Origin of the sequence: Paenibacillus sp. NPDC056579 (assembly GCF_042793215.1) — a bacterium.
Classification (GTDB): Bacteria; Bacillota; Bacilli; order Paenibacillales; family NBRC-103111; genus Paenibacillus_S.
The window spans coordinates 288358-334451 of sequence record NZ_JBHTVD010000008.1 but is presented as its reverse complement, the minus strand read 5'-3'; the positions used below and the strand labels follow the sequence as shown (position 1 = coordinate 334451).

Below are 46094 nucleotides of genomic sequence, written 5' to 3'. Positions count from 1 at the left end.
AAACTCTCCATTAAAGTGTCGCCGAAGCGACCGTATAACAGAGCTTGTCTTAAGCTCAAAATTCAATGCTAGCGAGAATTTGCATTCTCTATTTATCACTCACTCGTTGTTCAGTTTTCAAAGGACAATCATTTCCGTTTATCACCTTCGCACCCTATTTCTCAGTGCTTTTAGCGGCGACTTTTTTAATATACCACATATCAGCCCACTATTGCAAGTTTTTTTTGAAATAATCTTTGGATTGCTGTGGCATACATCAAATCACCCACAATTTCAGGGCGATAAGCATTAGCAAACCGGGCACGCCCAGGACACTTACCGTACCGACCGTAGCTGCATTCAGCGGCACTTCCAGACGAGTATATGGCCCGAACAGATTTAAAATATATAACAAAAACGCTGCAAAAGCAACCTGCAAGCAAAAATACCCTATCCACTGGAAGGCGCTTTTTTGACGGAACAGAGTAAATAAGAGAAGAACACCGGATCCAATCAATATGCCCCATAATATGTATTGTTTAATCATCAGCCTCCCATTGCCCTCCCCCGGTACACGTCTATGGCAGACAGATTCATTGTTTTCGCTTGCTTGATCAGCATTTCGAACCGCTTCTCCGCCGCTTCCATCGCATACACCGCGTAGTCGATTTGCTCCTTCTCTATTACATAGTCCAGCCGCTGCTGTGCATTGACCCACTCGCTGTGGGCCTTTTCGATTTCCATCAACAGCTGCAGCCCCTCATTCTTCAATAACTCCTGCTGCTTCCGATGCGCTCCCGTCAACCTGTGCCATAACTTCATTCAAGTCCCCTCCTGAAGTTTGTCCTATACGCTATATATATCTTCCATTTCGCTTTAATAGAACTCTCGCCAGGGGCTGAAGCGCAAAAAAAAGAATCGTGCAGGAAACAACGAATGTTTCACGCACGACTCTTGTTAGAACCATTACTATAATTCCCTTCTGCCCTCCAGAGCTTTGGTCAGCGTTACCTCATCTGCATACTCTAGATCTCCGCCAACCGGAAGCCCGTGGGCAATACGGGTCACTTTCAATCCAAACGGCCTCACGAGCCGGGACAAGTACATAGCTGTAGCTTCCCCTTCAATGTTCGGATTCGTAGCTAGAATAAGCTCCTGTACCCGCTCGTCGGACAGCCGTTTGAGCAAATCGGCAATACGTATTTCATCAGGCCCAATGCCCTCCATTGGCGAGATAGCGCCGTGAAGCACATGATAGTAGCCATTAAATTCTTTGGTTCTCTCCATAGCCACAAGATCCTTCGGTTCCTGTACGACGCAAATCACGGAATGATCCCGGCTCTTGTCCTGGCATATTCGGCATGGATCCGTATCGGTAATGTTGCAGCATACGGAACAGTAGTGCAAGTTCCGTTTTACATTGACCAACGCTTTGGCAAAATCGATACAATCGTCTTCCTTCATTCGCAGCACATGAAAAGCAAGCCGCGCCGCCGTCTTAGGCCCGATACCGGGAAGGCGGGAGAAGGCATCGATCAGTTTCGCTAACGGTTCGGGATAAAACAAGGAAGTAGCTCCTTACACTTTGAATTTCAACCAGACTTTCGCGTTTCTATTAGAACAGTCCAGGAATGTTCATGCCGCCGGTCAAGCGGGACATTTCTTTATTAGCCATCTCTTCAGCCTTATTCATTGCATCGTTGATAGCAGTCAGAACAAGATCCTGCAGCATTTCTACATCATCCGGATCAACCGCTTCAGGCTTGATGACGATACCGGTTACTTTCTTTTGACCGTTAACGGTAACGGTAACTACGCCGCCGCCGGCTGTACCTTCGATCGTTTTTTGCGCAAGCTCCTCTTGCGTCTTCAGCATTTGCTCCTGCATTTTCTTCACTTGCTTCATCATTTGGTTCATGTTGTTCATTTGTAAACACTCCTCGTAATCAATCTTCTTTTATTTTCACCAAATCTTCGCCAAACATTTGGATAGCCTCGTGAATCCATTCTTCCTTCGCAGCAGCCGGCTCATCCTCGGGAACGAGCTTGAGCTCTTCCTTCTTGCTCTCGACAGATACGGATTGATCTGCCGCCGCCTTCCAATCTCTCATCATGATCGTGATCAATCGAAGCGGCTTGCCCAGCACCTCGTTCATAACCTGCTCGATAAGCTGCTTGTTCGCCGGCTTCTCGGTGGTTTCCCGGTGCATGGAGCTTTTGAAGGCAACAAGCAGCGCACCGTCGTACACGGATACCGGCTCGCCGTCCACAAGCCAGGCATGGATCGTAATCTTCTGCTCCTTGACCCGGCCCAGCACTTGACTCCAGCGCTGCATGGCAGCCCTCGTCTCGTCGCTATCCTTCACGGACAAATAGCCTTCCAGCTTCTCGATCTTCTTGATCGCAACGGGAACCGCCGGCGCTCTGGAGCTTCCTCCGTGACCTGTACTCGAAGCAGCCGGAGCCACTCCCTGCTTGAGAAGCTGGGCTATCTGCTCCTCCAGCCGCTGAATACGCCCGGTCAGCTGGGATACAAGTCCGTCCGGCGCTGCATCCGCGGCCCTTGTACTCACGGCAGCCGCCCGTTCCCCTTCAGGGGAGCTGCACAGCTTCATCATGGCAACCTCAAGCAGCGTTTGAGGCTGCACGGAATATTTCATTTCCGTCTGATAATAGTTCAACGTATCCATCATCGAGATCAGCTCTTGCACGGTGAACGATTCGGCCACCTCGGCAAACGGCCGGATATCGATAATCCGATCCGTTACGGCCTGGGAGCCCGGAACCATTTTGACCATGAGCAAGTCGCGGAAATAGTACAACAAGCTCTCCATGCACTTGTCAGCGCTCTTGCCTTCCTGCATGAAGTCATCGATCAGCTTCAATACGGTGCCGACATCTCTGCGTTTAATCGCATGTACAAGCTTCTCGAACTGTTCCCCTGCCATCCCGCCGGTAATGGACACAACGTCCTCGTAAGTGATTCTTTTGTCGGAGAAAGCCCGAATCTGATCCAGCAAGCTAAGCGCATCGCGCATGCCTCCGTCAGACAATCTCGCTATGAGCCGTACCGCGTCGTCCTCGGCCTCGATCTGTTCCTCCCGGCACACTTGCTGCAGGCGCTCAACCTGCTCATCCAGCGATACACGCCGGAAATCAAAGCGCTGACAACGGGAAATGATCGTTGCCGGAATTCGGTGCGGCTCGGTGGTCGCCAATATAAACATGACGTGGGCAGGAGGCTCCTCCAACGTCTTCAGCAAAGCGTTAAACGCCTCGGTCGTCAGCATGTGCACCTCGTCAATGATGTACACCTTGTGCCGAACCTCGGTAGGAGCGTATTTAACCTTGTCGCGAATATCGCGGATCTCTTCAACGCCCCGATTGGAAGCCGCATCGATCTCTACTACATCCATAACGGCGCCTTCCGTGATGCGAATGCAATTGCCGCACTCGTTGCACGGCTCCTCAGACGGACCGTTCAAGCAGTTGACGGCTTTAGCCAATATTTTCGCAGCCGTCGTCTTCCCCGTTCCCCGCGGACCGTTAAACAAATAGGCATGAGTAAAGCGGCCTTCGCGAAGCGAGTTTTGCAAGGTTTGGACGATGTGCTTTTGACCTACGATTTCCCGGAATGCCTGCGGTCTCCACGCTCGGTATAATGCGATATGTGCCATAGCTTCCTCTCCAACCATTGTTTATCCAGTCTATTATACTACAGATGTATGGTTGAAATGAAGTGCCCTCCATCTTCATGGAAACGGAATGCTCAGTGTGAAGGTCGTGCCGAAGCCTTTCGAGGAGACACGGATATGTCCGCCGATATCATGGATAATCCGCTGGCATATCGATAGGCCCAGTCCGGTTCCTTCTTCCTTCGTTGTAAAAAACGGGTCGAATATTTTATCAATGACAAACAGCGGGATACCAGGTCCCGTGTCATGAATTTCGATATTTACTTTTCGCTCCTCAGGGTCCACCCTTTCCGTTATGGTCAACCGGCCTCCGTCGCCCATGGCTTCGATGCCATTTTTGCATATGTTCAAAAATACCTGCTTCAACATCTCCCTATCTGCTATCACCATAGGCAATTGGTCTGAAAGCTCGCATTGTACGATGACCCCATGTAGAATCGCTTCATTATTTATTATAGGCAAAATATCTCTTACCACTTGGGATAAATGGACAGAGGTATACGATACGTTCTTGGGCTTGCTGAGCAGCAAAAACTCATTGACCAGCTCGTTGATCCGGTTCATCTCCGTCAGCATGACGTCCGTATAACCGCATTCCCGCTCCAGTCCTTGCTCCGAAAGCGTTTTACGAAGCACCTGAAGAAACCCCTTGATCGAAGTCAAAGGATTGCGGATTTCATGTGCTGTTCCCGCCGCGATCTGTCCGATCATGGCCAGACGGTCGCTTCTCTGCACCTGCTCCTCCAGAGAACGAAGATTGGTTACATCTTTGAATATGATGTATGCGCCTGCAATTTGATGGTCGTCATCGCGCAGCACGTTCGAATCGAGCAGAAGCTCGTAACGTTCCTCGTTGTTCGTCCACGATAAAGCATGATTACGCACTACCACTCCGTCCAAAATGCTGCGCTGCACCATTTGATGCTCTGCCGGAAGCGTCGCAAAAATGTAGTCCAGCGGCTTCTCAAGTACATCCTTTTTTACCAGACCGAGCACTCGGCACGCCATGTCACTGATATCAATCAATTTAAAATCCGTATCTATGAGAATAACTCCCAGATTGACATCCTTGATAAAAGTTCCGGCGAATTGCTGTAGCAAATTCAACCCCCGCTGCAACGTGCCACCTCCTAAATACCCTGACTTGTCCTAGTTAACTTTAGTATACAATTCTCCTAAATTTTTCATTTTCCTTCTCTAAACGCAAAAAAACACCGTCTTTCGGCCTTCTGCGGCTCGATCGACAGTGTTCGCGCGTCCATTCTCAAGTAAAAAAAATAATACCGTGCACCTACCTTGATATTACGATCCAAGTGGAATTTTTAGTCTCGGCTCAAGTTAGGCCACCCTCCGGCACATGGAAACTCATGCTTATGGCTGCTTCCTTCCGGACCTGACCAGATTCACATGCATCCATTGCGGAGGACCCGACTCTCAACACCGATTCTAAAACCCAAGCCTTACATCGCAATACCGCGAATAGGCGTTCAACCCCGCTATAGCGGATTGCGGGTTACAGGGCACCGCTACCTCCCCGTCTAGCACGGCAAAGATAAGTATAGACGATAACAGGACAAATATCAACCTATAACAATAATTACCGCGATACGGATACTTTAACGGTATAGCGAGGCATTGCATGCGTTAGCTTCTCGGAAGCTTCCTTCTGAACGGCGGCCACCTGTTCGTCCGTCAAATCCGGCCGTACTTTGATGCGAACCGTTGCGATTGGCCCATTCATGTTGATGGTCGAGCCGGTAATGTTCGGTATCGGCTGAAGAGTGTCCTTCATCAGCTGCGTATCGGCCCTGTAATTATGGTACGTCGGACTCATGGGCATATTCGGATTTACGTCGGATAGTCCCAGCAACCCGTCCCGGGAATACGATTTGGCTTTGATTCCATCCTGCTTCTGGCATGCCGTCCCCATGCAAGCCGCAGAAGCAGTAAGCAGAAGCAGCAAAGCAATTTTGGCTTTCATAACAAAAACACCTCCTGCAAGCTATACTAAGAAGCCTGGTTGCTGAGCTTGTACCGGTTAACCGATTCAGGCTGCAACTTTGTTCTTAGGATAGCCACAGGAGGCTTGTTTATGCTGTAAAACGTCTGGAAACCGGCAATCGATTAGATGCCGTATTTCTTTTTAAATTTATCAACGCGACCGCCGGCATCAACGAATTTTTGTTTACCGGTAAAGAACGGGTGGCAAGCGGAACAAATCTCCACGCGCAGGTTTTGCTTGATGGAGCCAGTCTCAAACGTATTGCCGCAAGCGCAAGTAACCGTTGTGTTATGGTACGTAGGATGGATTGCTTCTTTCATTGCTTTCACCTCTTTTGCCCTGAAACACCATGTGAATCAGAGTTATTAAATACACACATGCGAGCATTATAGCATGTTGCCTATAGTCAACGCAAGCTGTTTTTGAGCCTGATCAAATCCTCGGGAGTATGAGTATACGAGCCCAAAACAACGCCGGGAAGCTCCTCGCGGAATATTTCCAGCATTTGCTTCATGCCGAGCAGCTCGCCTTGCGGCTTCGGAATCAGGTTCAAGTAGCTCTCGGGGTCGATGTTCAGATTGCGGAGCTGAATCAGCTTTAAGTCGGTCCGCCGCGCAAACTCGATCATCGCCTCGATCTCTTCCTCCCGGTCCGTTACGCCCGGAAAGATCAAGTAATTAATGGAAGTATATACTCCCTTATCAGCTGCATACCGAAGCGATTTCTCCACGTTCTTCAACGTGTAGCCGCGGGGCTTGTAGTAGGCGTTGTAATGATCGTCCAATGCGCTGATCGTGCTGACACGCATCAGATCCAGTCCGGCGTCCACAATCCCCCGGATATGATCCGACAATCCGGCGTTCGTATTAATGTTGATGAAGCCCATGCTCGTTTGCTGTCTCACTCTGCGCATAGCCTCAATGATGATCGGAGCCTGTGTCGAAGGCTCCCCTTCGCAGCCTTGGCCGAAGCTGATAATGCTGTCCGGCGTCTGCAAATGCTCCAGCATGACCTGAACTACTTCGTCCACGGTCGGTTTGAAATTCATCCGGGTCTGCGGAGCAGGAAACCCGCTGTCGTCCGGCTGTTCGGAAATACAGCCGAAGCAGCCCGCGTTACAGGAGAACGATACGGGAACCGCTCCCTCCCACCGGTTTAAGAACGTGTTCGACGCCGTCAGACATTCGTACCCGAGAGCGCAATTGGACAAATGCTGATACAGCCGATTATCGCTGTATTTGTCCAGCAAGTGCTTGACCTGCACCTCCAGCTCGTCCGGATCGCAGTTGCGCGGATTCCAGCGCTCGGGGTCATCGCTCTGGTGAGCGGCGACGTAAAACCGTCCGTCCTTCCAGACGGCGGCCGTATAGCCGAAGAGCGGAAGCAGCTGCGTTTTGTCGGACTTCACGTACCCCGGGATCAGAAGACGGGTGAAGCCTTGCGGCAGCAGCGCGCCAACCGCGGTGACATCGCCCGGAACCACCTCCATCTCGCCGGTTTCCGAGTTGATTCCGACAGGTCTTGTATAAGGCAGGCTGACGAGCGTCGCCCCTTCCGGCAGCGGAATCAGCTCCTCCTCCATAATGTCCGTTATCATATCTCCATTGCGGCCGAGCGCTGTATAATCGGGATGATCGAACACGTTCCCGTCGCGGTCGGCATATAGCAGATTCATGGTCAAAGCTCCTATCTAGTTGAATTACGACGCGGAGTTTTTCACTCTCTTGGAGGAAGAGGACGAGGAGGATGCAGACGCCGAGGAGCTCTGGCCCCCGCCCGAGTTCCCGCCGCCGTTTTTCTCCAGCATATCCAAAAACTCCTGATTCGTCTTGGAGTCGGCAAGCTTCTTAAGGAAGGCTTCCAAATATTCGTGAGAGTCGTTCATCCCTTTGCGGATCGCCCATACTTTATCCAGCTCTTCTTTGGTCAAGAGCATTTCCTCTCGGCGCGTACCGGAACGGCGAATGTCGATCGCCGGGAAAATCCTGCGTTCCGCCAGCTTGCGGTCCAAATGAAGCTCCAAATTGCCCGTCCCCTTGAACTCCTCGTAAATCACATCATCCATACGAGAACCGGTTTCAATAAGCGCCGTAGCCAAAATCGTTAGGCTGCCGCCTTCCTCAATATTGCGCGCCGCCCCGAAGAAACGCTTCGGACGATGGAACGCTCCCGGATCGATACCCCCGGACAATGTACGTCCTGTCGGCGGCACCACCAGGTTGTATGCGCGCGCCAAACGAGTGATGCTGTCCATCAGAATAACGACATCCTTCTTATGTTCGACAAGACGCTGAGCCCGCTCCAGAACCAGTTCGGCGACCTTGATATGATTTTCCGGAAGCTCGTCAAAGGTCGAAGCTACGACTTCGCCTTTTACCGACCGCTGCATGTCCGTTACTTCCTCCGGTCTCTCGTCGATCAGCAGAACGAACAGCTCAATATCCGGATGATTCGTCGAGATGCTGTTGGCGATTTCCTTGAGCAGCAGCGTTTTACCTGCTTTTGGCGGAGCAACGATCAAGCCGCGTTGTCCTAATCCTACGGGAGCCAATAAATCCATAAGACGTGTGGAATAGTGCGTAGGGGATGTTTCCAATACCAATTTCTTCTGCGGATAAAGAGGAGTCAAAGCCGGGAAGTGCAGCCGTTCCGCAGCCGTTACGGGATCTTCTCCATTCACGGCCTCTACATGAAGCAGTCCGAAATACCGCTCGTTCTCCTTAGGCGGCCGGCATTTCCCCGAAACCAGGTCACCCGAGCGCAAATCGAATTTGCGAATCTGGGATGCCGAAATATAAATGTCCTCGGAGCTCGGCAAGTAGTTAATCGGCCTCAGGAAGCCGAAGCCATCCTGGAGAATTTCCAGGACGCCCTGCATGAACATAAGTCCGCCCTTCTCAGCCTGCGCCCGTAAAATGGCAAAAATAAGCTCTTTCTTTTTCAATTGGCCGTAATAAGGAATTTGATGCTTTTTGGCCAATTGGTACAATTCCGTCAACTTCAGTGCCTCTAGTTGTGCTAGATGCATATCCATAATTTCCAACCACCAAACTATTATATTTTCAAGGCTTTTGAAATATACTCTAGCATTTTTGTATCGAATGAGAGTTTGTTCTATCCGTTATCGTCATAACAACTTCTAGCATTACCCAAAAAGGAACCGCCTATACGGGCCTACTCTTGCTTGCGCCAAACCTCTGCGCCCAATTCTGATAGATTCGCGACCAAGCGGTCATAGCCCCGGTCGATATACTCCACTCCGCTGATTTCGGTGACTCCGTCGACGACCGTCAAGCCCGCGATGACGAGAGCTGCGCCGGCGCGCAAATCCGTCGCCTTTACTTTGGCAGCGCTTAAGATGCTTCCCTCGATGACGGCGGAACGCCCCTCCACCTTAACCCGCGCACCCATTCGCACAAGCTCGGGAATATGCTTGAACCGGTTGCTGTAAACGTAATCGGTCAGGATGCTTACACCTTTGGTTTGCGTTAACAAGCTCGCCATCGGCGACTGCAAATCGGTAGCGAAGCCCGGATACACGAGCGCTTTGACATCTACACTCTCATAAAACGGCTGTCCGACGACACGAATCGATTCGTCCATTTCATAAATATGAACGCCCATTTCCTGCAGCTTGGCTGTCAAAGCCTCCATATGCTTTGGAATGACGTTGTCTACTATTACATCGCCGCGCGTTGCCGCAGCAGCTATCATATAAGTGCCGGCTTGAATCCGGTCCGGAATAATAGAATGGCGGCAGCCATGCAAAGAATCCACGCCTTCGATACGGATCGTTTCCGTACCTGCGCCTTTTATTTTGGCCCCCATGGAGTTCAATAATGTTGCTACATCTATAATTTCAGGCTCTTTGGCCGCATTTTCAATCAAAGTAACACCTTTGGCGCGAGAAGCCGCCAACATAATATTAATAGTTGCTCCTACGCTAACGACATCCAGATAAATCTTAGCACCGCGAAGTTCCTTGGCTTGTATATGTAAGGCTCCGTTCTCCGTGCTTACACGCGCACCCAGCGCTTCAAAACCTTTAATATGCTGATCGATCGGACGCGGTTCAAAATTACAGCCGCCAGGCAATCCGATCGTTGCCTCTCCAAATCTTCCAAGCAGCGCTCCCATCAAATAATAGGAAGCTCTCAACTTCTTGACATTGCCGTTAGGCATCGGCTTCGACCGCAGCGCGCCCGGATCGATGATCATCTGATCCTCTTTCCATTCGACTGTCGCTCCAAGCTCCTCCAACAATTCGGTATAAATGGCTACATCGCTCAATATCGGCAAATTATCCAAGGTTACCGTCGTCTCCGATAATATAGCGGCCGGGATCAAAGCGATCGCGCTGTTTTTGGCGCCGCTTATTTGAACCGTCCCACGCAGTGGACGCCCTCCGGCGACCATCAATTTCTCCATTCGTCCCTCTTCCTCCCACATGACTGCTTTAAAGCGCTAAACAGATGAAATCAACCTAAATTCAGGATGAATCGAAAAAACAATATGAAGGGAAACGCATCTTGCGATGCATTTCCCGAACAACACACTTAAGCTTGGTTGGAGCTTCCGAACAATTGAATTTTGGATTTAACTACTTCAATCATGGCTTTGCGGGCAGGAGTGAGGTATTTACGAGGATCGTACACTTTTGCGTCTTTGTTCAGCACTTCGCGAATAGTTTCGGTACATGCTACTTGGTTTTCCGTATTGACGTTGATTTTGCCAACCCCTGCTGCAATGGACTTTCTGATCATTTCGTCAGGCACGCCGGATCCGCCGTGAAGAACTACAGGTACCGGAATCGCGCTGGATACTTTCTCGATAATATCGAAGCGGATGTTAGGCTCGCCTGCATACATGCCGTGCGCCGTACCAACAGCAATCGCCAGGCAGTCAACGCCGGTTTCCTCGTAGAAACGAATCGCTTCTTCCGGTTTAGCCAAGCTTGCATTCTCTTCGTCAACGCTGATATCGTCTTCCACGCCGCCGATAGTTCCAAGCTCGCCCTCTACGGATACGCCCATTGCGTGTGCCGCTTTAACTACTTCTTTAGTCAAACGGATGTTTTCCTCGAAAGAGTAGTGGGAGCCGTCGAACATAACGGAGCTGAAGCCTGCGCGGATACATTTCATCGCTACTTCAAAGCTGCTTCCATGGTCCAGGTGCAATGCGATAGGCAGGCCGGATTTCTTAGCAGCCGCTTCAGCAATGGCAACCGTAAATTCGATACCCATATACTTTAACGCTCCTTCACTTACGCCGTAAATGAAAGGAGATTTCAATTCCTCCGCCGCTTCGACGATAGCTTGGGCAAATTCAAGGTTGTTCATGTTGAATTGACCCACCGCGTACTTGTTCGCTTTTGCCTTAGGCAAAAATTCGTTCATTGAAACCAATGGCATGTGTCTCTTCCTCCTAGTGTTCTGTATAGTGACCGAGTTAAGTGCGAAGACCGCTCTTGTGTCATACTGGGTTATTATATCATATAAAGCATGAAATGATAACCAAGCCCCCAGCTTTTTTCATTGTACAGAAAATGGTTCCGCTAGAAAAATAGAGTGTTTCTGCCATGAAATCAGAGCAAAAAAAAGAGACCCTGAATATCAGGATCCCACTGCGTATGAACTGTTGCCTGTAAGTCTCAATTGATTGTTGACAGCGTGACGAAGCTCGTCAATATCGAATGGCTTGGTGAAATGCATGATCGCTCCCAGGTCCGTCGCTTCCTTAATCATATCCAACTCGCCGTACGCAGTCATCATGATTACTTTGATGGAAGGGTCAATGCTCTTGATGTGCTTCAGGATGTCGAGACCGTCCATGCCGGGAATTTTCATATCCAGCAGAACAAGATCGGGAGAAGCGGTTCTGACAATTTCCAGAGCCAGCTTTCCGTTCGACGCTTGGTACGTTTCATACCCTTCGCTGCTGAACACTTCCATCAACAAGATTCGAATACCGTTCTGATCATCAACTATGAGCAGCTTCTTCTTCAATACGGTAACCTCCTCGTTCCGCTATCATATGTTTGTCGGATTTCCGTCCTGTCCATACTGTCCTAACAAGATTAATTCGATACGAATAGCGAATATCCTGCTTCGATTTGCGGAAAAGTTGAAAAGTTTACAAAAAAAGGAGTTTGTGAAGAACGAGCGCACATGGTGTTGATTATCAAATATGCTGTCGGATTGTGATCTATGACTAATTTTTCATTTGAAATGCCGCTTGTACGAAATGCTTGAACAACGCTTGCGGACGGTTAGGGCGAGACGTGAATTCCGGATGGAATTGCACCGCCAGGAACCAAGGGTGGTCCGGACACTCGATAATTTCAACCAGACGTCCGTCCGGGGAAGTACCGGTGATTTTCAGCCCGGCCGCTTCCAGCGCGTCGCGGTACTGGTTGTTGAACTCATAACGGTGACGGTGTCTCTCGTATACGAGCTCGTCGTCATAGCAGCGCATAGCAAGCGAGCCTTCCGTCAATTTGCAAGGATACAAGCCGAGACGCATCGTGCCGCCCAGGTCTTCGATATCTTTTTGCTCCGGAAGCAGATCGATAACCGGATACGGCGTCGTCGGATTGATCTCGGAGCTGTTCGCGCCCTCGAGCTTCAGCACGGAACGCGCATACTCGACAACGGCAACCTGCATACCGAGGCAAATGCCGAAGAACGGAACGTTGTTCTCGCGGGCATAACGGATGGCCGCCACTTTTCCTTCGATACCGCGATCGCCGAAGCCGCCAGGAACGAGGACGCCCTGCACTCCCTTCAACAGCTCGGCCACATTGTGGTCGTATACTTCCTCCGCGTTAACCCAGCGGATCTTGATTTCCGTATTGCTGTCGATTCCTGCATGGCCCAACGCTTCGACAATACTCAAGTATGCGTCATGAAGCGCCACGTATTTGCCGACAATAGCGATTTCGGTTGTATGCTTCAACGACTTGACGCGCTGCACGAGGCTTTCCCATTCCGTCATGTTCGGCTCGTTCGTCGTCAGCTTCAAATGGTTCACCACGATGTCGTCGAGGCCTTGCTCGCGAAGCATCATCGGAACCTCATACAAAGTGTCCGCATCCAGACACTCTACAACCGCCTTCTCGTCGATATCGCAGAACAGAGCCAGCTTGCGTTTCATGTCCTCGGATAGCGGGTGCTCCGTGCGGCATACGACAACATGAGGCTGAATGCCGATGCTGCGAAGCTCCTTCACGCTGTGCTGCGTCGGCTTCGTCTTGACTTCGCCGGCCGCTTTCAAATAAGGAATCAGCGTCACGTGAATGTACATTACGTTATCGCGGCCGATGTCGCTCTTGATTTGACGGATCGCCTCGATGAACGGCAAGCTCTCGATATCGCCTACCGTACCGCCGATTTCGGTAATGACTACGTCGGATTGCGCTTCACGTCCGGCACGGAATACACGGTCCTTGATTTCATTCGTAATATGCGGAATAACCTGAACGGTACCGCCCAAATATTCGCCGCGGCGTTCTTTCGTAATGACGGAAGAATAGATTTTGCCTGTCGTTACATTGCTGTTCTTGGACAGGTTAATATCGATAAACCGCTCGTAATGGCCCAAGTCGAGGTCGGTTTCCGCACCGTCGTCGGTAACAAAAACTTCCCCATGCTGATAAGGGCTCATCGTTCCCGGGTCCACGTTAATATAAGGGTCGAATTTTTGAATGGTAACTTTCAAGCCCCGGTTTTTCAGGAGCCTTCCGAGCGATGCTGCCGTAATCCCTTTGCCTAATGAGGAAACGACGCCCCCCGTGACGAAAATATACTTGGTCATGTCTAGTACCCTCCAATAATAAATAGTATTGCGCGAAATCAGTTCCCATAAACGGAAGGTAAGCAACTTCGGCGATAAACACATCACGATCCGCCGGGCTGCATGCCAAAAACTCCCATAAAAAAGAAAAAAGTCCCCCGACTTGCGCGGGGCACTTTATAGTCAAGACATACGTCATGATACGAACGTTTCAAAAGCCCAAAAAATAGTTTACTCTGATCGATGTTCGCTGTCAAGTAAAGTGGACGATCAGATTTACTTATCGTCGTCATCCTCTTCTTCGTCGAAATCTTCTTCCGCCTCTTCATCCAATTCCTCGTCGGATTCTTCGCCAAGCTCGGCATCCTCAAGCTCTTCTTCCGCTTCGTCTTCCTCGAAGAATTCCGTTTCTTCCTCGGCTTCTTCTTCCGCTTCGAAGTCGTCCTCGTCACGCACTTTGTCGAAGGAGTCGTAGTCTTCTTCCTCGGCAAAAGTATCTTCTTCCTCGGCGAACAAATCCTCGTCATCCATATCGTCGTCTTCGTCGTTGATAATGCGAGGACGCTTGCCGCTGCCGACGGCATCTTCGGATTTCTCCACAGGATACCACCGCTTCAAGCCCCACAGATTGGTGCCGACGCAGGCGAACCGGCCGTCGATGTTGATCTCTGTATATAGTTGAGCGATTACGTTCATAACATCGTCTTCAGAAAGGCCTTTAATTTTGGCGATTTCCGCCATCAGATCCCGATAATAAAAAGGCGTATTGGCCGCTTTTAACAATTCAAATGCAAGGTCCACCATCGGCATTTCTTTGGCTTGCTCCGCATTGACCTTGAGAGTGTACTGTGCACTCATCCAAGCACATCCCTTCGAACATTTTACAAGAGTCCTAACTAAGAATATCCATTATACTCATTTAGTAAACCTTATTTTATGTAAAAAAGCAACTAGCTGTCTACCCTTCCGGCCAAAAAAGAAAGAGGCGGGGGAACTATAAGTTCCCCCGCCCTTTGACTGTATCCGTGGGGGACGAAGAACAACACCCCCAACCCTTATGAACACCGAAGAGAATCGCTTCATTCTCTCTATTTATCCTATGTTCAAGTTTCCCGTATGACACGGGTTCCGACCCAATTATTTTTATAAAGGTTATGTGCACATGCCGCAGGAAGTCCCTCTACATACGATAAAGAAACTGTTGACTACAGAGGCCGAAGTATGGGGGGGACGATCAGCCGTGAAACCATCCACATTCGTAAAATGGCTTCATAAAGCGATGAAGGGGTCGGAGAACGCCGACTGCAAGCACATCATCCGATTCACCGATTCAAAACAATATTCGGCATGCATTGAGCAAATCAAGCGCATGATGTCCACATGGACCGTTCTGCAGGATGTACAGCCCTTAGCCATCATCAACGCCATCTCCTGTACACTGCAAACTCCCGGCCTCCTCTCCGATGTTCCTTTTGTCCATTCCATTGAACCGGATACGCGAATGAGCGTTCATGCATCCAAAGCAGTCCAGGTCACCCAGCCGATCGGCGGTAAAGCATCCAGAGAGAAGACGCCGAACATTCCTTGGGGGATCAAACATATCCGTGCGCCGCAAGTATGGAGCAAATCGAAAGGAGACCGCATTCATATCGGCGTTATCGACACCGGAGCGGATTATTCGCATCCCGACTTGCGCCATTGCCTGTCCTACGGCATCAATCTGCTGAACCGGTTTCTGCTCCCGAGCGACGACAACGGTCACGGCACGCATATTGCAGGAACGATAGCCGCATCCAGCCGGCAGCGCGGAATCATCGGAGTAGCCCCGCAAGCGATGATCCACCCGGTCAAAGCGTTCGACCACCAAGGCAGCGCCTTTGTGTCCGATATTATTAGCGGCATTGACTGGTGCGTCAAAAATCAGTTTCATATTATCAACATGAGCTTCGGAATGAAAACATACAGCAAAGCGCTGGAATCGGCCGTCCGTAACGCTTTTGACTCAGGTGTCATCGTCGTGGCTTCGTCAGGTAACGAAGGCAACAAAGCAGGCATCGATTACCCGGCCCGGCTGCCCCAGGTCATAGCCGTGGGAGCGACGACACGCCGCGGATACATTGCTCCCTTCAGTAATACGAGCAGAAAAATCGACATCTACGCTCCCGGCGAAAAAGTGTATTCGACATGGCTGCGCGGCAAATATAACGAGCTGAGCGGCACCTCGATGGCGACATCGCACGTAACCGGCGTCATCGCGCTTATGCTGGCACGGAAGCCGGGGTTAAAGCCGATGCAGGTGAAAGCCATCATCCAAAAAAATGCCCGCCTGATTATGAAAGCAAGCAAATCGGGCATGGGAATCAAAGAAATTCATGCCTTGAGGGCGGTCGGCGCTGTCAAATAACGCCTATCGGCTCTACGGGTGCAAGCCCATACGAAAAACCGCCTGGAACCTTAAGTCCCAGGCGGTTTCTTTTTTGGAATTAGGAGGACGCGGCGGGCAGCTCCGCAATCGTCAACCGAAGGCGGAACTCTCCCGTCTTCTCTCCCGCAACAAGCAGATCGTAGGTCCAGTCTACGATGCCCAACCCGTCTATCAGCTCGGACGTTATCGAGCGGGTCATTGTCTGCAGCTGCAAAACCCCCTGCGGGGTTTCGTATGAGCCGCTGCATTCCCGGCCAGTGGCAAATACAAGCTCAGACCGGACGGTCCCGCTTCGAACGAGCCGGATCCGGTCCTGCTCGAGCTTGATGGTCGTGACGGTGCCCTTCATCTCCGGGTCCGCCTCGTCATACCGCACATAATAATGGTCGCCCTTCCGGTACAAGTCTCCCGCCGCATTCTGGCGGATACGCTGTCCGTCGGCGAAGCTTTCGATACTTACGTGCACCGGTTTCTTCATGCTCCGCACCTCCTGTTACTCGCTACAGTGTACCGAACGGAGCGGGCAATTTCAATCCCCGGGTATGGATAAGCAGATCGGCCGATTATCCTTGGCGCTGCAAAATGACGACACCGTTAGCCGCAAGCTCCAACGAGCCGTTGAAGCTGGAGCCGCTCAGCAGATCGGTGTACGCGCCCTCCGGCAGCGTAAGCTGCGCCGCTGCGGCGTTGTGATTGAGCGCGAATACATAGCGCTCTCCGTCCGCCGCCCGGCGTACGGTAAGCTCTACGCCCTCCGGCGCCTGCAGCGGCGCCTGCAGCTCCAAATCGGCCAAGATGCGGCCGATCAGGCTCTTCGTAAATGCGGCTTCCGCTTGAGTGCCGACATAGTACGCTTTGCCTTCACCGAACACATGTTCCGTCACGGCCGGAGATCCGGCGAAGAAGTCGGAGGTGAAGCTCGCAAGCGATCTCGCTCCCTCCAGCTTGATCAAATCCGCCCACAGGTTGCAGCTGTATTGTCCATCCGCCTCGCCAAGACCTTCGACGGCGATGCCGTTCGTCTGTCCCGGAAGCATCGGGTCGAACTCCTCGACGCAAATGCCGAGCACCTTGCGCAGCGGCGCCGGGTAGCCGCCTAGATGCAGACGGTCGTTCTCGTCGACGATTCCGCTGAAGAACGTCGTGAGCAGAGTGCCTCCGCCCTGCACGAACGATTCCAGGTTGGCTTGAACGCCCGGGGCCACCATGTACAGCGCCGGAGCGAGCACCAGCTTATAGCCGCTCAGATCGGCGTCAGGCTGTACGAAGTCTACGCCAACGTTATGCTCGAACAGCGCTTTGTAATACTGCTTTACCTGCTCGAGGTAAAGGACGTCGCGGCTCGGCTTGGAATCGAGCTCGAGCGCCCACCAGTTGTGCCAATCGAAGACGATGGCCACTTGTGCTTCTACGCGCGATTCGATCAGCGCATCCAGCCGCTGAAGCTCCAGCCCGAGCTGCTCCACCTCGCGGTAGACGCGGCTGTTCTCGTCGCCGGTGTGCGTCACCATCGCGCCGTGGAACTTCTCGGCGCCGGCCTTGGATTGGCGCCACTGGAAGAACATGACGCCGTCGCCGCCGTGCGCGACCGTCTGGTAGCTCCACAAACGCATAACGCCCGGGCGTTTCAGCGGGTTTTGCTGGCGCCAGTTCACCTGGCTCGTGACCTGCTCCATCAAAATAAACGGCTGGCCGCCCTTCAAGCCGCGCATCAAATCATGCTGCATGGCAGCGAATACCGGAATGCCGCCCGTCGGCTCCGGATAGCTGTCCCATGTAATAACATCCATGTGCTTGGCCCATTCGAACTGGTCGAGCGGCTTGTGCGCGCCCATCAGGTTCGTCATGATAGGAAGCTCCGGCGTGATCTCCCTCAAGATGCGATACTCGCCCAAATAAGCGTCGAGCAGGCTGTCGGACATAAAGCGCATATAATCGAGCTGCTGGCCCGGGTTGGCATATGTCGGGGTTTTGCCCGGCAGGCCGATCTCTTCCCATTCGTAATACTTCTGGCTCCAGAAGTTCGTGCCCCAGCGCGCGTTCAGCTCGTCCAGCGTGCCGTAGCGCTTTTGCAGCCAATTGCGGAACTCCAGCGTACACTCGTCGCAGAAGCAGCGCGAAATATGGCACGCATATTCATTGTTGATATGCCACATGGCCAGCGCCGGGTGGTCCTTGTACCGCTCCGCCAGCATGCGGACGAGCCGCTGCCCGTAAAGGCGGAACGCCTTGCTGTTCGGGCAATAGTGCTGGCGCGAGCCCTGCGCATAGCGCGCCCCGTTCTCGTCCACCGGGAGCGATTCCGGATGCAATCTTGCGAGCCATGCCGGCGGCGAAGCGGTGGCCGTGGCCAAGTCGGCCATAATGCCGTTCTCGGCAAGCAAGTCCATCAGCCGGTCCATCCAGGCGAAATCGTACTTATCCGGCCCGGGCTGCAGTGCCGCCCAGCTGAAGATGCCGATGCTGACGATATTGACGCCCGCCTTTTTCATCAGGCGCATGTCGTCCTTCCATACTTCCTCCGGCCATTGCTCCGGATTATAGTCTCCACCGTAGAACAGATGAGGCAGCTTTACATTTTTGGAAATAGCCATGACCATTCATCCTCCCCAATTCGCAAATAGGTTATAAAATAAAGCAGTGGAACAACCTCAAATACGATCATATGCATAGGATACGATCTTCCGGAGTATGATTTCAATCGGATCATTTTCTTGTTAATATAACAATATTCACATCTAACTTTCACAGCAGGAAAAGGCGGTGCGCGCAATGGACTACAATGTATTCGGGATCATGACGGAGACCGATTTGAAGCTGCCGGTTTATGTAACCAATGCTGGCGGCTGGCGCAACCAGGAGCCGATGCATCGGGAAAGGGGCTTCCCGGACTACCAATGGATCCAGACGATCAGCGGCTCCGGGCAGCTGGAGGTCGGGGGCAAGCCGTACACCGTCAGCAAAGGTCAGGGCATGTTCCTGCTTCCTAACGAAAAGCACGGCTATGCCCCGGTCAAAGAGCCTTGGACCGTCAAGTGGGTGACCTTCAACGGGGCTCACATGGCGGAGCTTCTCGCATCGATGCATTTTGACGCTTCGGCCGTACTGTACCTGACCAATCCCGACATCACGTTGAATAAAATTAACGACATCGTATCGCTGCTGCAAACGGAGGACCCGCTGCGCGGCGCCGAGTGCTCGGCGCTCGGCTACCAGCTGCTGCTCGACCTATTCCTGTACGCATCCCGCTCCGAGGTCCGCTCCAAGAAGCAGCATGCGGAGCAGCTGGCTCCGGCATTCCACTTCATCGAGGAGCATTACGACCAAGCCATCAGCCTCCAGCAGCTGGCCGACCGGCTCGGCGTGACGCCTCAGCATACGTGCCTGCTGTTCCAGCAAGCGCTCGGCATTCGGCCGTTCGCCTACTTGACGCGCTACCGGCTGCGCAAGGCCAAGGAACTGCTGCTGCAGGAGCCTGCTATGGAAATCAAGGACATCGCCCGCAAAGTCGGCTATGAGGACAGCAGCTATTTCATCAAGCTGTTCAAAAAGCAGGAAGGCGTCACCCCAAGCAGCTTCCGTAAAATCCATCGGCTGCCGACTTAGCGCAACTAATCCAGCGCCGGCAGCGTCTATTAATGGTGAATGATCCCAATTCTTTAAATTCATTTAATTCATTTATTTCCATGATGAGATGCATGGCAACCGCCGGAGTGTGAAGCAAAACCAATGACATCGAACTTATCCAGACGGTCTTTTATGAAAAAAATGATTTATGGTGTCGCCGGCCTCGCCTTAGCTCCTGCAGCCGGCTACATGTACTCGCGTTACGCCGAGCCCGGATGGCTGAGAACAACCGAAGTCACCATTACGCTCAAGCGGCTTCCCCCTTCGTTCGACGGAATGCGCATCGTCCAATTCAGCGACGTTCACCTAGGCTTTCATTACACGTCAGAGCAATTGGCCGGGCTGGCCGGCCGTATTCAGGCGCTGAACCCGGATTTGATCTGCTTTACCGGCGATCTGTACGACTCTGCCGTCGGCAGCGACGCAATTCCAACCGTCGAGGTATTGTCCCGGCTTCACGCACCGCTCGGCAAAGGCGCCGTTCTCGGTAACCACGACTACTACGGGAAAGAGTCGGAGAAAATCATCTCCATTTTGACCGACGGCGGCTTCTCGGTGCTCATGAACCGGTCCGTCCCTCTGCAACGGGGACAGGAGCGCATATGGCTGGGCGGCGTCGACGATATGTGGGACGGCAGGCCCGATCTGCCCCGCACGTTACAGAACGTGCCGGAGAATGAGTGCGTCATCCTGCTCGCACATTGTCCCGACTACGCTGATTTGGCGCTCAAGCGGTCCGTCGATTTGCAGCTGTCGGGACACAGCCATGGCGGCCAGGTCCGGCTGCCCTTATTCGGCCCGGTAGTCCTGCCCGCCTACGGCCGCAAATACGTTGCCGGACATTATGTTCTCGGCGGCGGTAAGCTGCAGGTCTACACGAACCGCGGCATCGGCGTATCCGTCTACCCGGTCCGCTTCAACTGCCGGCCCGAGCTCACGGTGCTGACGCTGCGGCGTGGGTAGGCTGCGGACCGCATACAACTTTTTTATGTGCAAGCGACAGCCCATTTTCTATCTAACAGCAAAGCCGCCCATAGGAAGTATCCTTCCATGAGCGGCTTCGTCATACCCTCGGCCGATTTATTTGTACCGTCTCGCGAGGAAAAATTCTACGACCGGCTGAAGCACGAGCGACAAGCATAAGGCGAAAAACAACGTTACATTCCCGAGGTCGTCCTTGCGCACAAAGACGATCCGGTCAACAATCCAGAGCAGAAACAAAGCAACGACCATCATGTAGTAGCTGATATTGGCGCTTTTCGCACTGATTTGCCGCCCCATCTCATCCCTTTGCGCTTTGGAGTCGAGCCCCCACGTGATCAGCTGCATGAGAGCCATCAGCAAGATCGGGATCGAAATCAAATCACTAGTCGTTACCGGCTCCCCCGTGCTGTATTTCGTCCATGTCCGTATCCCCATATAAATCAGAAACGCTCCGATTACGACTCCAAGTATCCATTTCCATCTTGTTAATTGTGCAGTCTTCATTAGCTGATTCCCCCTGTAGTAAAATTCACTGCGATTTTGCTATGGCCGGCTTCCTTGAAACACAAACAGCTCATCGACCGTAACGCTTAATATTTGAGCCATCTGAAAAGCTAACACAAGGCTCGGATCGTACTTGTTATTTTCAATGGCGTTAATCGTCTGACGCGAGACACCGCAAGCCTGAGCCAAATCCTCTTGCGATAAACCCTTGAACTTCCGCAGCTCCTTGATCCGGTTTTCCATTTCGTTACCTCACATATGTCAAATATGTTTTACATTTTTAATTTACCATGGTCCTATAATAATGTCAAACATGTTTTACATTTTCCAAGGCACATAAAAAAAGACAGCCCTTCCTGCCAAGCAGAAAAGGCTGTCCTTCTATTTTCGTTACATGCTGTTACGCCAGCGGTTCCGTTATTTCACCAAGCCAAGCAAAATTTCGCGAATCAGCTTCGCAGCTACGATTTGCGTTTGCTCCGTCGGATCGTACGCCGGGGCTACTTCAACTACGTCGGCGCCTACGATATTCAAGTTCGCCGCCGCCATCGCGTGGATCGCTCCCAGCAATTCCTTGGACGTAATGCCGCCCGCTTCCGCCGTACCGGTACCCGGTGCGCAGGACGGATCGAGCACGTCGATGTCGATCGTCAAATAAACCGGACGTCCAGCCAGCTCCGGAAGCACCTTTTTCAAAGGCTCCAGCACTTCGAACGGATGGAAATTGATGTTCTCCCGCGCATACTGGAACTCCTCGCGGGAGCCCGAGCGGATGCCGAACTGGTAAATGTTGCGGCCGCCCATCAATTCCGCCGCTTTGCGGAGCGGAGTCGAGTGGGACAAAGGCTCGCCTTCATAGTTCTCGCGCAGATCCGCATGAGCGTCGAAATGAACGATCGCCAGATCCGGGTATTTCGCGTACACTTCGCGGAATATCGGCCAAGAGACGAGGTGCTCGCCGCCCAAGCCGATAGGCACCTTGCCGTCGTTCAGCAGGCCGCGGACGTACTCGCCGATAATTTCCAGACTGCGAGCCGCGTTGCCGAACGGCAGCAGCAGGTCGCCTGCGTCGAAGTACGTAATATCTTCGAGACTTTTATCCAAATAAGGGCTGTACTCTTCCAAGCCGATCGATACTTCGCGAATGCGGGGAGGGCCGAAACGGGAGCCCGGACGGAAGCTGACGGTAAAGTCCATCGGCATGCCGTAAATCACCGCGCGGGAAGCCTCGTAGTTGTCGGAGCTCAATATAAACACGTTGCCGGAATATTTTTGATCCAAACGCATGAGTTACACTTCCTTAACTTATTGGAGTTGAGGTCGGGAATCCGTGTCTTGCTTTATTTGCACAGATCTTCCACGAATTTAGGCAGCGCGAACGCCGCTTTGTGCAAACGCGGAGAATAGTATTTCGTATCGATTTCCGGAATTTTCGTTTCATCGACTTGCAGCGGATCGTACTTTTTGCTGCCCATAGTAAACGTCCACAAGCCGCTTGGATACGTAGGGATATTAGCGCAATATACGCGAACGATAGGGAAAATCTCTTTCACGTCGCGGTTTACGGTCTGGATCAGGTCCGCCTTGAACCACGGGTTGTCCGTTTGCGCTACGAAAATGCCGTCGTCTTTCAACGCTTCGAAAATACCTTGATAGAAGCCGCGGGAAAACAGCTCTACAGCCGGCCCAACCGGCTCCGTGGAATCGACCATAATGACGTCGTATGTATTTTTATGGTCATGAATGTGCATGTAGCCGTCGTTCACGATCACTTGGACGCGAGGGTTGTCCAGCTCGCCTGCGATGGAAGGAAGGTACTGCTTCGAATATTCGATAACCTTACCGTCGATTTCGACAAGAACCGCCTTCTCCACTTCAGGGTGCTTCAATACTTCACGGATAACGCCGCCGTCGCCGCCGCCTACAACGAGGACATGCTTCGGATTCGGATGCGTGTACAGCGCAGGATGAGCTACCATTTCGTGATAAACGAACTCGTCCTTCACCGTCGTCATAACCATGCCGTCCAACACAAGCATAGTTCCAAATTCTTCCGTTTCGATCATTGCAAGATCTTGAAAATCGGTTTTTTCCGTAACGTAAGTCTTGCTGATTTTAGCCGTAATGCCGAATTTCTCGGTTTGTTTCTCCGTGTACCATAATTCCATTATAATCACCCTTCTTTCTTAATATTGCCGGACTATATTTAACGTTATCAACGGGCCGGTTCTAATCCATCATCTATTGCTGGTTTTGCATCAAATTGTATTATAGTGTATCCACCTGAAAATGCAAATACAATCGGCCCCAAAATCGCCGCCTTCAAAAAAAATTAACCTCCGGCTGGCTTTTCCGTGAATAGCCCTTTCTATGTTTTTCCATAATGGTTAATAGGAAGCTGTGACTTCTTACTTCTACTATGAAAGGATGGATGAACGTGTCCGACGCAAAAAAACGCAAGCAGGCGGAGCAGGACGACTTCCGCTGGCTGCGCAAGCTGAGATCAGCGGCCTCTCTCACCTTTTCTTCCATTTTACTAAGCGCCGCCGTCATCTTTGTCCTGCTCTTATATATGCGTTCCCAAGCTCTTCCCGTTTCCAAAATGGGACCTGCGACGGAGATGTACGATATTCACGGGGAAGTTATCGAAACGCTGAACGGCGGCAAACATATGGAGCCGGTTCCGTTAGAGGACATATCGCCGGATTTGATCCGCGCCACGCTGGCCATCGAGGACCGCAACTTCTACAATCACTACGGCTTCGACATCCGGGGCATCGCCCGGGCGGCCATAGTCAATTTGCAGCATATGGCCAAGGTGCAGGGCGCCGGCACGATTACGCAGCAGCTCGCCCGCAATCTATACTTGTCGCATGAGCGCACGTGGACGAGAAAGCTGAAGGAAACGTATTATGCGGTGCAAATGGAGCTGCATATGACGAAGGATCAAATATTGGAGCAATATTTGAACCAGATTTATTACGGCCATTCCACATACGGCATTCAGGCCGCCTCGAAGCTGTTCTTCGGGAAGGACGCCAAGGATTTGACGCTGGGCGAAAGCGCCATGCTCGCCGGCATTCCGAAAGGACCCCGGTATTACTCGCCCTACTATGATATGAAAAACGCCAAGGACCGCCAGGAGACGATCCTGCAAACGATGGCCAGCTCCGGCATCATTACGCAAAAGCAGGCCGATCAGGCGGCCGCAGAGAAGCTGACGATCCTGCCGCTGGAGCCGAAGAAGCCGGCCATTGCAGGCTATTTCCGCGAATATGTCCGCACGGTGGCGACCGAACAGCTGGGCATTGACGAGGACCAATTCGATGACGGCGCGTTGAAGGTGTACACGACGCTGGATATGAATGCACAGCGAGTTGCCGAGGAGACGGTATCCTCCGAGCTGGAACGATACCCGGATATGCAGGCCGCTCTGGTCGCCATCGACCCCCGCAACGGCTACGTGAAGGCGATGGTTGGCGGCCGCAATTACGGCGAGAACCAGTACAACCGTGCCTTGGCCAATACGCGCCAGCCCGGCTCCTCGTTCAAGCCGATCGTCTATTTGACGGCGCTGCAGCAGAAGCAATACACGCCGGTAACCCGGTTCAAGAGCGAGCCGACGACGTTCACCTACGACAACGGAAGACTCAATTATACGCCGAGCAATTTCGATAACAAATATTTCGATTGGATCGATCTGCGGCAGGCGATTGCGAAGTCGGACAATATTTTTGCCGTCCATACGATTCTCGACGTCGGTCCCGATAATGTCATCGCCATGGCCCGCAAAATGGGTATCACTAGCGCGATGAAGCCTCTTCCATCGCTCGCGCTGGGCACCTTCCCCGTGAGCCCGATGGAGATGGCGTCCGCCTTCGGCATCTTCGCCAACCAGGGCGTACGGGTAGAGCCAACAACCATCGTGCGCATCGAGGATCAGCGCGGACGGGTGCTGTACCAGGCGAATCCGGCGCAAGAGGCGGTCGTCGATCCGGCCTATACCTACGTGATGACGCAGCTCATGGAGAGCGTCTTCGATACCGGCGGCACCGGCAGCCGGGTATCGGGATCGCTCAAGCGGCCGGTCGCCGGCAAAACGGGAACGACGAACACGGACGCCTGGCTCGTCGGCTATACGCCGGAGCTGTCGACGGCCGTCTGGGTCGGCTACGACAAGGACCGGACGATCAACTCGGTCGAGTCCCATCTGGCCGCTCCGATCTTCGCCGAGTTTACGGAGCGTGCGCTCGAATCGGTGCCGCCGAAGCTGTTCCCGATCCCGGACGGCGTCGCCAATGTCTATATCGACCCCGCCAGCGGGAAGCTCGCTAACGACGAATGCCCGAATTCCCGGCTGGAGGCGTTCGTGCAAGGAACGGAGCCGACCGAATACTGCACCGGGCAGAAGAAAGACGAAGCCAAGCCGGCGAAGCCGAAGGGCAACGGCACTTGGTGGCAGGATTTAAAACGCTGGTGGAACGATTAACGGCTGGTGAGCAGTTAGTCCATTGTTAATATTGATTGAGCAGCATACAGCAGGATCATTGCCTTGACTTAAACAAGCAATTCTCCTGCTTCGAATCGAGCTTGCGGTAACAGGCGCTTTCGAATCCACGGTTTGTAGTGAGGAAGCGTCTGTTTTCATGCTCATTTCAACGTTTGACGAAAAAGCCGTTAAGCTTCCGTCTGGCGGCATCACTTGCTAATATTTTGCATGTTACCGCCAGGTCCCCCTTCCTTACGATATGGATTTCTCAACCTATCCCATCCCAGGATGATATACTGGGGAAAACGCGGTAAGCTGATGCCATCCCGGCTATCTGCGCCCTCTGAAGGAGGCTCTTGTCTTGAACGTATCTCTATCGTCCGCACAGCGCGTTGCAGCCCTTCTGGAAGCGAAGGGCATCCATTACGCATCCGGCGGCAGCGGCCTGCTGTACAGCCTCGGCCTGGTCAGCCATGTACGCGACTGGGACCTGACGACCGACGTCCCTCTCGAAGCGGTGACGGCCGCCTTGCAGGATATCCCGTATGCCTTCGTCCCGAGCGGAGACTACCCGTTCGCCAGTGCGTACCGCTTATCGGTGCAAGACGATGCGCTTCCGCTCGATATCATCGGCGGATTCGCTATCCATAGCGAGCACGGGATATGCCGCCTGCCCTCCCATTCCCCCTTTATCTGGGAGAACATCCGCATGGGCAGCCCGGAAGTATGGGCGGTCGCCTATGGTTTGATGAACCGGACGGAGAAGTCGCAGCTGCTGTTCGCCTACCTTCAGGAGAAGGGCGCAAGCCGGAACATCGTCGAACGGATGCTTGAAGAACCGCTTCCCGAGCCCCTCCGCTGCCAATTGCAGGAGCTATAAAAAGAATAAAGCGCTCGCTTCCCCACCGTAAACCCGGCAATGCTGCCGGGTTCTTTCTTTACTCATGCCGCCTCCTCAACTTCCTTTATTTCCCTGGAATAGCAAAATACTTTTACAAAAAAATATTGACTAATGGTCAATACCATGTTAATTTAATCCTTGCAAATTAGTCGGAATTACATTTTTCTTACATTGGGACAAGGAGTGACATGAATGATAAAAAAATCAATAATCCCGTTGCTGCTGGCATTCACGCTTGTATTCGTACTGGCGGGCTGCGGTCAGAAGCCGGCTCAAACCCCGGACGCTTCCTCGGGCTCCGCTAATACAACCGCGCCAAGCGGCTCCGAAAAAGCCAAACTCAAGGTGGGCATTGCCGCAGGAGTTGAGGAAGAAATCTGGAAGAAGGTTAAGGAAGTTGCCGCTAAGGATAATCTCGACATTGAGATCGTCACGTTCAACGACTACGTGCAGCCGAACAAGGTGCTGGCCGACGGCCAACTGGATGCGAATGCGTTCCAGCACGAGCCTTACCTGAATCAATTCAAAGCGGATAACAAGCTCGATCTGGTGAAGCTGACGAATACGTTGAATTTCCCTATCGGCTTATACTCGAAGAAAATCAAAAACGTCTCCGAGCTGAAAGAAGGAGATACGCTTGGACTTCCGAACGATCCGACGAACGGTGCAAGAGCGCTGATTTTGTTCGAGCGTGCCGGGCTGATTAAACTGAAGGAAGGCGTCGGCGTCAAAGCAACGGTTCGAGACATTGTCGACAATCCGAAGAAGCTGCAGTTCAAGGAACTGGAAGCTCCTTTCATTCCTAAAGCGCTGGGCGACTTGACCGCCGCTGTCATCAACACGAATTATGCGGTGGATAACGGCCTCGTGCCGACCAAGGACGCTATCTTCGTAGAACCGAAGGATTCTCCGTGGGTGAACATCATAGCCGTAAGAACCGCCGACAAGGACAAACCTGTATTCCAAAGATTGATCAAGGCTTATCATTCCGACGAAGTGAAGAAGCTCGTAGAAGAAAAATACGGAACGTACATCGTTCCATCCTGGTAATTTCAAAGCTCAGGTCTCTTTCTGAAGAAAGGGACCTTTTCCATTGACTCATTTTTATAAGACAGGAGGTCCCTGCCATGATTCAAATTGAGCACGTATACAAAACGTATGAGCAGGAAGGCAGAAAGGTTGAAGCCGTAAAGGACGCCAATCTGCATGTGCAAAAGGGTGAAATCTTCGGCGTCATCGGCTATAGCGGCGCAGGGAAAAGCTCGCTCATCCGCTGCATTAACTTTTTGGAGAGGCCCACTTCGGGATCGATCCGCATTAAAGGCGTCGACCTTGCCACATTGAACGATCCAGCGCTCCGGGCGGCGAGAAGAAATATCGGCATGATTTTTCAAAACTTCAACTTGTTAACCTCGAGCACCGTGTATCAGAATGTAGCCGCCCCCCTGCAGCTGGCCAAAGCTCCGAAAGCGCAAATCGACAGCAAGGTCATGTCGCTGCTCGAGCTGGTAGGACTGAAGGACAAGGCGCAAGCTTACCCTTCCCAGCTGTCGGGCGGTCAAAAGCAGCGCGTAGCCATCGCCAGAGCCTTGGCGAACGATCCGGAAATTTTACTGTGCGATGAAGCGACCTCCGCTCTGGACCCGCAAACGACGGATTCGATTCTCGATCTGCTGCTGGACATTAACCGCAAGTACAACATCACCATTGTGCTGATTACCCACGAAATGCATGTCATCAAAAAAATATGCGACCGGGTGGCTGTCATGGAAAACGGGATCATTGTAGAGCAAGGTACGGTACTGGACTTGTTCTCGAACCCGCAAACCGCGACGACGAAAAATTTTATCAAGAACGTATTCGACGCCGACCTCCCTCCCGTGCTGCAAAGTAAATTCAAGGAAGAGCAAGCGCCGGGCCATATTATCCGGGTCTATTTTATCGGAGATTCCGTGACGGAGCCTGTTATCGCCGAGCTTACCGAGCGATTCTCCTTGAAGCCGAGTATTTTGTACGGCAATATTACCCAAATCAAGGATACGATCTTCGGTGGACTGCTCCTGAAAATATTGGGAGAGCCCGAGGCCATCCATGAAGGCATCGCGTTCCTGCAAAGCCAAGGGTTGAAGGTCGAGGTGCTGGATTATGTTAAATAACCTGCTGGACAAATCGGATCTGTACTGGAAATCGATCGTCGAGACTGCTACGATGGTCGGCTATTCGCTCGTCATCTCGGTTATTATCGGGCTGGTGCTCGGGGTTTTGCTGGTCATCCTAAGACCGAACCACATTTACGAGAACAAAGCCGTCTATCATGTGCTGAACATCGTCATTAATGTAGTCCGTTCCATTCCTTTCATCATTATCATGGTAGCGATTATCCCGTTAACGAAGCTGTTGGTAGGCACGACGATCGGCGTGAAGGGAGCCATCGTCCCGCTCGTGTTCTATACCGCCCCTTATATCGCCCGTCTGATGGAAACCGCCCTGCTGGAGGTCGATCCGGGCATCATCGAAGCGTATCAGGCTATGGGCGCATCCCGGAAGCAGATCGTGTTCAAGGTGCTTCTGAAGGAAGCCCGGCCCGGCATTATTCTCGGACTGACCATTGCTACCATCGGTCTGGTCGGCGCATCCGCCATGGCCGGTATTATGGGAGCCGGAGGGCTCGGCGACGTCGCCATCCGATACGGCTACCAGCGTTGGGAGCCCGATGTCATGTATACGAGCGTCATTCTGCTCATTATCATCGTTCAGGGCATTCAGTCCATCGGGAACGCGTTGTCCAAATCGCTGCGCAAAAAATAAATATTAGCCAAAAAAGCCGCCTAATTGCCCGCAAAGCAACTTTTAGGCGGTTTCTTGCGTTCAATATGGATAGAATAGGAAAATCATTCATTTTGATAAGGCAGGGCTAACGTCATGAAGCAAATGAGAAGGCCGATCACTCTAATCCTGGTTGTAACCATATCTTTACTGTGCTTGTTCGGAATGAACGCCATTGTGAAAACGGCCGCATCCCCTTATATCCTCAGTGTAGAAGACGCTCCTCAGGCCGATGCGATTCTGGTTCTCGGAGCCAGGGTATATGCCGACGGATCGGTATCCAAAATATTAAACGACCGGCTGGAGGTCGCTTTGGAGCTGAACCGCGCAAGCAAGTCGGACAAGTTCATCGTCAGCGGCGATCACGGCCAAATCGATTACGACGAGGTCAATACGATGCGCCGCTTCCTGCAGGAGCGGAACGTGGAGCCGCAGCATATTTTCATGGACCACGCCGGGTTCAGCACTTACGAGAGCATGTACCGGGCAAGGGATATTTTCCAGGCACAAAAGGTGCTTATCGTTACGCAGGAATACCACCTGCTGCGGGCCGTCTACACCGCCCGGCAGCTCGGGCTGGACGCATATGGCGTAGCGTCGGACAAGCAGCTGTACCAAGGCATGCCGCGTTACGAGCTCAGGGAGCTGCTGGCGCGGGCCAAAGATTTCATCTTCGTCCATTTGCTTAAGCCCGAGCCGACGTATTTGGGCGAGCCTATCCCGGTCAGCGGCGATGGCAGGGTGACGTTCGACCGCCTCGATCCTTAATACGGACTGCGATGTGTTATAGATCGTACATGAATGGGCGGTCTCATGAATATGTCATAAGAATTTGTGCTTATTCATCCTCTGCTTTTGGACGATGCTGTGCTTCCGCTATGAAGGCTTAGCCCGAAACTATTTGCATATTCATGGCGTATGGGAAGATCATAATCTTTACGCGATAACTTGCGAAGATTACGGCTCGTAAGCTCATGCTGTCTCAATAACCGATTGCGCGGCAGACCGTTCCGGGTTTACACTATATAGAAGCACGTTCTTACTAAAGATGGCATCTACTGTCATTGATTTCATCAGGGAGGGCTGCATATGCAAAAAATAGCTGTCCTGTCAGACATTCACGGTAACATACCAGCTCTTCAGGCCGTTCTTGATGATATACAGCTGCGCGGCATCCAGACGATCTATTGCCTGGGAGATTTGGTAGGCAAAGGCCCGCAGCCCGCAGAGTCGGTAGACCGGATTCGTGAAGCCTGCGAGGTGGTCGTGATGGGCAACTGGGATCATCTGATGGCAAAGCCGAACCTGGACGAAGACCTGCTGTGGCATCAGCGAAAATTAGGGGACGACCGGCAGCAATGGCTTGCATCGCTGCCCTTTTCCTACGATTTCACGATGAGCGGCAAGCGCATCCGGCTGTTCCACGCCTCTCCCGTCAGCGTCTACACCCGGGTTCAGCCGTGGGACTCGATGGAGAGCCGGCTGGCCATGTTCGATAACACGCAGCTTACGGGAAGTCCGGCCGACGGCGCTATACCGGATATGGTCGGTTACGGCGACATTCACAACGCTTATATGCAAAATTTGAAGGGCCGGACACTGTTCAATGTCGGCAGTGTGGGCAATCCGCTCGATATGCCGCTCGCTTCGTATGCCGTCCTCGAAGGGACGCTGGGCAGCGAGCACGCCGCCCCCTTCTCGATTCAGCAAATCCGGGTTCCGTACGACATCGAATACGCGATTAGGCTGGCGGAGCAAGAAGCTATGCCGCAGCTGGAGCCGTACAGCCGCGAGCTGCGAACCGCGCGATATCGCGGGCTGAAGGACTAGGCCTTCTTCGAAATTGCTTCGTTCAGCGGCTCTTTGGGGCAACACAAAAAGGCAGACCAAGGGTCTGCCTTTTTGCTGTCCTAGTATATGTTGCATATACTGAGGACTAGTATACATCGTTCGCGCGGACTTATTCAATGGAAGTCACATAATGTACACATTTTATCAAGCCAGCGCTTCCTTCAACGCCTCGCTTGAATTCTCCCACATTTCCGGGTTCGTTTCCATAAGCAGCTTCTTCAGCGCAGCCTTCTCCTGCGGTCCGATATTGTCCAGCATGATGCGGCGCTTCAAGGCCGAATCCATCCGGTTGACGTGGTCGGCGAGAATTTTCCAACCGCGTCTCGCTTCCGGATCGACCGTCATTTCGCAGGAAGTAACCCCTGCATAATACGCCCCGGTCTCGTTGCGGTCCGCCGCCACCCATACGATCCAGCAAGTACGGCCGTTCGGCGCATCCTCTTTGTTCGTAGTAAATTTGATCCCTTTCTCCACCTTGCTCTTCGCATGAAGAGCCCCCATATCCAAGTAAGCCTCTTCGCCGTCGATAATGACGCTCGACAGCTGGCTCAAATCGATGGAGCCTGCGCCGAAGCCGCGGTGCTCCACTTTGCCGCTCACGATATTAAGAGATAATTTCTTCGACTTTTCCGCCGGTTGATCTTTATTTATATCCATCTAGGGCACCTTCCATTTACTATATGATAAGCCTCCAGCGAGGGCTGCGCTTGCAGGCGCTGCTCGTTCGAATCCGAGCCTCCCTTGCAAAAGAACGGTCCTCCCACGTGAAGCCGTTATGTAACGATGCTTCTGCTTCGCCATGAAGGACGCATTTCTTCTATTGTAACTAAAATCGCCCTCTCATTTCCACTAAATCCGAAAAATTATTAAGCCATGCTCCAGCGGCTGAAAATTTCTTTTGGACACGACAGAAATAATCCTCGTCCACCAAACATATACATGCTGTAGATGCTTGTCAACGGGGTGAAAAATAGATGAAAAGTGTATTCGGCAACCGACTCGCGCAATGGTGTCTCATAGTTGTACTAGCCAGCGGAGCCACAATTACAAGCCAATCCTTGCTGGCCGACCGCCCAACGTCCAACGCCTCCCTCTCCCTGTCCGACTTCCAATGGGATGCCGAACTGTTCGGCTCGCTCACGCCAAGCCCTGTGGCCTATCCTTCGACGGCCGTCAAAGGAGAGCCCTATTTTCAATCCTACCAATACGATTTAGCCCAGGCAGACGGTTCTTCGTTAGGATTACAGCTGCAGCCCAAAGCCACTCCTGTAGGCGCTAGGGTCAATGAACCGTCGTCACCGCCGGCGCCTCCAAGCTTGCCCGCCAAACCGGTCGAGAAGCCTGCGCCGCAGCCACTCAGCTCCCGCATCGTGGAATATCATCTGAACGTGGAGCTGGACGCGGAAGGAAAGCTGCTGTCGGGAACGTCCTCATTGACCTGGAAAAACCCCGGCAGCCAGCCGGTTCAAGACCTCTACTTCCATCTGTACCCGAATGCGTTCAGCTCCGAGAAAACTACCTTCATGAAAGAATCCGGCGGCAAGCTGCGCGAGGACAAAAGCAAGGAAAACAGCTTCGGCAGCATGGATCTCAGCAGCATGAAGACGCTGGAGGGCGAAGAGCTGATTTCCAAGCTAGAGTATGTACAGCCCGACGACGGCAATAAGGACGACCGCTCCCTAGCCAAGATCACTCTTCCCAAAGCCGTCAATCCCGGAGAAAAAATAACGCTGAATTACGCCTATACCGTCAAGCTGCCTGCCGTATTCGCCCGGATGGGCTATGCGGATGATTTTATTATGGCCGGCCAATGGTTTCCGAAAATCGCGGTTTACGAGCCTGCAGGACGCCGCGGAAATACGGCGGAGGGCTGGAACCTGCACCAGTACCACGGCAACTCGGAGTTTTACGCCGACTTCGGCATTTACGACGTGCGCATTAAAGTCCCTAACAACTACACCGTGGCGGCAACCGGCTTTCCGACCAAGCCGCCCGTAGATGACGGCAAGACGAAATCATACGCATTTTATGCCGACGATGTGCATGATTTCGCCTGGGCGGCTTCCCCGAACTTCATTTACTATGAGGAGCCTTACGCCACACCGCAAATTCCGGGTGTGCGGATCAAGCTGTATCTCGATCCGAAGCACGAGGGCTTGAAAAATCGCTATATGGCCGCCGCCAAAAAAGCGCTCGCCCGCTATTCGCAATGGTACGGCACCTACCCGTACTCCACCTTGTCCATCGTCATCCCTCCGGAAAACGGCAACGGCGCCGGAGGAATGGAGTATCCTACGCTGATTACCGGCTGGGGAGCAGCCGAAGATCAGCCGGACCTGGAGCTCGAGAGAGTCATCGTGCACGAAATCGGCCATCAATTCTGGTACGGCATGGTGGCGAGCAACGAGTTCGAGGAGGCGTGGCTTGACGAGGGCTTTACCTCCTATGCCGAAGATAAGCTGATGGAGCTCGAATACGGGGTCAAGCCGAACCTGATGGTCGAATCGAGCTACATCACCGCGCCGGAGGCGCTGAAGCAAAATTCCTGGAGCTACGGAAGCCACGGCCAATACGCGGAGAACGTGTATACACGCGCCAAGCTCGTGCTGAAGTCCATCGAATCGCAAATCGGCAGAGATACGATGGACCGCGTTATGAAGACGTACTTCCAGCGCTGGAAGTTCAAGCACCCTACGACATCGGACTTTCAAAAGGTTCTGGAGGATACGACCAAGGCTAGCTGGAAGGAGTTCTTCGATCAATATATTTACGGGGGGCTCATGGTCGACTATGCCGTGACAGGCATTCAGATCAAGGAAGTTACGCACGAGGGACAGCCGATGTACGAGAATACCGTCCGCATTCAAAAATTCGGCGGAACGTACCATACGGTTCCGATCCGGTTCCATTTTGCCGACGGCTCGCAGATCGATAAGACGTGGGACGGCATCGATACGGACGTGCAGTTCAAGCTGAATCATACGGCGCCTCTCGACTATGCGGCCATCGATCCGCAGCATTCCATCGTGCTGGAGAACAAACGGATTAACAGCTTCATGAAATCGAATGTAGACACCCGATTATCGATCCGCTGGAATTTGGGCGTCGTCAAATTTATGGAGACCTTGTTCGGCTGGGTCGCTTGGTGAGGTGAGAAAGTAACGATGTGGAAAACGATAAAAACCGGCTATACTATCGCCTGGAATCAGCCTTTCGTAGTATGCACGCTGTTCATCTACAATCTGCTGTGGGGGCTTGCTCTATACGAATTGATCCGCTCCATCGTCTCGCCTCTGCTGCACCGCTACCCGCAAGAGCTGTCCCGTGAAGCCGTCCACCTGTTCTGGATCGAAGCGCAGTTTCAAATTATGAAAACCGATCTCATTCATTCCTACGCCTGGTGGGGGCTCTGCCTCCTCCTCGCCAGAATGCTGCTGACTCCGCTGCTGAACGCGGGCGTCTATTACTCACTGGAGCATACGGAGATGAATGCAGGCTACCGCTTCGTTCAAGGAATGAGAGAGCTCGCTCTGCCTTTCTTCGGATTGTATGTCTTGCAAATGCTGCTAACACTGTCTCCGCTGTATTGGCTGATTCCGAAAGCAATCGAGCTGTACCGAACGAACGCTACTTTGGCCGACGTGGCTAAAGACGTGATGATGTACCTCGCGGGCTACCTGGTATATGTGTTCTTGCTGCAGACGGTGTTCATGTATTTGCAGTTCGGCAGAACCGGCGGCAAATCGCACCTCTCCTCCCTGCTGCTTCTGGTCCGCAATGTCATTCCGGTCATTCTGACTGCCATCTTCATCTTGTTGGTCACCTTGATCATTTCAGCGCTCGTCATGACCTCCGCCATGATCTGGACCGGCTTCCTCGCTCTGCTCGGCTACCAGATGTATCGGCTGGTTCATATGTTTTGCAAAATGTGGGCGATTACCGCCCAGTACGCGCTGTGGAGCGCCCATAGCGACTAAAGAGCTCGCCCAGCAGGACGAAAAAACCGTTCTTCCTTTCGTGAAGAACGGTTTTTTGCGCTGTTCTCTTACCTGCGCAGGCGAAGACCGCAATGTTCAGGCTGTTCCTGCAGCCTCCTCCCGCTAATTCCAGTGCCGAAAGCACTAAATGCATTCGACAGCGATCATGCCCGGGTTTTCATACGTCGAAAACTTATCGAAACTCGTATCATTTTGTCGAAATCGCTCTAAAAACCGGTTATTCCCGCAGCCTGACATCTACACGGAAATCGCTTACAAATACTGGATTTTACGTTATCTCCAAATAAGTTTCAAAAATATACGCATTATTTGTGAACATTTTGTGACAACGGCAGGAAAATTGCGGAATTGATCGAATCCTAGTATTCGTATCAAAAAAAACAATACATACTGCCGAATTTCCACGCAAGGAAAACGGGGGATCCACAACCCGGGTGAATTGATCTCGCAACAGAGTGATCATAGGGAACCTTCAACCGAACCCTTAAGCTAACCTCGTAGGCACCGGAAGGGGACTATTTCCTTTGAAGAAGTTTGTAGGTTTTGCTTTATCTGTGGCACTGTTTTGCAGTTTTCAAGTAGGAAGCGCTTTTGCGGAAACGCCGCTAAGTCAAGCCGTGAATGAAGAGCTCGGAGCGCCGTACAAATGGGCGGGAACGACGAAAAAAGGCTTCGATTGCTCCGGCTACACTTCCTTCGTCTTCGCAAAATTCGATATCGACTTGCCTCATACGTCCAAAGGACAAGCAGGACTCGGTACAACAGTTGCCTTAGATGATCTTCGTCCAGGCGATCTGGTGTTCTACAACACAGATGGCAAAGGAATTTCTCATGTAGGTATTTATGTCGGTGACGGTAAGTTCTATCACTCCGCCACTAACAAAGGCGTTACGGTAACAAAGCTTAGCGACTCCTATTACACCAAGCGCTTTGTCACCGCAAAACGCATCCTGTCGGATGAGCAGTACCAGACTCTGATGACGGACATCTAGTAGAACGATTCAGAGGAAGTTTCTTTCTTATAGCTCTATAGCGTCTGCATCCGTTAGCGCCCCTAGCGCCGGACCAGCCTGTAGAGCTCTTTCTTTTTCTATATGCTTCTATACGATGTTTTTACCCCGAAGGTTGCAGCTTGAACCTTTTTTGCAGCAAGGAGCGCCGGGTTGCATCCCCCTATTGATACGCCGCAATGACTTGCAGACGGAAGGTCCGCCTGCATTCGCCCTTCCCCCTCTTTTTTTCAAAGCAGAGCTATCCGATTCGAGTTGTGGCAATAGGTATAAAGAATCATTTCAAAAATGTCGATATCATGCATATGATCATCATTTGATATACAGAGGAGAATGATTAGCTATGGCCTGGTATCGCAATCTTGCATTATCCCGCAAACTAAGCTTGACGTTCGGGCTCGTCCTGCTGCTGACTTTTGCCGGCCTGATCTTTATGAATTTGAATCAGCTGCGCAGCGTCAGCCTCGGCAAGGGAGAGCTTGAGGCTGAGGTGGCCGGCAAGCATTTCAGCCAGTCGTTCCGCGATCAGCTGGTCGGTCTGGAGTCCACCCTCTCTACCACATCCGATGCCTTGCTGAATGCCCGTGAAACGAAAAAGCTGTCGCGGGACGATGTGATCCAAATGCTGCAAAACCTGCTGGAGCACGAGCCCGATATTATGGGCCTCTATACGTTATGGGAACCGAACGCTTTTGATAATAACGACAAGCAGCATATCAATAAAACTCCGCACGACGACGCCACGGGCCGCTTTATCCCTTATGCAGTCAGAAGCGAAGGCAAAATCATCGTCGAAGCTCTCCACCATTACGAGGTCGAAGGCGCAGGCAATTATTATTTACTGGCCAAACGCTCCAAGAAGCTGACTCTGCTCGAACCTTACTCCTATAATGTGAATGGCAAAGCTGTGCTTATGACTTCCTTAATCCTGCCAGTCGTAGACAAGCAGGGCACCTTCCTCGGGATTGTCGGGGCCGACCTGTCACTGGCCGACCTGCAGAAAAAAGCCGAGAAGGAAAAGCCGCTGGGCGGCTATGTATCCATCGTGTCCGCGAAAGGCGTGTACGCCGCACAAGGCAATTTGCCCGAGCTGGTGTCGGCCCCGTATACCGACCGGCCTGAAAAGCAGGCGATCTGGGACGGCGTCAAAGCCGGCGTCTTCAAGCATTACTCGGCGAACACCTCGGGACAATCCGTCATACGCATTTTTGAACCTCTGCAGCTGCCGGGGAGCTCGGATGTATGGTATACGGAAACGGTAGTGCCGGAAGCGACGGTACTGCAAAGCTATAACGAGAGCATGATCGGTTCCATTACTATTGCCGTTGCAGCCATGCTGATTATTGGGGGACTGTTGACCCTCGTCATTCACCGTGTCATCGTACGGCGCGTAAAAGCGATGTCCGAGCTGCTGCTAAAGCTGTCCGAGGGCGATTTCCGCTCGTCCATGGAAGTGAACAGCAACGACGAATTCGGCACGATGGCCAAGCATTTCAACACCATGATCGCCAAATTGCGAGCGATGCTGCAGCTCGTCTCCGACCTTGCGATGTCGGTCGGAGCCACTTCGCAGCAGCTGACCGCCGGCGCCGAGCAGACCAGCCGGGCGGCGGAGACGATTGCGGATTCGGTGCAGCAGGTAGCGATCGGCGCGGAATCGCAGGAGACGCATGCTCTCGATTCCTCCAGAGCGATGACGGAGATGGCGGTCGGCATTCAGCGCATCGCCGAATCGGCGCAGGTTGTGACGGAATCGGCTCATGACGCCGGGAAGCTGACCGAAGCCGGCAACGCCCAGATTCAGGATGCCGTGCGGCAGATGACTGTCGTGCGGGCTACCGTCAGTCAGTCGCAAGAAGCCATTCGGCGGCTCGGACAGCGCTCCGAGGAGATCGGCAGCATTATCGGCTTGATATCCGGCATCAGCACTCAAACAAACCTGCTCGCCTTGAATGCAGCGATCGAAGCCTCGCGGGTCGGCGAGCACGGCAAAGGCTTTGCCGTTGTCGCAGGCGAGGTCCGTAAGCTGGCGGAGCAATCGCGTGCGGCCGCCGAGCAAATCGCCGGGCTGATCGACGAGATTCGCTCCGATACGGCCCAAGCCGTCGCAGCGATGGATCAAGGCACGGCGGAGGTCGAAAAAGGCGTCATTACCGTAACGGAAAGCGGCGCCCGCTTCGCTTCCATTATGGAGGAAATGATGCAGGTTAACGACCAGATCCAGGAAGTGTCTGCAGCGGCCGAGCAAATGTCGGCCAGTTCCCAGCAGGTGACGGCTACGGTGGAGCAGCTCGCGCTGATCGCGAAGGAAGCCTCGCTCAACTCGCAAGGCGTCGCCGCCGCCTCCGAGGAACAGCTCGCCTCGATGCAGGAAATATCGTCGTCGGCATCGGCGCTCAGCTCGATGGTGCAGGAGCTGCTCGACCAGCTCGCCCACTTCAAGGTGTAAACGAACGAACGCCCCTTCGTCCATGGACAAGGGGCGTTTCTTTTTATCGCAATAGAATGGATAAGGTTCCAGGTCAGCGGGCGCCAAGGAAGCCGGCGGTTGCTTTTTTTACACCGGAATGCTGTTGAAATCGGTAGTAGCGTACATGTCCTTGCGGTGCTTCAAATCGTGGTAGAACGCAGCCATAGCGGCATACAAGTACGGGCCTACCCAAATCAAAGCAATTCCTGCCGTCACCACGCACAGCAGCATCCAGCCGATAAAGCTCAAGTACAGCATGAACAGCCTTGTCTTATGCCCCTCCATCATTTCCTTGCTTTGACGAATCGCTTCCATGGCCCCAATCTCCGGATTATCGTTCATGATGAAGAACGCTTGGGAATATTTGAGCGTAGCGATCACGCCTGGAACAATAAGCAGCAGCGTCCACAGCATAATGAAGATGGACATGACCAAATATAGCAAAAACGTGCTCACAAAGTACGGAAACCCGCTGAACACATCCGCCAGTGCCGGTTTCCCTCCGCGAATGAGGGTAATGAAATACAAGTAAATGCCGAATAGCAGCGGGCCGCCGATAATAAGCTGCAGAAAAGGTCCTACGTTGGGGATCAGATTCACCACTAACAATACTACGTTAAAAATAATACAAGCCACTATTGCTTGTACCCAATTTCCTCTCAAGCTTTCTCTTGCCATTCTGCGAATATCCGCATTGGTTAACATATAACGCCTCTCCCTTTGTTAAAAAAATGTAAAACGATGTCAAATTTCATCAAACTTCCATTAATTTATCAGAAGGAAAATGTTGTTCCTATGGGTCTCCTGTCATTTTTTTCTAGGAAAATAGTCGTATATATCTTACGATACTCCTAAATTTTAGGTGAATATCCGGATAGATTCGTTATATACAAACAAAACCTTTCGCCGGAGGCCGCCTGATTCCCATAATGGAGGTGGGAGAACATGGCTCACGCTAATACGCGGCAGTCCATTCCCAATATGAACACAAAGGAGTGATGATGTTTTGGTCTTACAGCATCAACAATTCGAAACGCTTATGAGAGGCTGCGTCCTCTAACCGGATTACCGTCTCTCATAAGAACTTATGGGAGGATATCCATACGACATGAATAATGAAAATAACATGAACCACGCATTGGAGCTGGAACCGAGCCAGTTCGGTAAAGCGGCCGGTCTGTTCGGCGGGCTCGAGCATCACATTTCTATACAGGGCGTCATAACGGGAGTACTGCCCGGCAGCATCTTCCTCTCGCCGGATGGCTCGTCCGCCGTCATGATGAATCCCCAAGGCTTGTTCGTTGGCGGCAGGGCGGACAATACCCCGTTTTTCGAACAAATGAACGGCCTGCTGCCGAAGGTGCTGCTGCCCCGGATTGCGGCCAGAGGACGAAGGGACTACGTTTTGTTTTATCCGTCCGATGAGGAATGGGCCGGTGCTCTGTCGGTCATGATGCGCGATTTGCTGCCTATGCGGAGCGGAAGGATGACGTTCTCGCATACTCTTGAGCATGTCGGTACGTCGCTGGAGGCTCCCCTGGTCCCGGTGGACGGAGATTTCCTGGCGCGCCGGGATATTGCCGGGCTCGACGAGGTTCTAAGTGAAATTGCCGGCGCCTGGCCGTCACTGGACGCTTTCATTGAGCAAGGCTTCGGGTGCGCCGCGCTGCAGCCTGCAGATGAGGGATGGACGATCATAAGCTGGTGCCTCACCGATTGGGTCGTAGGAACCGAATGCGAATTCGGCATTTTTACGGAGGAACGCTTCCGCAGAAGCGGCTGGGCGGTCAAGACAGCGTCGGGAGCGCTGACGCTTGCGAAGCTGCGGGGGATGACGCGGGCCGGCTGGCAGTGCTGGTCCAGCAATATCGGGTCTAGGAAAACAGCCTTGTCGGCCGGATTCCGGCTGGCTGCGGACTTCCCTGTCCTGTTCGGATGGTGCCATCCGCTCAACAATCTGCTTGTGAACGGCCACCATTATATGCTGGGCGATGCGAGCTACGGCGTGCATAAAGATTACGCCCGCGCAGCCTGGAGCTATGCGCAGGCGCTCGATCAGGGCTGGGACTGGAGCGGGGACGCGGCGTTGTACTGGAATGCCGCCTGCATGTTTTACAAGACCGGCGATGTCAAGCAGGCCCGTCACTACTATAAACAAGCGGTGGATAAAGGATGGCGCCATCACGGCCAGCCTCATTACCACCCCTTCGTGTATAGAGAGACGGACAGCGAAAGTATCGCCCGTATGTTAGGCGGCGCAGAATGAGCGCGCGCCTGTGCTGCATGAGCAGCACGGCCCGTCTTGGCGGCGATTGCTGCTTAAACAGGCCGCCGTCAGCCGTTCAGAAGGCTGCGCACCTCTTCCTGCAGGGAGCGTAGAGGCCGTCCCGCCAGCCGTTCCAGATCCGGCGACACCTTGCCCATCTCCGATAAGGGCAGCAGCCCGTAGATCGGATTGTGCGCTGCCGGATCGGTGCGGTGCACGACCCGCCTTCCGGTCGCTTCCGCAATCGCGCGGGCCAGGTCGGACAGACTCCACGTGCGCGAGGCCGTCAGCTCGTAGGTCCGGCCCGTGTGTGTGGGGCCTTCCTCCGTCAGGACGGCAGCAGCGGCGAGAGCGAGGTCTTCCCGGGCCGTCGTGTTGAAGGACCAATCTCCGGGCGGGCTGAGCAATACGCCAGAGGCTGCCGCTTCTCGGACGCCCAGGAAGCGGAGAATATCCATGTAATACCCGTTCCGCAAAAAAGTGAACGGAATTCCGGATTCCCGTATCTCCTTCTCCGTATCCAAATGAAGCCGGTGCAGCGGCAGCTGTCCTTGCTCCAGAAACGCGATGCTGGTATAAATAATGTGCCGGATTCCCGCTTCTTTGGCGGCATCTAGGGCCGAAAGATGGTGCCGGAGACGGACGGAATCGTCCGGATGAGGGGACGAGATCAGCAGCAGCTTGCTCGCTCCCCGAAACGAGCCGACAAGCGATGCTTTATCCTCATAGTCGCCGTACCGTACATCCACGCCCTGCCCTTTCAGAGCTTCAGCCGCCTCCGGCTTCCGCACACTGACAATGATGTTCTCCGGCCGCTTCCTGTACAGCAGCTGCCGGAGAATGATTTTTCCCAGACTGCCTGTAGCGCCTGTCATCACAATACTCATTCCCATTTCCCCTTTTTTCATTTAGTTAAACATTTAACTAAATACTCAAAAAAAAGCGGCTTGCCGCTACCCTTGCAATTTTTCCAGTAGCGTTATCAGCTGCCGCATCTCCGATTCGTTCAATTTATCCAATTGTTCGGCAATGACCGCCCGGTTCCCCGGCATGAACTCCCACAGCAAGCCCTCTCCTTCCGGCGTCAGCACGATCATTCTTTTGCGCCCGTCTTCCGGATGACTGGTGCATCGAATGTAGCCGTGCTGCTCCAGAGGAACGAGCAGAACGCTAATATTGGCCTTCGTCACGCCGATCCGGCCGGCCAGCATGGAAGGCAATATCGAACCGCCCGCCTTCGCGATTTCTACCAGCATGCGGATTCTCGCTCCGTTCAACCCTTTGGAGCTCCAATATTTCTCCGAGATACCGATAAGCCGGGCCGTCGTATCTACCAAGGCAAAGAACGTCTGTACTCCAAGCGGCTGTTCGGTCACGTATTTATGAATGTCGGTCATTGTCTTCGTCCCTTTTAGTTAAATACTTAACTATATATACTGTAGCGCAAGAGAGGTTCGGTGTCAACGAATCTTTCGAGAGAAGGACCGCGCCGACTTTATCCTCTCGCCCGCTCCCCTGCCTCAACATATTGCTTATACCATATATTCCACCGGTCTTTACGCGACTCTATCGTCCTGCCGTCCAGCAGCGCCTCGATCACGTCCAGGCACACATGCCAGCCGGCCAAATCTCTCGGCGTATGATCCGTCCATTCCGATATCGTTTCGATCAGAACGAGACGAGTGCCGTCCTGCTCGGGAGACAGCTCGAAACGCACTTTGTCCTTATCCCATGTGTATTCCAATACAGCGTGCGGGACCATATCCAGAATGGTCATGGTTTCGTACGTACCGTTTTGCATGTCGAATAGGATGACTCCGCCTTCACGGAGGCTGTCCACCCGAAGCTCAGGGAACCACGATGCCAGCTTATCATTCTCCGTCAAATAAGCCCAGACACTGTCTACCGGGTGCTTCAGATGCCTCTCGAACCGGGCGGTGCCGCCGCTGCCTTGCCGTAGTATTTCCGCTATCAAAGCAATTCCTCCTCATTGTGAGCGTACGAGTTTTCCATGCTTATGCCATTCGGCTTAGCCCCATTTTATCATAGCCGGTGGAGGAATAAAAATGAGAGCGCAACATCACAAAACCTGCCCTGTGTTATAACAAATAAGAATCCAAAACAGGGAGATGAAACCATGAAGAAGCTAATGAGTAAATCTGCATTGGTTACAGGAGCAAGTCGCGGAATCGGTCGCAGCATCGCGCTGCGGTTGGCTAAGGACGGCGCCGTTGTTGCAGTCCATTACGGCAGTAACGCTGCTGCCGCAGAAGACACGGTTCGGGAAATCCGAGCCGGAGGAGGGACGGCCTTTGCGGTCGGCGCCGACTTATCATCGATTGAAGGCATTCACACACTGTTCGAAGCCTTGGATGCATCGCTGCTGGAGCATACCGGAAGCAACCGTCTCGATATCATTGTCAACAATGCCGGGATAGGGCAAACCTTGCCTATAGAGGAGACGACGGAGCAGTCGTTGGACGAGGTCATGAATCTTCATCTCAAAGCGCCGCTCTTTATTATCCAGCAGGCTTTACCGCGCTTGAACGACGAAGGAAGAATCATCAACATCTCATCGGCCGTTACTCGCATCGCCTTCCCCGGCCTGCTGGCTTATAGCGTCTCCAAGGGAGCGGTAAATACGCTGACCCATGTCTTGGCGCAGCACCTGGGAAATCGAAGAATCACGGTTAATGCGATATTACCGGGAATCATCGATACGGAGATGAATGCCGGGATGCTGCAAAACCCGGACGGGCAAAGCTTCGCAGCCGGGCTTTCCACTCTGGGCCGCTGGGGTCAGCCTGAAGATGTCGCGGACATCGCCGCCTTTCTCGCCTCCCCGGACAGCCGCTGGATTACGGGCCAGCTGCTCGATGCAAGCGGGGGATCGCGCTTGTAGGTTGAATGCCAGGGCTGCAGCACGGTTTATCCCATTCTAGGGATGCCCTGCTGCAGTCCTCTTTTTCCTCAGCACACCGCTGCTGCCGACTACCTCTTACTCCCCTCGACTGCGTTCCTTCCCTTTACCAACCAGCCGGTTCCCTTGCAATGATCGGACTGAGCAGGCCGGAATAAGCTCCCTTGCGGGGCACGTTTGCCGCTATAACCGAATTCCGTTATCCTACTCCTAAGGAGGGATGAACGATGAAAGTGAAGTTTCCTGTAGAGGACTGTCTGCTTATGGAACGCCTTAACGCCTTTTACGGAATAACCGCCGAGAGCATCTCGTTTATCCCTATGGGGGATTCCGCCTATTCGTACCGCATTCATTGCGAGGACGGGTGCTATTATTATTTGAAGCTGTTCGATCATGGCAATGAACGGCAGCAGCAAGGGATCGCAAGATTGGACCGCTGCCTTCCGCTTACATGGGAGCTGTACGATGCCGGGCTATTTCCAGCCGTTGCTTACCCGGTAAAAAATGTGCAGGGCCGATTCCAAACGGCCTTTGACGGCTTCACCGTCGTCATTTTCAACTACATTGAGGGCGAGACACTTGCGGAAACGTACCCTTTTTCCGATGTCATTCTCGAGCAAGTTGCTTCGGCTATGGCGGCAATCCATCGTCTAACCCCTCTCATCGGCACCCGGATGCTGCTGACGGAGGCTTACGACATCTCCTTTGAGAGCCGGCTCACCTCGTATATAGGCGAGCTTGAAGCTGCAGCATCTTTTGACAGCCGTATTAAGCAAACGTTGAAGCAGGAGATTTTGTCCCGAAACGACGAGATTGTGCGTTACTTGAACCTTTTAAGAAAGCTTCGCAGAGATGTCCTATCGAATCCTAAAGAAAACGTGCTGTGCCACGGTGATCTTTGGGGAGGCAACCTGATCCGCAGCAGCGGGGGCGAGCTGTATATCATCGACTGGGAATCCGCCATGCTGGCGCCGCCGGAGTACGATTTGTTCAATTATATCGGCGAGGGCTTCGATGTGTTCCTGTCCGCTTACGGACGGTTCCGGGAAACTTCCGCCCCCTTATGCCCCGACCTGCTGCGATTTTTTTCGTATCGTCATCATCTCCGGAATTTGACCCACTGGATCGCTACTATTTTGCATCACAATACAGAAGAAGCCCAGAACGAGAATGACCTGGACATGATTCTGAATCATTGCATGAACCGTTGGGGTCGTATCGAATCGGATGTGGAAAGTGTTATCAATATGCAGGGAAGAAGATAGCCAAAGCATTTCAAAAGGGAAACCGCTTCAAAGCCGATTACAGCTAAATTGGAACAAGGCTTGAATTAGCATAGTCGGACCTTTTCTTATGCTTGGGGAGTAGAGAGGGCAAACGTTGATCTGGATACAAACCGGAATCGGCCGCTCCTCTTCTCCTGGCTTGCCGTAGACTTCAGCGGAAGACGGTTAATTTCGACTAGCTGCTGCGGTTGAATAATAGTCGGGAGACGAGCAGCCTACCAAGTTCAGACCGACGTAGAAGATCATCAATGCTTTTCCGCTTACGCGCTCCTGTACTCCACAGTTTGCCCGACCAATCAGCTCCTTTTTGTGCCGGCTCTTAAGACTTTGGCTTCATGGATCGGACACTAGTTCCGTTATTTCATGCTTTTCGGCCGGGTTTTGGACCCTTACGGACACACGTTCCGTTATTCGGACTAAAATGCCGGAAATTGTTCGCATTTCTCGTTAATAAGGGATCCTCTGTCCGCGAATGCAGCAAAACAGGGGTTTTGTTCACAGATAACGGATCCTGTGTCCGTTCTTCATAAGACTAGACGCTTCTCATCGGCTACCGGTTCACGAACGAACCAATAAAAAAGGGCCGTTACAGCCTGCCCACCGGCAACTGTCTCAGCCCTCAAACCCGCGTCACAAAAGACTTTGTGCCCTATTATTCTTTCCCCGTAGCCACCGGATTGTCCGGGTACGACACCCAGTCGCTCCAGCTGCCGGAATACAGCTTCACGTTGTTGAAGCCCGCCGCCTGCAGCGCCAGCACGTTCGGGCAAGCCGTAACGCCCGAGCCGCAATAGACGACGATTTCGTCCGCATCGCGCAATTCGGCGAACCGCTGCTGCAGGCTGGCCGCATCCTTCCAGCCGCCCTGTTCATCCAGGCTATCCTTCCAGAAGTAATTCTTCGCGCTCGGAATATGTCCGGCTACAGGATCGATCGCCTCTTCCAGCCCGAGATACCGGCGCTCCTCGCGGGAATCGATCAGCACCGTCCCCTTGCGTCCGATCCGCGCCTTCACATCCTCCATGCCGACCAGCATGTCTGATTGGGGCTTGGCCGTAAATACAGCCTCA

The 46094-nt window shown here is 52.7% G+C and carries 44 protein-coding genes, 1 other RNA gene, 1 pseudogene and 1 riboswitch (1 of these 47 running past the window's edge); of the genes and pseudogenes, 18 read left to right on the top strand and 28 right to left on the bottom strand.

Going from position 1 to position 46094, the window contains the following annotated elements; translation table 11 throughout:
* Window positions 1-256 precede the first annotated feature (256 nt).
* The 16 genes from ACFQ88_RS28295 to rpoE form a co-directional block, all read right to left on the bottom strand.
* Window positions 257-526: a pro-sigmaK processing inhibitor BofA family protein gene (locus ACFQ88_RS28295; protein ID WP_379459435.1), complete on the bottom strand. Its 270-nt coding sequence runs from the start codon at window positions 524-526 to the stop codon at window positions 257-259.
* Complete coding sequence (locus ACFQ88_RS28290) at window positions 526-801, bottom strand: DUF2508 family protein (protein ID WP_239630858.1); 276 nt, start codon at window positions 799-801, stop codon at window positions 526-528. The genes ACFQ88_RS28295 and ACFQ88_RS28290 overlap by 1 nt, the downstream gene beginning before the upstream one ends.
* A gap of 147 nt (window positions 802-948) precedes the next feature.
* Window positions 949-1545: a recombination mediator RecR gene (recR, locus tag ACFQ88_RS28285; RefSeq protein ID WP_239630857.1), complete on the bottom strand. Its 597-nt coding sequence runs from the start codon at window positions 1543-1545 to the stop codon at window positions 949-951.
* A gap of 49 nt (window positions 1546-1594) precedes the next feature.
* Window positions 1595-1906, bottom strand: coding sequence for a YbaB/EbfC family nucleoid-associated protein (locus ACFQ88_RS28280; protein ID WP_079911078.1), 312 nt, complete (start codon window positions 1904-1906; stop codon window positions 1595-1597).
* A gap of 19 nt (window positions 1907-1925) precedes the next feature.
* A complete protein-coding gene (dnaX, locus tag ACFQ88_RS28275; protein WP_379459432.1) occupies window positions 1926-3656 on the bottom strand; it encodes a DNA polymerase III subunit gamma/tau in 1731 nt (576 codons plus the stop codon).
* Window positions 3657-3731: 75 nt separating this feature from the next.
* A complete protein-coding gene (locus ACFQ88_RS28270) occupies window positions 3732-4793 on the bottom strand; it encodes an ATP-binding protein (protein ID WP_239630855.1) in 1062 nt (353 codons plus the stop codon).
* A gap of 164 nt (window positions 4794-4957) precedes the next feature.
* Window positions 4958-5221, bottom strand: an RNA gene (gene ffs, locus ACFQ88_RS28265) — signal recognition particle sRNA large type.
* A gap of 50 nt (window positions 5222-5271) precedes the next feature.
* Window positions 5272-5655 (bottom strand): hypothetical protein, encoded by a 384-nt coding sequence (locus tag ACFQ88_RS28260; protein ID WP_239630854.1) that lies wholly within the window; start codon window positions 5653-5655, stop codon window positions 5272-5274.
* A gap of 143 nt (window positions 5656-5798) precedes the next feature.
* Window positions 5799-5996, bottom strand: coding sequence for a 50S ribosomal protein L31 (rpmE, locus tag ACFQ88_RS28255; RefSeq protein WP_079911082.1), 198 nt, complete (start codon window positions 5994-5996; stop codon window positions 5799-5801).
* 86 nt (window positions 5997-6082) lie between these two features.
* Complete coding sequence (locus ACFQ88_RS28250; RefSeq protein ID WP_239630853.1) at window positions 6083-7351, bottom strand: radical SAM family protein; 1269 nt, start codon at window positions 7349-7351, stop codon at window positions 6083-6085.
* Window positions 7352-7375: 24 nt separating this feature from the next.
* Window positions 7376-8710 carry a transcription termination factor Rho gene (rho, locus tag ACFQ88_RS28245; protein WP_239630852.1) on the bottom strand — a complete coding sequence of 445 codons (1335 nt, stop codon included), beginning with the start codon at window positions 8708-8710 and terminating at the stop codon, window positions 7376-7378.
* A gap of 140 nt (window positions 8711-8850) precedes the next feature.
* On the bottom strand, window positions 8851-10104 hold the full coding sequence (locus ACFQ88_RS28240) for a UDP-N-acetylglucosamine 1-carboxyvinyltransferase (RefSeq protein ID WP_239630851.1): 1254 nt from the start codon (window positions 10102-10104) through the stop codon (window positions 8851-8853).
* Window positions 10105-10232: 128 nt separating this feature from the next.
* Complete coding sequence (gene fba / locus ACFQ88_RS28235; RefSeq protein ID WP_239630850.1) at window positions 10233-11087, bottom strand: class II fructose-1,6-bisphosphate aldolase; 855 nt, start codon at window positions 11085-11087, stop codon at window positions 10233-10235.
* A gap of 201 nt (window positions 11088-11288) precedes the next feature.
* Window positions 11289-11681: a response regulator gene (locus ACFQ88_RS28230; RefSeq protein ID WP_239630849.1), complete on the bottom strand. Its 393-nt coding sequence runs from the start codon at window positions 11679-11681 to the stop codon at window positions 11289-11291.
* Window positions 11682-11886: 205 nt separating this feature from the next.
* The gene (locus ACFQ88_RS28225; protein WP_379459427.1) at window positions 11887-13488 is read right to left on the bottom strand and encodes a CTP synthase; all 1602 of its coding nucleotides are present in this window, start codon (window positions 13486-13488) and stop codon (window positions 11887-11889) included.
* 255 nt (window positions 13489-13743) lie between these two features.
* Entirely contained in the window at window positions 13744-14325 is a 582-nt protein-coding gene (gene rpoE, locus ACFQ88_RS28220; protein WP_239630847.1) for a DNA-directed RNA polymerase subunit delta, read from the bottom strand.
* 382 nt (window positions 14326-14707) lie between these two features.
* Here rpoE and ACFQ88_RS28215 point away from each other — a divergent pair, with 382 nt between their 5' ends.
* Window positions 14708-15871: a S8 family peptidase gene (locus tag ACFQ88_RS28215; protein ID WP_239630846.1), complete on the top strand. Its 1164-nt coding sequence runs from the start codon at window positions 14708-14710 to the stop codon at window positions 15869-15871.
* A gap of 79 nt (window positions 15872-15950) precedes the next feature.
* Here the strand turns inward: ACFQ88_RS28215 and ACFQ88_RS28210 are convergent, their stop codons facing one another.
* Window positions 15951-16370 carry a YwiB family protein gene (locus ACFQ88_RS28210; protein WP_239630845.1) on the bottom strand — a complete coding sequence of 140 codons (420 nt, stop codon included), beginning with the start codon at window positions 16368-16370 and terminating at the stop codon, window positions 15951-15953.
* Between the two features lie 85 nt (window positions 16371-16455).
* A complete protein-coding gene (locus ACFQ88_RS28205; RefSeq protein WP_379459423.1) occupies window positions 16456-18486 on the bottom strand; it encodes a beta-galactosidase in 2031 nt (676 codons plus the stop codon).
* A gap of 178 nt (window positions 18487-18664) precedes the next feature.
* Here ACFQ88_RS28205 and ACFQ88_RS28200 point away from each other — a divergent pair, with 178 nt between their 5' ends.
* A complete protein-coding gene (locus ACFQ88_RS28200; protein WP_239630843.1) occupies window positions 18665-19498 on the top strand; it encodes an AraC family transcriptional regulator in 834 nt (277 codons plus the stop codon).
* A 153-nt stretch (window positions 19499-19651) separates the two neighbouring features.
* Window positions 19652-20482 carry a metallophosphoesterase gene (locus tag ACFQ88_RS28195; protein WP_379459421.1) on the top strand — a complete coding sequence of 277 codons (831 nt, stop codon included), beginning with the start codon at window positions 19652-19654 and terminating at the stop codon, window positions 20480-20482.
* A 117-nt stretch (window positions 20483-20599) separates the two neighbouring features.
* Here ACFQ88_RS28195 and ACFQ88_RS28190 read toward each other — a convergent pair whose 3' ends face one another.
* The 4 genes from ACFQ88_RS28190 to speE form a co-directional block, all read right to left on the bottom strand.
* On the bottom strand, window positions 20600-21007 hold the full coding sequence (locus ACFQ88_RS28190) for a hypothetical protein (protein WP_379459419.1): 408 nt from the start codon (window positions 21005-21007) through the stop codon (window positions 20600-20602).
* A gap of 39 nt (window positions 21008-21046) precedes the next feature.
* Window positions 21047-21250: a helix-turn-helix transcriptional regulator gene (locus tag ACFQ88_RS28185; RefSeq protein WP_239630840.1), complete on the bottom strand. Its 204-nt coding sequence runs from the start codon at window positions 21248-21250 to the stop codon at window positions 21047-21049.
* 174 nt (window positions 21251-21424) lie between these two features.
* Window positions 21425-22294, bottom strand: a complete 870-nt coding sequence (gene speB, locus ACFQ88_RS28180; RefSeq protein WP_239630839.1) for an agmatinase — start codon at window positions 22292-22294, stop codon at window positions 21425-21427.
* 53 nt (window positions 22295-22347) lie between these two features.
* Window positions 22348-23175 carry a polyamine aminopropyltransferase gene (gene speE / locus ACFQ88_RS28175; protein ID WP_239630838.1) on the bottom strand — a complete coding sequence of 276 codons (828 nt, stop codon included), beginning with the start codon at window positions 23173-23175 and terminating at the stop codon, window positions 22348-22350.
* Between the two features lie 263 nt (window positions 23176-23438).
* On the opposite strand from speE, the gene ACFQ88_RS28170 reads away from it, so the two are divergent.
* From ACFQ88_RS28170 to ACFQ88_RS28135, 8 genes and pseudogenes are all read left to right on the top strand, one after another.
* Complete coding sequence (locus tag ACFQ88_RS28170; RefSeq protein ID WP_239630837.1) at window positions 23439-25496, top strand: transglycosylase domain-containing protein; 2058 nt, start codon at window positions 23439-23441, stop codon at window positions 25494-25496.
* A gap of 361 nt (window positions 25497-25857) precedes the next feature.
* Window positions 25858-26376 carry a hypothetical protein gene (locus ACFQ88_RS28165; protein ID WP_379459416.1) on the top strand — a complete coding sequence of 173 codons (519 nt, stop codon included), beginning with the start codon at window positions 25858-25860 and terminating at the stop codon, window positions 26374-26376.
* A 213-nt stretch (window positions 26377-26589) separates the two neighbouring features.
* Window positions 26590-27447, top strand: coding sequence for a MetQ/NlpA family ABC transporter substrate-binding protein (locus tag ACFQ88_RS28160; RefSeq protein ID WP_239630835.1), 858 nt, complete (start codon window positions 26590-26592; stop codon window positions 27445-27447).
* A 77-nt stretch (window positions 27448-27524) separates the two neighbouring features.
* Window positions 27525-28553 carry a methionine ABC transporter ATP-binding protein gene (locus ACFQ88_RS28155; RefSeq protein WP_379459413.1) on the top strand — a complete coding sequence of 343 codons (1029 nt, stop codon included), beginning with the start codon at window positions 27525-27527 and terminating at the stop codon, window positions 28551-28553.
* Window positions 28543-29205 (top strand): methionine ABC transporter permease, encoded by a 663-nt coding sequence (locus tag ACFQ88_RS28150; RefSeq protein WP_379459411.1) that lies wholly within the window; start codon window positions 28543-28545, stop codon window positions 29203-29205. Before ACFQ88_RS28155 ends, ACFQ88_RS28150 begins: the two co-directional genes overlap by 11 nt.
* Before the next feature lie 114 nt (window positions 29206-29319).
* Window positions 29320-29991: a SanA/YdcF family protein gene (locus ACFQ88_RS28145; protein WP_379459409.1), complete on the top strand. Its 672-nt coding sequence runs from the start codon at window positions 29320-29322 to the stop codon at window positions 29989-29991.
* 103 nt (window positions 29992-30094) lie between these two features.
* A pseudogene (locus ACFQ88_RS28140) lies at window positions 30095-30193 on the top strand (GNAT family N-acetyltransferase); the annotation flags it as partial.
* A gap of 119 nt (window positions 30194-30312) precedes the next feature.
* Window positions 30313-31053: a metallophosphoesterase family protein gene (locus ACFQ88_RS28135; protein ID WP_379459407.1), complete on the top strand. Its 741-nt coding sequence runs from the start codon at window positions 30313-30315 to the stop codon at window positions 31051-31053.
* Between the two features lie 165 nt (window positions 31054-31218).
* On the opposite strand, the gene ACFQ88_RS28130 is transcribed toward ACFQ88_RS28135, so the two are convergent.
* On the bottom strand, window positions 31219-31731 hold the full coding sequence (locus ACFQ88_RS28130) for a YwhD family protein (RefSeq protein WP_239630830.1): 513 nt from the start codon (window positions 31729-31731) through the stop codon (window positions 31219-31221).
* A 317-nt stretch (window positions 31732-32048) separates the two neighbouring features.
* On the opposite strand from ACFQ88_RS28130, the gene ACFQ88_RS28125 reads away from it, so the two are divergent.
* The 4 genes from ACFQ88_RS28125 to ACFQ88_RS28110 all read left to right on the top strand — a co-directional run bounded on the left by ACFQ88_RS28125 (window position 32049) and on the right by ACFQ88_RS28110 (window position 38531).
* Window positions 32049-34223, top strand: coding sequence for a M1 family metallopeptidase (locus ACFQ88_RS28125; RefSeq protein WP_379459404.1), 2175 nt, complete (start codon window positions 32049-32051; stop codon window positions 34221-34223).
* Between the two features lie 15 nt (window positions 34224-34238).
* On the top strand, window positions 34239-35051 hold the full coding sequence (locus ACFQ88_RS28120; protein ID WP_379459402.1) for a hypothetical protein: 813 nt from the start codon (window positions 34239-34241) through the stop codon (window positions 35049-35051).
* Window positions 35052-35453: 402 nt separating this feature from the next.
* A riboswitch (cyclic di-AMP (ydaO/yuaA leader) is annotated at window positions 35454-35591 on the top strand.
* 5 nt (window positions 35592-35596) lie between these two features.
* Window positions 35597-36064 carry a C40 family peptidase gene (locus ACFQ88_RS28115; RefSeq protein ID WP_379459400.1) on the top strand — a complete coding sequence of 156 codons (468 nt, stop codon included), beginning with the start codon at window positions 35597-35599 and terminating at the stop codon, window positions 36062-36064.
* Window positions 36065-36425: 361 nt separating this feature from the next.
* Window positions 36426-38531 carry a methyl-accepting chemotaxis protein gene (locus ACFQ88_RS28110; RefSeq protein WP_379459398.1) on the top strand — a complete coding sequence of 702 codons (2106 nt, stop codon included), beginning with the start codon at window positions 36426-36428 and terminating at the stop codon, window positions 38529-38531.
* Between the two features lie 108 nt (window positions 38532-38639).
* Here ACFQ88_RS28110 and ACFQ88_RS28105 read toward each other — a convergent pair whose 3' ends face one another.
* Window positions 38640-39257 (bottom strand): DUF975 family protein, encoded by a 618-nt coding sequence (locus tag ACFQ88_RS28105; RefSeq protein WP_239630825.1) that lies wholly within the window; start codon window positions 39255-39257, stop codon window positions 38640-38642.
* A 403-nt stretch (window positions 39258-39660) separates the two neighbouring features.
* Between ACFQ88_RS28105 and ACFQ88_RS28100 the strand changes: the two genes are divergently transcribed.
* Window positions 39661-40818 carry a GNAT family N-acetyltransferase gene (locus tag ACFQ88_RS28100; protein WP_379459395.1) on the top strand — a complete coding sequence of 386 codons (1158 nt, stop codon included), beginning with the start codon at window positions 39661-39663 and terminating at the stop codon, window positions 40816-40818.
* A 68-nt stretch (window positions 40819-40886) separates the two neighbouring features.
* Here ACFQ88_RS28100 and ACFQ88_RS28095 read toward each other — a convergent pair whose 3' ends face one another.
* From ACFQ88_RS28095 to ACFQ88_RS28085, 3 genes are all read right to left on the bottom strand, one after another.
* Window positions 40887-41705: an NmrA family NAD(P)-binding protein gene (locus tag ACFQ88_RS28095; RefSeq protein ID WP_379459393.1), complete on the bottom strand. Its 819-nt coding sequence runs from the start codon at window positions 41703-41705 to the stop codon at window positions 40887-40889.
* 66 nt (window positions 41706-41771) lie between these two features.
* Window positions 41772-42215, bottom strand: coding sequence for a MarR family winged helix-turn-helix transcriptional regulator (locus ACFQ88_RS28090; protein WP_379459391.1), 444 nt, complete (start codon window positions 42213-42215; stop codon window positions 41772-41774).
* Window positions 42216-42313: 98 nt separating this feature from the next.
* Window positions 42314-42793, bottom strand: coding sequence for an SRPBCC family protein (locus ACFQ88_RS28085; RefSeq protein ID WP_379459389.1), 480 nt, complete (start codon window positions 42791-42793; stop codon window positions 42314-42316).
* 162 nt (window positions 42794-42955) lie between these two features.
* Here ACFQ88_RS28085 and ACFQ88_RS28080 point away from each other — a divergent pair, with 162 nt between their 5' ends.
* Together ACFQ88_RS28080 and ACFQ88_RS28075 are read left to right on the top strand one after the other, a co-directional pair.
* Complete coding sequence (locus ACFQ88_RS28080) at window positions 42956-43720, top strand: SDR family oxidoreductase (RefSeq protein ID WP_379459387.1); 765 nt, start codon at window positions 42956-42958, stop codon at window positions 43718-43720.
* A 245-nt stretch (window positions 43721-43965) separates the two neighbouring features.
* Complete coding sequence (locus tag ACFQ88_RS28075) at window positions 43966-45003, top strand: phosphotransferase enzyme family protein (RefSeq protein WP_379459385.1); 1038 nt, start codon at window positions 43966-43968, stop codon at window positions 45001-45003.
* A gap of 673 nt (window positions 45004-45676) precedes the next feature.
* Here the strand turns inward: ACFQ88_RS28075 and ACFQ88_RS28070 are convergent.
* Window positions 45677-46094: the end of a sulfurtransferase gene (locus ACFQ88_RS28070; RefSeq protein ID WP_239630818.1), read on the bottom strand. The gene runs 419 nt beyond the window's last position; 418 of the gene's 837 nt are visible here — the last part of the coding sequence; the start codon falls outside the window, past its right edge; the stop codon is at window positions 45677-45679.

What these genes read in the sequence shown, in the direction of transcription:
- ACFQ88_RS28295 (WP_379459435.1), bottom strand. Translation starts at nt 526, where the DNA reads ATGATTAAACAATACATATTATGGGGCATATTGATTGGATCCGGTGTT.
- ACFQ88_RS28290 (WP_239630858.1), bottom strand. Translation starts at nt 801, where the DNA reads ATGAAGTTATGGCACAGGTTGACGGGAGCGCATCGGAAGCAGCAGGAG.
- ACFQ88_RS28280 (WP_079911078.1), bottom strand. Translation starts at nt 1,906, where the DNA reads ATGAACAACATGAACCAAATGATGAAGCAAGTGAAGAAAATGCAGGAG.
- dnaX (WP_379459432.1), bottom strand. Translation starts at nt 3,656, where the DNA reads ATGGCACATATCGCATTATACCGAGCGTGGAGACCGCAGGCATTCCGG.
- ACFQ88_RS28260 (WP_239630854.1), bottom strand. Translation starts at nt 5,655, where the DNA reads ATGAAAGCCAAAATTGCTTTGCTGCTTCTGCTTACTGCTTCTGCGGCT.
- rpmE (WP_079911082.1), bottom strand. Translation starts at nt 5,996, where the DNA reads ATGAAAGAAGCAATCCATCCTACGTACCATAACACAACGGTTACTTGC.
- ACFQ88_RS28250 (WP_239630853.1), bottom strand. Translation starts at nt 7,351, where the DNA reads ATGAATCTGCTATATGCCGACCGCGACGGGAACGTGTTCGATCATCCC.
- rho (WP_239630852.1), bottom strand. Translation starts at nt 8,710, where the DNA reads ATGGATATGCATCTAGCACAACTAGAGGCACTGAAGTTGACGGAATTG.
- ACFQ88_RS28240 (WP_239630851.1), bottom strand. Translation starts at nt 10,104, where the DNA reads ATGGAGAAATTGATGGTCGCCGGAGGGCGTCCACTGCGTGGGACGGTT.
- fba (WP_239630850.1), bottom strand. Translation starts at nt 11,087, where the DNA reads ATGCCATTGGTTTCAATGAACGAATTTTTGCCTAAGGCAAAAGCGAAC.
- ACFQ88_RS28225 (WP_379459427.1), bottom strand. Translation starts at nt 13,488, where the DNA reads ATGACCAAGTATATTTTCGTCACGGGGGGCGTCGTTTCCTCATTAGGC.
- rpoE (WP_239630847.1), bottom strand. Translation starts at nt 14,325, where the DNA reads ATGAGTGCACAGTACACTCTCAAGGTCAATGCGGAGCAAGCCAAAGAA.
- ACFQ88_RS28210 (WP_239630845.1), bottom strand. Translation starts at nt 16,370, where the DNA reads ATGAAGAAACCGGTGCACGTAAGTATCGAAAGCTTCGCCGACGGACAG.
- ACFQ88_RS28205 (WP_379459423.1), bottom strand. Translation starts at nt 18,486, where the DNA reads ATGGCTATTTCCAAAAATGTAAAGCTGCCTCATCTGTTCTACGGTGGA.
- ACFQ88_RS28200 (WP_239630843.1), top strand. Translation starts at nt 18,665, where the DNA reads ATGGACTACAATGTATTCGGGATCATGACGGAGACCGATTTGAAGCTG.
- ACFQ88_RS28195 (WP_379459421.1), top strand. Translation starts at nt 19,652, where the DNA reads ATGAAAAAAATGATTTATGGTGTCGCCGGCCTCGCCTTAGCTCCTGCA.
- ACFQ88_RS28190 (WP_379459419.1), bottom strand. Translation starts at nt 21,007, where the DNA reads ATGAAGACTGCACAATTAACAAGATGGAAATGGATACTTGGAGTCGTA.
- ACFQ88_RS28185 (WP_239630840.1), bottom strand. Translation starts at nt 21,250, where the DNA reads ATGGAAAACCGGATCAAGGAGCTGCGGAAGTTCAAGGGTTTATCGCAA.
- speB (WP_239630839.1), bottom strand. Translation starts at nt 22,294, where the DNA reads ATGCGTTTGGATCAAAAATATTCCGGCAACGTGTTTATATTGAGCTCC.
- speE (WP_239630838.1), bottom strand. Translation starts at nt 23,175, where the DNA reads ATGGAATTATGGTACACGGAGAAACAAACCGAGAAATTCGGCATTACG.
- ACFQ88_RS28170 (WP_239630837.1), top strand. Translation starts at nt 23,439, where the DNA reads ATGAACGTGTCCGACGCAAAAAAACGCAAGCAGGCGGAGCAGGACGAC.
- ACFQ88_RS28160 (WP_239630835.1), top strand. Translation starts at nt 26,590, where the DNA reads ATGATAAAAAAATCAATAATCCCGTTGCTGCTGGCATTCACGCTTGTA.
- ACFQ88_RS28155 (WP_379459413.1), top strand. Translation starts at nt 27,525, where the DNA reads ATGATTCAAATTGAGCACGTATACAAAACGTATGAGCAGGAAGGCAGA.
- ACFQ88_RS28150 (WP_379459411.1), top strand. Translation starts at nt 28,543, where the DNA reads ATGTTAAATAACCTGCTGGACAAATCGGATCTGTACTGGAAATCGATC.
- ACFQ88_RS28145 (WP_379459409.1), top strand. Translation starts at nt 29,320, where the DNA reads ATGAAGCAAATGAGAAGGCCGATCACTCTAATCCTGGTTGTAACCATA.
- ACFQ88_RS28135 (WP_379459407.1), top strand. Translation starts at nt 30,313, where the DNA reads ATGCAAAAAATAGCTGTCCTGTCAGACATTCACGGTAACATACCAGCT.
- ACFQ88_RS28130 (WP_239630830.1), bottom strand. Translation starts at nt 31,731, where the DNA reads ATGGATATAAATAAAGATCAACCGGCGGAAAAGTCGAAGAAATTATCT.
- ACFQ88_RS28125 (WP_379459404.1), top strand. Translation starts at nt 32,049, where the DNA reads ATGAAAAGTGTATTCGGCAACCGACTCGCGCAATGGTGTCTCATAGTT.
- ACFQ88_RS28120 (WP_379459402.1), top strand. Translation starts at nt 34,239, where the DNA reads ATGTGGAAAACGATAAAAACCGGCTATACTATCGCCTGGAATCAGCCT.
- ACFQ88_RS28110 (WP_379459398.1), top strand. Translation starts at nt 36,426, where the DNA reads ATGGCCTGGTATCGCAATCTTGCATTATCCCGCAAACTAAGCTTGACG.
- ACFQ88_RS28105 (WP_239630825.1), bottom strand. Translation starts at nt 39,257, where the DNA reads ATGTTAACCAATGCGGATATTCGCAGAATGGCAAGAGAAAGCTTGAGA.
- ACFQ88_RS28100 (WP_379459395.1), top strand. Translation starts at nt 39,661, where the DNA reads ATGAATAATGAAAATAACATGAACCACGCATTGGAGCTGGAACCGAGC.
- ACFQ88_RS28095 (WP_379459393.1), bottom strand. Translation starts at nt 41,705, where the DNA reads ATGAGTATTGTGATGACAGGCGCTACAGGCAGTCTGGGAAAAATCATT.
- ACFQ88_RS28090 (WP_379459391.1), bottom strand. Translation starts at nt 42,215, where the DNA reads ATGACCGACATTCATAAATACGTGACCGAACAGCCGCTTGGAGTACAG.
- ACFQ88_RS28080 (WP_379459387.1), top strand. Translation starts at nt 42,956, where the DNA reads ATGAAGAAGCTAATGAGTAAATCTGCATTGGTTACAGGAGCAAGTCGC.
- ACFQ88_RS28075 (WP_379459385.1), top strand. Translation starts at nt 43,966, where the DNA reads ATGAAAGTGAAGTTTCCTGTAGAGGACTGTCTGCTTATGGAACGCCTT.